Origin of the sequence: Nostoc sp. DedQUE04 (assembly GCF_034530995.1) — a bacterium.
Lineage (GTDB): Bacteria > Cyanobacteriota > Cyanobacteriia > Cyanobacteriales > Nostocaceae > Nostoc.
On the sequence record NZ_JAVRCA010000002.1, the window covers coordinates 227,085 to 270,099 of the forward strand.

38 protein-coding genes (1 of these 38 running past the window's edge) are annotated in these 43,015 nt (G+C 42.8%); 23 read left to right on the forward strand and 15 right to left on the reverse strand.

Features of this window, described 5'->3' with window-relative positions; translation table 11 throughout:
- Nucleotides 1–1,175, reverse strand: the 5' portion of a protein-coding gene (cimA, locus tag RM049_RS02405; RefSeq protein ID WP_322673555.1) for a citramalate synthase. The gene continues 487 nt to the left of window position 1, outside the view; the window shows 1,175 of its 1,662 coding nt (coding positions 1–1,175); the start codon lies at nucleotides 1,173–1,175; the stop codon falls past the left edge of the window.
- Nucleotides 1,176–1,250: 75 nt separating this feature from the next.
- Here cimA and RM049_RS02410 point away from each other — a divergent pair, with 75 nt between their 5' ends.
- The 6 genes from RM049_RS02410 to RM049_RS02435 all read left to right on the forward strand — a co-directional run bounded on the left by RM049_RS02410 (nucleotide 1,251) and on the right by RM049_RS02435 (nucleotide 8,225).
- On the forward strand, nucleotides 1,251–1,589 hold the full coding sequence (locus RM049_RS02410) for a 2Fe-2S iron-sulfur cluster-binding protein (protein WP_289795169.1): 339 nt from the start codon (nucleotides 1,251–1,253) through the stop codon (nucleotides 1,587–1,589).
- A 17-nt stretch (nucleotides 1,590–1,606) separates the two neighbouring features.
- On the forward strand, nucleotides 1,607–2,005 hold the full coding sequence (locus RM049_RS02415; protein WP_322673556.1) for a hypothetical protein: 399 nt from the start codon (nucleotides 1,607–1,609) through the stop codon (nucleotides 2,003–2,005).
- A 132-nt stretch (nucleotides 2,006–2,137) separates the two neighbouring features.
- The gene (gene thiO, locus RM049_RS02420) at nucleotides 2,138–4,156 is read left to right on the forward strand and encodes a glycine oxidase ThiO (protein ID WP_322703026.1); all 2,019 of its coding nucleotides are present in this window, start codon (nucleotides 2,138–2,140) and stop codon (nucleotides 4,154–4,156) included.
- 234 nt (nucleotides 4,157–4,390) lie between these two features.
- Nucleotides 4,391–4,570 carry a photosystem II assembly protein Psb34 gene (psb34, locus tag RM049_RS02425; protein ID WP_322673558.1) on the forward strand — a complete coding sequence of 60 codons (180 nt, stop codon included), beginning with the start codon at nucleotides 4,391–4,393 and terminating at the stop codon, nucleotides 4,568–4,570.
- 266 nt (nucleotides 4,571–4,836) lie between these two features.
- Nucleotides 4,837–7,050 (forward strand): tetratricopeptide repeat protein, encoded by a 2,214-nt coding sequence (locus tag RM049_RS02430; RefSeq protein ID WP_322703027.1) that lies wholly within the window; start codon nucleotides 4,837–4,839, stop codon nucleotides 7,048–7,050.
- 455 nt (nucleotides 7,051–7,505) lie between these two features.
- Nucleotides 7,506–8,225 (forward strand): choice-of-anchor K domain-containing protein, encoded by a 720-nt coding sequence (locus RM049_RS02435; RefSeq protein ID WP_322703028.1) that lies wholly within the window; start codon nucleotides 7,506–7,508, stop codon nucleotides 8,223–8,225.
- 238 nt (nucleotides 8,226–8,463) lie between these two features.
- On the opposite strand, the gene RM049_RS02440 is transcribed toward RM049_RS02435, so the two are convergent.
- The 4 genes from RM049_RS02440 to RM049_RS02455 all read right to left on the reverse strand — a co-directional run bounded on the left by RM049_RS02440 (nucleotide 8,464) and on the right by RM049_RS02455 (nucleotide 11,341).
- Nucleotides 8,464–9,588 carry a site-2 protease family protein gene (locus tag RM049_RS02440; protein ID WP_322703029.1) on the reverse strand — a complete coding sequence of 375 codons (1,125 nt, stop codon included), beginning with the start codon at nucleotides 9,586–9,588 and terminating at the stop codon, nucleotides 8,464–8,466.
- 82 nt (nucleotides 9,589–9,670) lie between these two features.
- Entirely contained in the window at nucleotides 9,671–9,922 is a 252-nt protein-coding gene (locus tag RM049_RS02445; RefSeq protein ID WP_322703030.1) for a hypothetical protein, read from the reverse strand.
- Nucleotides 9,923–10,196: 274 nt separating this feature from the next.
- Nucleotides 10,197–10,859 (reverse strand): DJ-1/PfpI family protein, encoded by a 663-nt coding sequence (locus tag RM049_RS02450; protein WP_322688773.1) that lies wholly within the window; start codon nucleotides 10,857–10,859, stop codon nucleotides 10,197–10,199.
- A gap of 62 nt (nucleotides 10,860–10,921) precedes the next feature.
- Nucleotides 10,922–11,341: a DUF6220 domain-containing protein gene (locus RM049_RS02455; protein ID WP_322703031.1), complete on the reverse strand. Its 420-nt coding sequence runs from the start codon at nucleotides 11,339–11,341 to the stop codon at nucleotides 10,922–10,924.
- A 202-nt stretch (nucleotides 11,342–11,543) separates the two neighbouring features.
- On the opposite strand from RM049_RS02455, the gene RM049_RS02460 reads away from it, so the two are divergent.
- Complete coding sequence (locus RM049_RS02460) at nucleotides 11,544–12,206, forward strand: LuxR C-terminal-related transcriptional regulator (RefSeq protein ID WP_322673563.1); 663 nt, start codon at nucleotides 11,544–11,546, stop codon at nucleotides 12,204–12,206.
- A 352-nt stretch (nucleotides 12,207–12,558) separates the two neighbouring features.
- On the opposite strand, the gene RM049_RS02465 is transcribed toward RM049_RS02460, so the two are convergent.
- Nucleotides 12,559–14,271: a bifunctional diguanylate cyclase/phosphodiesterase gene (locus RM049_RS02465; RefSeq protein WP_322703032.1), complete on the reverse strand. Its 1,713-nt coding sequence runs from the start codon at nucleotides 14,269–14,271 to the stop codon at nucleotides 12,559–12,561.
- A 445-nt stretch (nucleotides 14,272–14,716) separates the two neighbouring features.
- A complete protein-coding gene (locus RM049_RS02470) occupies nucleotides 14,717–15,406 on the reverse strand; it encodes a phosphorylase (protein ID WP_322703033.1) in 690 nt (229 codons plus the stop codon).
- A gap of 180 nt (nucleotides 15,407–15,586) precedes the next feature.
- On the opposite strand from RM049_RS02470, the gene RM049_RS02475 reads away from it, so the two are divergent.
- From RM049_RS02475 to RM049_RS02525, 11 genes are all read left to right on the forward strand, one after another.
- The gene (locus tag RM049_RS02475) at nucleotides 15,587–18,385 is read left to right on the forward strand and encodes an efflux RND transporter permease subunit (RefSeq protein ID WP_322703034.1); all 2,799 of its coding nucleotides are present in this window, start codon (nucleotides 15,587–15,589) and stop codon (nucleotides 18,383–18,385) included.
- Nucleotides 18,385–19,410: a hopanoid-associated sugar epimerase gene (hpnA, locus tag RM049_RS02480; protein WP_322703035.1), complete on the forward strand. Its 1,026-nt coding sequence runs from the start codon at nucleotides 18,385–18,387 to the stop codon at nucleotides 19,408–19,410. The genes RM049_RS02475 and hpnA overlap by 1 nt, the downstream gene beginning before the upstream one ends.
- Nucleotides 19,411–19,480: 70 nt before the next feature.
- Entirely contained in the window at nucleotides 19,481–20,500 is a 1,020-nt protein-coding gene (hpnH, locus tag RM049_RS02485) for an adenosyl-hopene transferase HpnH (protein WP_322673568.1), read from the forward strand.
- A gap of 172 nt (nucleotides 20,501–20,672) precedes the next feature.
- Nucleotides 20,673–21,488 (forward strand): alpha/beta hydrolase, encoded by an 816-nt coding sequence (locus tag RM049_RS02490; RefSeq protein ID WP_322673569.1) that lies wholly within the window; start codon nucleotides 20,673–20,675, stop codon nucleotides 21,486–21,488.
- A 418-nt stretch (nucleotides 21,489–21,906) separates the two neighbouring features.
- Entirely contained in the window at nucleotides 21,907–22,428 is a 522-nt protein-coding gene (locus RM049_RS02495; RefSeq protein WP_229495790.1) for a phycocyanin subunit beta, read from the forward strand.
- A gap of 87 nt (nucleotides 22,429–22,515) precedes the next feature.
- A complete protein-coding gene (cpcA, locus tag RM049_RS02500; protein WP_322673571.1) occupies nucleotides 22,516–23,007 on the forward strand; it encodes a phycocyanin subunit alpha in 492 nt (163 codons plus the stop codon).
- 702 nt (nucleotides 23,008–23,709) lie between these two features.
- Nucleotides 23,710–24,522 carry a phycobilisome rod-core linker polypeptide gene (locus tag RM049_RS02505; protein WP_322703036.1) on the forward strand — a complete coding sequence of 271 codons (813 nt, stop codon included), beginning with the start codon at nucleotides 23,710–23,712 and terminating at the stop codon, nucleotides 24,520–24,522.
- A 172-nt stretch (nucleotides 24,523–24,694) separates the two neighbouring features.
- The gene (locus RM049_RS02510) at nucleotides 24,695–25,564 is read left to right on the forward strand and encodes a phycobilisome linker polypeptide (RefSeq protein ID WP_322703037.1); all 870 of its coding nucleotides are present in this window, start codon (nucleotides 24,695–24,697) and stop codon (nucleotides 25,562–25,564) included.
- Nucleotides 25,565–25,603: 39 nt separating this feature from the next.
- Nucleotides 25,604–25,897 (forward strand): phycobilisome linker polypeptide, encoded by a 294-nt coding sequence (locus RM049_RS02515; protein WP_322703038.1) that lies wholly within the window; start codon nucleotides 25,604–25,606, stop codon nucleotides 25,895–25,897.
- Complete coding sequence (locus tag RM049_RS02520) at nucleotides 25,898–26,743, forward strand: HEAT repeat domain-containing protein (protein ID WP_322703039.1); 846 nt, start codon at nucleotides 25,898–25,900, stop codon at nucleotides 26,741–26,743.
- Between the two features lie 107 nt (nucleotides 26,744–26,850).
- Nucleotides 26,851–27,642 (forward strand): HEAT repeat domain-containing protein, encoded by a 792-nt coding sequence (locus RM049_RS02525; RefSeq protein ID WP_322673576.1) that lies wholly within the window; start codon nucleotides 26,851–26,853, stop codon nucleotides 27,640–27,642.
- A 45-nt stretch (nucleotides 27,643–27,687) separates the two neighbouring features.
- Here RM049_RS02525 and RM049_RS02530 read toward each other — a convergent pair whose 3' ends face one another.
- On the reverse strand, nucleotides 27,688–28,338 hold the full coding sequence (locus tag RM049_RS02530) for a hypothetical protein (protein WP_322673577.1): 651 nt from the start codon (nucleotides 28,336–28,338) through the stop codon (nucleotides 27,688–27,690).
- 347 nt (nucleotides 28,339–28,685) lie between these two features.
- Between RM049_RS02530 and RM049_RS02535 the strand changes: the two genes are divergently transcribed.
- The 3 genes from RM049_RS02535 to RM049_RS02545 all read left to right on the forward strand — a co-directional run bounded on the left by RM049_RS02535 (nucleotide 28,686) and on the right by RM049_RS02545 (nucleotide 34,317).
- Nucleotides 28,686–30,053, forward strand: coding sequence for a protein kinase domain-containing protein (locus RM049_RS02535; protein ID WP_322703040.1), 1,368 nt, complete (start codon nucleotides 28,686–28,688; stop codon nucleotides 30,051–30,053).
- 474 nt (nucleotides 30,054–30,527) lie between these two features.
- A complete protein-coding gene (pruA, locus tag RM049_RS02540) occupies nucleotides 30,528–33,530 on the forward strand; it encodes an L-glutamate gamma-semialdehyde dehydrogenase (RefSeq protein ID WP_322703041.1) in 3,003 nt (1,000 codons plus the stop codon).
- A gap of 349 nt (nucleotides 33,531–33,879) precedes the next feature.
- Entirely contained in the window at nucleotides 33,880–34,317 is a 438-nt protein-coding gene (locus tag RM049_RS02545; protein ID WP_322703042.1) for a GNAT family N-acetyltransferase, read from the forward strand.
- Between the two features lie 64 nt (nucleotides 34,318–34,381).
- Here RM049_RS02545 and RM049_RS02550 read toward each other — a convergent pair whose 3' ends face one another.
- A complete protein-coding gene (locus RM049_RS02550) occupies nucleotides 34,382–36,601 on the reverse strand; it encodes an ATP-binding protein (RefSeq protein WP_322703043.1) in 2,220 nt (739 codons plus the stop codon).
- 448 nt (nucleotides 36,602–37,049) lie between these two features.
- On the opposite strand from RM049_RS02550, the gene RM049_RS02555 reads away from it, so the two are divergent.
- Nucleotides 37,050–37,976, forward strand: a complete 927-nt coding sequence (locus RM049_RS02555) for a cobalamin-binding protein (protein WP_322673582.1) — start codon at nucleotides 37,050–37,052, stop codon at nucleotides 37,974–37,976.
- 158 nt (nucleotides 37,977–38,134) lie between these two features.
- On the opposite strand, the gene RM049_RS02560 is transcribed toward RM049_RS02555, so the two are convergent.
- The 3 genes from RM049_RS02560 to RM049_RS02570 form a co-directional block, all read right to left on the reverse strand.
- On the reverse strand, nucleotides 38,135–38,437 hold the full coding sequence (locus RM049_RS02560) for a TMEM165/GDT1 family protein (RefSeq protein WP_322673583.1): 303 nt from the start codon (nucleotides 38,435–38,437) through the stop codon (nucleotides 38,135–38,137).
- Between the two features lie 56 nt (nucleotides 38,438–38,493).
- On the reverse strand, nucleotides 38,494–38,925 hold the full coding sequence (locus RM049_RS02565; protein WP_322703044.1) for a TMEM165/GDT1 family protein: 432 nt from the start codon (nucleotides 38,923–38,925) through the stop codon (nucleotides 38,494–38,496).
- 100 nt (nucleotides 38,926–39,025) lie between these two features.
- The gene (locus tag RM049_RS02570) at nucleotides 39,026–39,376 is read right to left on the reverse strand and encodes a YkgJ family cysteine cluster protein (RefSeq protein ID WP_322703045.1); all 351 of its coding nucleotides are present in this window, start codon (nucleotides 39,374–39,376) and stop codon (nucleotides 39,026–39,028) included.
- Between the two features lie 385 nt (nucleotides 39,377–39,761).
- Between RM049_RS02570 and psb30 the strand changes: the two genes are divergently transcribed.
- Complete coding sequence (gene psb30, locus RM049_RS02575; protein ID WP_069068686.1) at nucleotides 39,762–39,905, forward strand: photosystem II reaction center protein Ycf12/Psb30; 144 nt, start codon at nucleotides 39,762–39,764, stop codon at nucleotides 39,903–39,905.
- Nucleotides 39,906–39,983: 78 nt separating this feature from the next.
- Here the strand turns inward: psb30 and RM049_RS02580 are convergent, their stop codons facing one another.
- The 3 genes from RM049_RS02580 to RM049_RS02590 all read right to left on the reverse strand — a co-directional run.
- Nucleotides 39,984–42,095: a single-stranded-DNA-specific exonuclease RecJ gene (locus RM049_RS02580; RefSeq protein WP_322703046.1), complete on the reverse strand. Its 2,112-nt coding sequence runs from the start codon at nucleotides 42,093–42,095 to the stop codon at nucleotides 39,984–39,986.
- A 117-nt stretch (nucleotides 42,096–42,212) separates the two neighbouring features.
- Nucleotides 42,213–42,638: a hypothetical protein gene (locus RM049_RS02585; protein WP_322703047.1), complete on the reverse strand. Its 426-nt coding sequence runs from the start codon at nucleotides 42,636–42,638 to the stop codon at nucleotides 42,213–42,215.
- Nucleotides 42,639–42,831: 193 nt separating this feature from the next.
- Nucleotides 42,832–43,015: hypothetical protein (locus tag RM049_RS02590; protein ID WP_322703048.1), on the reverse strand; the 184-nt coding region annotated here is incomplete at its 5' end.

The following is a 43,015-nucleotide window of genomic DNA, read 5'->3' on the forward strand; positions in this document are numbered from 1 at the left end:
CCTTCACTTTCCAAATCTTTGAGGCGCTGGAGAATTTCCCTAGCCTCTGCTTTTTGTTGATCCAATTCAATGCCAAAACTGCGGGCTTTGGCTAAAACATTGCTCAGTCCAGACTGTTCCGAAATCACAATGCGCCGACGATTCCCGACTTGTTCCGGCTGAATGTGTTCGTAAGTTAGGGGATTACGTTCTACAGCTGATACATGAATACCGCCCTTATGGGCAAAAGCCGAACGTCCCACAAAGGGAGCGTGTTCATCTGGCGCAAGGTTGACCACCTCACTCACAAAACGACTAGCTTCTGTAAGTTGTGTAAGCTGGTCTTCTGTGATACAACTGTAACCCGCCTTCAGTTGTAAATTGGGAATTAACGAACAGAGGTTAGCATTACCGCAACGTTCACCGTAACCATTAATTGTGCCCTGTACCATCTTTGCCCCTGCCATCACGGCAGCTATTGCGTTAGCAACCGCCATTTCCGAATCGTTGTGAGTATGAATTCCAATTTGAGGAATTGTCCTTTGTCCTTTGTCCTTGGTCATTGGTTCTTGACAAATGACCAATGACAAATGACTAATGACATCTTGAACAATTTGGCTAATTTCGTGGGGTAAAGTGCCGCCATTGGTATCACAGAGGACTAGCCATTCCGCACCAGAGGCGATCGCAGCTTCTAATGTCTGTAAAGCATAATCTCGATTGTGCTTATAGCCATCAAACCAATGTTCGGCATCGTAGATAATGCGACGCCCTTGAGAACGGAGGTACTCAATGGTGTCGCGAATCATCGCCAAATTTTCTTCTAATGTCGTCTTGAGTCCTGTTGTCACGTGTAAATCCCAAGACTTGCCAAAAATCGTTACCCAGCGAGTTCCCGCCGCCAAAATATCCTGTAGCATCGGTTCGGTGGCGGCAGTGGAGTTGGGGCGTCGAGTCGAGCAAAAAGCGACAATTTCAGCCTGTTTAAGCGGATCTTCTTGGAGTTGCCAGAAAAATTGTACATCCTTGGGATTGGCACCAGGCCAACCACCTTCAATAAAAGGAATTCCCAGTTGATCGAGTCTACGGGCAATGCGTAACTTATCTTCTATCGATACAGATAGCCCTTCGCGCTGAGTGCCATCCCGTAATGTAGTGTCATAGAGCCAAAGTTGAGGTGAAGAATTTGTGGTCATAAAACTGGGACCGACGAGACAACTTTCGAGGCAATGTGTCAATATACAACAAAAAGCCAGTTTGGCAATTTAAAAATGCCTAAAGTAATAGCTGAAGGTAAAACAATTGATTGCGAGCATGGAAGCAATCTGCGCAAGATTTTGCTGCAAAATGGTATTAACCTCTACAATGACGGTGCTAAGGTAATAAACTGTCGGGGCATTGGCAGTTGTGGTACCTGCGCGGTTAAGGTAGAGGGCAAAGTCTCAGCAGCGAACTGGCGCGATCGAACACGGCGTTCGCTTCCTCCCCATTCTCCTACAACAGACTTACGTTTAGCCTGTCAAACTCAGGTTTTAGGCGATGTAAAAGTGACAAAGTTTGATGGATTTTGGGGACAAGGTTCTCGAATAGTGTGGACACCAAAAGGTTAAAAAGGAGTTAAGACAAGATGGGTAGATGGACACCCTTAATTTTAATGGCTGGTGGTTTAGCCATTCTGCTTGGTACATTACTGGGCATCAACTTTCCGATGGGCGTACAAACTGCCAACGCTCCTAGTGACAAGAAATCAGAAGTCCTGCCAGCTAATATCAATGTTAATAGCAGTGCTGGCAGCAAAAATGAAGAAACTGCAACAGAAGGAAACGAAACAACTGAAACCAACCAAAACAGACGCTCTATTGTAGCTCCAAGACCTGACAACAGGAGTAACGTTGCTCAGAATTCTGGCGATGACTCAACATCACCTGCTGACACTACAACAGAGAATAATACAGATTCTTCAGGAACAAGCACACCATCCAGCGATACAAATCAAAGCAACGAACCAATCCGCGCCTTGTGGTAACGAGCAGATCCTTCTTCAGACCCGTCTTTAGTTACAAGTTATAAGTTATAAGTTATGAGTTATGAGTTATGAGTTATTAGTTATGTACTAATGATAAATGGCTAATGACAGATGACTAATGACTAATGACTAATGATTAGTGAGACTGTAATTATTGGTGGCGGCGTTATTGGTTTAGCGATCGCCATTGAACTAAAATTGCGCGGGACAAACGTCACCGTGCTTTGTCGTGACTTTCAGGCTGCCGCTACCCACGCCGCCGCCGGGATGTTGGCACCAGATGCGGAAAACATCGCTAATGAAGCAATGCGTTCTTTGTGTTGGCGATCGCGTGCCTTATATCCCGACTGGACGCGCAAATTAGAAGAACTGACCGGCTTAAATACTGGCTACCGTGCCTGTGGTATCCTTGCACCCGTCTTTGAAGAGGCAGGGGGGCAGGGGGGCAGGGGAGCAGGGGAGCAGAGGAGCAGAGGGGAAAGTCTTTCCTCCTCATCTCCCTCATCCCCCTGTTACTGGTTAAACAAGGAGGCAATTCATCAATATCAGCCAGGATTGGGAGCCGAGGTAGTTGGTGGCTGGTGGTATCCTGAAGACGCCCAAGTTGATAATCAAGCTCTAGCTCACGTATTGCGGACGGCGGCTGAATCTATTGGTGTTGAACTTAAAGATGGTATTACGGTAGAAGGATTTTTACAGCAGCAAGGACAAGTGGTTGGCGTGCAAACCAATGCTGGAATAATTCGCGCCGCGCACTATGTTTTAGCTTCAGGTGCTTGGTCAAATGAATTGTTACCGCTACCCGTGCTACCCAGAAAAGGACAAATGCTGAGTGTGCGGATACCAGAATTTGCGCCGGACTTGCCCTTAAAGCGGGTTTTGTTTGGGCAGGATATTTACATCGTACCAAGACGCGATCGCCTGGTTATTGGCGCAACCAGTGAAGACGTTGGCTTTATGCCCAACAACACCCCAGAAGGTATTCAAAAATTACTACAAGCTGCCATCCGGCTGTATCCCCAATTAAAGCATTATCCCATTCAAGAATTTTGGTGGGGATTTCGCCCAACCACCCCTGATGAATTACCCATTTTGGGCACTAGCCACTGTCAAAATTTAACCTTTGCTACGGGTCATTACCGCAACGGAATTCTACTTGCGCCCGTAACCGCCGCTTTGATTGCCGATTTCATCTTAGAACAAAAATCTGACCCCCTACTTGCTGATTTTCACTATTCGCGTTTTCAGTCCAAGTCATCTACCTCCACCCCAATGCTGACTCACTCTGCTAATTTCTCTAACGGACATCACTCTGCTATATCTCCACTCCCCACGGATGCGATTAATCGCGTCTCTACCGATTCCCCATTGATTATCGCTGGCAAAACCTTCCAATCCCGCTTGATGACGGGAACTGGTAAGTATCGCAGCATTGAGGAAATGCAGCAAAGCGTCGCCGCCAGCGATTGCCAAATTGTCACCGTAGCAGTACGACGGGTACAAACCAAGGCTCCTGGACATGAAGGTTTAGCTGAAGCCTTGGATTGGACGAAAATCTGGATGTTACCCAATACCGCAGGTTGTCAAACTGCCGAAGAGGCGATTCGGGTGGCGCGTTTAGGGCGAGAAATGGCGAAATTATTGGGGCAAGAAGATAATAACTTTATAAAGTTAGAAGTAATACCCGACCTTAAGTATTTACTCCCAGATCCAATTGGGACATTGCAAGCAGCAGAACAACTAGTTAAAGAAGGCTTTGCAGTATTGCCCTATATCAATGCTGACCCCATGTTAGCCAAGCGTTTAGAAGAAGTAGGCTGTGCTACAGTCATGCCTTTGGCATCACCAATTGGTTCTGGACAAGGACTGAAAACAACTGCCAATATCCAAATAATCATCGAAAATGCAGGTGTGCCAGTGGTGGTAGATGCTGGTATTGGTTCACCTTCAGAAGCCGCTCAGGCAATGGAATTGGGAGCAGATGCCTTGTTAATTAATAGTGCGATCGCTCTTTCTCCAAAACCAGCAGCAATGGCTCATGCGATGAATTTAGCGACAGTCGCCGGTCGTCTAGCATACCTTGCCGGCAGAATGCCTATTAAAGATTACGCCAGTCCTAGTTCACCTCTAACTGGGACGATTACTAGTTAAGGGGCATGGGGCAAGGGGGACAAGGGGGAATTATTACAAGTCTCTCCCTTATTTCCCCATCTTCGCTGTCTACGTTGTCTCTTCTCAATGCCCAATGCCCAATGACAAATGACAAATGACAAATGACAAATGACAAATGACAAATGACAAATGTAACGATTTATCTAGCAGTTTAAGACCAGATTTAGCATTTATGTAACATTAAATTAACGATAAAGATAAAGGAATTCATTCATGCCCTATACCAATGAAGAAGGCGGTCTTCTGAATAATTTTGCCCGGGAACCAAAGGTTTATCAAGCAGAACCTCTCACGGAAGGGCAAAAGCGAACTTATATCATACTAGGAATTGCCGCTACAGCTTTGGTTGCCGGCTTGATTCTAGTCGCCTTCTTTGTTTCTAAGAGCAGTTGATCGTAAAACATTTTAAGAAAACTTCATCTTTTTTATAGTTTTTCAGGTTCCGATTTTAAGAGGGGCCTGCTTTTTTATTTTTTGTTAAAATCGAACTAGGAATGAAAGTATATAATTATACTTTATTGTTCCTACTATAATTGAAGGCTCAATATATCCACAGCAGCACAACATCTACTTATTAAAAATCATTTTTATTATGACTTTAGTCCACTTGAATGCACCCAGAAAGGTGATATGTACTATGTTTTGGCTTTTTAGCCGCTATGAGCGTGAATGATACTGCACACAACAATAATTCTACTTGGAATCGGCAAGTATACCACCGCCTGAAACTTGCCTTAAGTCTTGGCTTACGACGACAAATTCTTTTGGCAGTTTGTGATGATTTATACTTAAGAAATCAAGTAGCAGCCCGTTTGCATTCTACATTGGCTTATCCTGTTGGACAGGTGCTATATCAATCATCAAATGCTCAGGAAAATAGCACTCCAGCTTATCCGCGATTAGTCACGTTGCGTTTGAATTTAAACGATCCCAATCCCATAATTCAGATTAATCAATGGTTGACTAATTACCCACCGCCAATTGTTGAGGCATCAAAAGATACTCCTGGAAGACCTTTTCCAGTACCAGCATTTCAGATTGTCGGCGTGGAACATCTTACGAAGCAACCAGTTGCAACACAGCGTTTATTTTTGCACTATCTCCGCTTAAGCGAACAATATTTCTCTACACAAGAATCCAGCCGATTTCTAGAATCTAATTTGCTTTTGTGGATACCACGTCCTTGGTTAGCGGCTATTAAGCAATCAGCACCACAGTTTTGGCGTTGTCGTACTGGCGTATTTGTCTTTGCTGGAGAACCCACACCAGCAACTCAGAATTTGGCCTATCCAGAACGTTTTTCACGTTCTGGAAGCTTGGATTTAGGCAATATTGAGCAGTCGATTCTAGATGAATCAGCTAACCAAGCAGAACTCAGAACCGCAACTACCGAGTTCAAGTTTGATAATAATTCTGATTTCCCAGTAGAGATACAAGAAAATCGCATACACAAAACTGAGGAAGTTTCACCATCAACAGCGGATTTATTGAAGGCTACGCCACAACAACAGGAATCTACAAATCGGTCTGGTAGTGGGAGTAATAATCAATCGCTGTCGTCTTTATCTTATATTAGCAATGAGTTAAAAGAGCTAGTAACAGCAACAATAAATACAAGTATTGCTCAAAATACAGAGGATTCTTTACAACCACAGCAGATTTTGTTGGAGATTGAAGAATTACACGAAAATCTTGCTTCAGAGGAGATACTGGCAGAGGCTTATCATCGCTTGGGTACTTTATATCGTCTTCGGATTGAGCAAGGAGAGGCAACTTTAGAAAACCTAATGGTGGCAATTATTGCCTATCAGGAAGCAATTAGCTATGACGAAAGCTCACCGCAACTCCCAGATATCTTGAATGATTTGGGTACGCTCTACTGGATGCTATACCGCACACCACCCAATTCTGAAGAGGGACAAACTTATATAGAGCAGGCAATAGAATTTTATCAGTTGGCGTTAAAGATAATTTCGCCTCAGACACATTTGGAAACTTACGCTCGCGTACAAAATAATTTGGGGACAGCCTATGGTGATTTAGCTCGTTTCTCTCACCCATCGGAAAATTGGCAGCAAGCAATTTTGGCTTACAGTGAAGCACTCAGCTACCGTACAGCTGAAATGGATTCATTAAAGTATGCAGCTTGCCAAAATAATTTGGGTACTGCTTACTGGCATTTAGGGCAATACAACCAACCGATTGTGCATTTAAAGAAAGCGATCGCAGCTTACAATGAAGCACTTGCACACTACAACCCAAAAGAGGAACCGCTCAAGTATGGCATGATTCAAAACAATATCGGTACTGCGTTTTGGAATCTGGCACAATACGAACAACCTGCCCAAAATCTCCAGCTAGCCATAGATGTTTATAGCGAAGCTCTCAAGTATCGCACTCCAGCTAATGTTCCCAGTGCCTGCGCCGCTACACAAAATAATCTGGGTACTGCTTACTGGCATTTAGCAAACCTATCTGAAACTACTAAAGAGGCACGGCAAAAATATCTGCAACTATGTATCAGCGCTTACGAAGAAGCTATAGCTTTGGCTCACTCACTTAGCGGTACTTCTTTAAGTTTTGATTTGCTTGCCTCTCACAATAACCTGGGACTAGCACATTATCAGCTAGCAATAGATAAGTCTTTTAATGTTGACAAAGCAACACGCTCTCAACACTTAGAAGTAGCGTTAGATAACCATTTGCAAGCCTTAAACGGATTAAGTAAACAACCAGAGGCTTACCAAACAACCTTTGCTTATGTGGTGAAAACTATTCGTGCTTTTCATAATGAGTTAGGGATACAGGGACAAAATCTAGCTTTATCTAAAGTTCCTAGCCAGTTGTTACCAGAGATTTTGTCAAAATTATGAATCCCATTGCTCTCCATAGTGCGGAGAATGTCAAAAAACTGTAACTTCATATCAACTTGACAATTTATTGGTAAGTCAAGTAAGGTAGCGATGTTTACGACGGGCTACGTCTACGTAATTGCCTACGTAATTACTAGACTTCTTGCATAAATCAAAAAAGAACCCTAATCCGCCTTTGACTTACCTTAAAGTCTCCACTCTTGCTGAGAGGTAGCGTGTTAGGGAAATTTTGCAATCGGTTTACTGTTTTACTAATTACAAACTAGTGAAATATATTTTCACTAGTCATAATTTTAACTTCATAAATATAAATTATTCATTAAATTATTTTGAAATACACATAAATATTTTATAAAAAATACAAGAAGACATTGGCGTATTTTCCGTAAATTTACTAAGGTAGACTGAATACCTACTTGAAAGAAGCTCCAGAATGAACGTTTAAACCTAGAATTATGAAACTAAGTTTTGTTTTCGCTACTGCTATATCTAGTTTTTTTGTGAGTTCGGCCACAGGATTTAGTTTCTCTGGTCAAGCACAAGCTCTAACTTTTTCTGGCATCTCTAGTGCGACATGGGGAAATCCAACTCCAGGAATCAATGATACTAATCCCATATATACAGGTGTGGGAAGTAACACATTTACCTGGGGTCAAGCTAATTTGCCGCCAGGACTTCCAAATAAACTAACCTCTAATGGAACTTCATTTTCTGCGGACATTAACTCTGTATTCAAAATAGCTGATTTAACTTACTTCAATGGTAAGGTACGCACTGATTCAAGCGTTGGATTTGTACCTTTAAATCTCAATCTATCTTTCAGCCCACCTGTGGGAACCAGCCAAGTTTTTGACTTTAACTTGCGTTTAGTAAATACACTTAATGACCCAAAAGATCCTGAGAATAGTGCAGACTTGGTATTTTTAGACACAAATTTGAGTAATCGCAGTTTCACCTTTGGAAGTAATAAATATACCCTTGAGTTAATCGGTTTTAATCTAGAAGGTCACCAGATAAGTATTAAGGCTCTTGAAGAAGCTACAACTACAACAGCTATTTATGCCAAAATCAAAACTATACCCGAACCTGCGTCAGTGTTGGGTCTATCATTGCTAGGGATATACCTGATATCTCGTAAAAATCCTTGGAAAATAAATACAGGGAATAGAAAATAGGGAATAGATATATACTGAGTTTTATTCAAAAATTAAATAGGAGTGCTACATAACAATCCGATTTGATTTTTGAACTTATTTACGGGGACAGATAAGAGGCAACAATCAAGAAGGTTCTTTCAATTGTATGGGGTTTTTTCACGCAATCAAAAATTTGGGCGATAAAAATATAGAGACGCGACAAATCGCGTCTCTACAAGGGTTTAGCGTTTTTTGATAGACGCGATGAATTGCGTCTTTATGCAGGGTTAGGTTGGGTTCGGCTTTGAAGTAGCTGGATAATTGCAGCTTTTTCTAAGATTCCAACTAGGACGCCATTCTCACGAATCACGGGAAGTACAGATAGTTTTTGTTGTTCGAGTAACTGCATGACTTCCAGCAGAGGTTGATCTGATTGGACTGTGGTAGATTCGGTAATTGGTCGCATGACTTCTTTAACTTGAGTTTCTGACCACAGTGCTGTGGGGATGGTTCTTAAATTATCAACTGCGATCGCACCTATTAATTGTCCATCATCATCAGTCACTAAGAACCGATGCCAGTTTTGCCCACTTATGACTCGCTCATCGGCAAACTCTCTTAAGGTAAGATTAGCAGATACAATCGGGCTGTCATGAGTTACAGCATCTTCGGCTGTCAAACCTGTAAGTTTTTCTTGGACTCTAGCAAATTGAGCCGAATTACCAGCATTTTGCAATAAGAAGAAGCCAATTAACAAGTTCCAGAAGTTACCGGAGTTGCCAAATAATAGTAGAGGAAGTACACCAGAAAGAATTGCTACCCAACCAAAGATTTGCCCGACTCGACTAGCAAAGGTGACACCTTTATAAGGATTACCTGTAATTTTCCAAACTATGGCTTTCAGTATATTTCCGCCATCTAAGGGCAAGCCAGGAATCAGGTTAAACAGCGTTAATGCCAAGTTAACAGAAGCGAGAACACCAAGAATTGCAGCTAACGGCCCTGATGCAGCAGTAGTAACACCAATAGCTGTAACGATACCGCACAATAGTAAGCTTACCATTGGCCCGGCGATCGCTACCCAGAAAGCCTCACCTGGGGTTTTCGACTCTTTTTCTAAGCTAGCCAAACCGCCAAATATAAACAGCGTGATGGATTTGACATCAATTCCCTGGCGAATCGCAACAAAACTGTGGCCTAATTCATGGGCGACGACAGAGGCAAATAACATCAGCGCTGTCATCAATCCTAGTAGCAAAGCCAATCCCGCAGACAATTGGGGAAATTGCGCCGCCAGTCCACTGCTATAGCTCCAAGTTACTAAACCCAGAACTAAAAACCATGACGGATGGATATAGAAGGGAATTCCGAAGAGATTACCAACGCGAATTGTGCCATTCATGTCGTTCACCTTTGATTTCAGCTTCGAGAGGTTTGCTTTCATCCTTCTCGATGTCTTTATTGTAACGAAAGGTTAAGAGATTTTAATCTTGATGGCGGTAGTGGTGTCCGTCGATAAAGGTGCGGTTATTGGGAATATTGAGAGCATCCAAATTCAAGAAGCAGGAGAAACCTTGGATCGCGTCGATAGCGCATTTCGATACATTTTTTTGTACGAATGCTGCTTTATAGCCAGAACTTCTGTCTGAAATGGGGCGCTCAACAACCCTCCTAGTAATAAAAAGGACAGTCCACTGTACCCTCGCACGAGCCAAACATGAATAGTCCTCTTGCATAAATCAAAAATAAGAAAGAACCCCACCCCGCCAAAGCTACGCTTTGTCTCCCCTCCCGAAGAGCGGGGAGGGGTTGGGGGTGGGGTGTTAGGGACTTTTGCAAGAGGTCTAATGAATAGTCCACCAGGCAGGATCGTTGAACTAGGCAACCCCAATCGTTAATAACTGAGCAATCAAGCAGAGGTTAAAGACAGTTTAAGTCGTATAAAAACAGATTTGTATCCAACGTGTGAGAACACATTCAATTTCCGATTTTGTGGTCATGTCAGACTGCCTATTTTACGTTTAAACCCAATGTCCCCGTAGCATATAACATTGCTTTATTGACTAACTCAGCCCCCGCTTTTTCGGGTGAACCGACATCGAATGGAGGAGCTGGATCGTACTCCATTAATAGTTGAGCGATCTTGGCGGCTTCTTCACCACAAAGGACTTCAGCGATCGTTAGACCAAAATCAATGCCTGCCGTAACCCCCCCACCAGTTATGCGATTTCGGTCAATCACAACTCGCTCCGTTCCGACCTCAACGCCCAACGTTGCGAGTTGTTCGCGCATCATCCAGTGAGTCGCCGCTCGATAGCCTTGTAGTAGTCCTGCCTTCGCTAAAAACTCAGACCCGCCGCACACAGAGGTGATGAACTTTGCCGTGCTCCCCTGTTTGTGGAAAAACTCAAGCACTTCTGGATCGTTTACTACTGCACTCTGTCCTAAACCGCCGCCGACGCAGATTGCGTCTAAAGGTGGGCAATTTTCAAAGGTAGTATCGGGCAAAATCATCATTCCGTCATCGGTTTTGATCGGGTCTAAAGCTTTCCAGATGCGGTGGATCTGGACACCAGGAAGCGAATTAAAAACTGTCTGGGGCCCTACAATATCAAGTGCTGTCATGCCAGGATAAAGTACCAAGCCAATAATATGTTTTTGTGAGTAAGTCATGAATCAATCTCCTGATGAAAGTTGCTATGAAATCTATCCTTAAAGAATTGAAAGTTAAGGATTTAGTCTTGGTTGTGGTTAGGAAATACAATGCGAAATGTCCGATGAACTAGGGTTGTAGAAATAGAGAATAAGGAAAAGCCGATAAGTGGATGGAAGACTGCTAAAGGAAAAGAAGTCTTCAAGTGAATTGTGAGAAATTGCAGTCCCAACAACACTGGAATACTTGCAGTAAGGCGCTGGACTCTTGAAGGAAACGGCATCAGAAACACCCATATCAACAAAATTAGCGAGAGTCCGCTATATCCTCGCACGAGCCAGATATGTAGGTTCCACCAATCAGAGTTGTAAAAGTAAGCCAGTCCAACACTGAATACTTGGATTGCTAAACAGAGATTAAAAAACACTACTGCGATAAAAAAACTAATTTGAATCCAGCGCCCGGATATCTGTGTATCATCAATCCCAGGATTTAGAGTCATGGTTAAGTAATCCCAAAAAAAGCAAATAAATTAGTCATTGGTCATTAGTCATTGATAAAGAGTTTTTTGGTACATACCTCGCAAGAGAGTGCCCAAAAAAACTAATGACAAGTGACAAATGACAAATGACAAATGACTAAAGCTAAGATAAGTCTGGTTGCTATACTGCGCCTAGACCTCGAAAGGGTACAATTTGCCAATCATGATTGCCTTACAAACTCTGTTTCATGCAATTGCTCAAGCTAAAGATGAAGAGACATTGCGATCGCACATACGCACCGAAATGAGTGAATATTTTTCAGCTACACGATGTGGGCTGTTTTTCTTTGCTCAAATTCCTCTAGCTAACAGCAAGCTCCAAAAAGCAGTGGAAACCGCATTATCACCCCAACACAACCCAGTTGCACGCTACTTGCTAGAACATCATGCCCCTGTTCATGAAGCTTTAGTAGTAGAACCTAAGACGTGGAGGTTGATTTGTCCTCGTGCCGATCACTGGCACGTTATGGGAGGGCCAATTGTCAGCAATGGTCAGTTAGTAGGCGTGGTAGGTTTTACTCGTCAGCAAGGAATGCCTGCATTTGATTCACAAAATCTTACAGATTTGAGTGCGCTTTGTTTGCATCTTTCTACTTGGGTGGCAATGGCGCGGCAATATCCACTAATATTACAGACAGAGCGTTTAACGCCTCGTGAAATGCAAATTGCTGACTTGGTGGCTCAAGGACAAACCAATGCAGAAATTAGTGCTGAACTTTGGATTACTGAAAACTCTGTCAAGCAAGCCTTAAAAAGGATGTTTCGCAAACTTGAAGTTTCATCTCGAACTCAGATGGTTGCAAAGCTTTCCACAGTTTCAAAATAAATAACCTTTTATTGGCCTCATTAATCCTGGATTTCTCTGCTTATGTCACTGGAGAAAGGCAGGGGGCAGGAGGCAGGAGGTTTTAGAAAAGAATTTTCTCTGGAGGCAAAATGGCCTGAGAGCAACTAAATTTATTTATGAAAAATAAAAAAATATGTATTTTATTAACTGGATACAAGAAATACAGCTTCCTTCTTAAATTGCCGTTCGGCTGAGGCTCATGTGGAAGTCTAAATTTATTTATGGGGATTCCTTCAGCATAGCTGCTCCTTAACCTGCCCCCTGATAACCATGTCTAGCAAAATTCAAGTGATACGTTATCAGGGGTGTATTTTCTGGCTTAGGCATCCACTTATGCGGAAATTTTCTCCATCTGCTGAGAAACTTTCTGTAACATCGGGGTAATTATATCGGCGGGCACAGGACAACTGAAGTAGTAACCCTGACCTTCATCACATCCTTGCATTTTCAGGTAGTCAAGCTGTTCTTGGGTTTCCACACCCTCTGCTGTGATGTTCAACCGCAGGCTTTTTGCCAGGGCAATAATCGCATTCGTGACGGCGGCACTATCAGGATTAGATGTGACATCCTGTACAAATGACCGATCGATCTTGAGCATATTCACGGGAAAGCGCTTCAAGTAGTTGAGGGAGGAATAACCAGTACCGAAGTCATCTAGAGCCAAGCATATACCCAGTTCTCGTAATTGTTTTAAGGTTTTAACCGATCGCTCCATATCACCCATCAAGAAGCTTTCTGTCACTTCCAATTCCAGATAAGATACTTGGAGTCCAGTTTCCTCAAGAATTTGACTGACGATCTCAACCAGATTCGGTAGTTCAAACTGTCGGGCTGACAGATTTACAGACATCCGAATTGGGTTAAATCCAGCAAGTTGCCAAGCACGGTTTTGGGCACAAGCAGTTCGCAAGACCCATTCACCAATTGGTAGGATCAAACCATTGGCTTCAGCAATGGGAATAAACTTTGTTGGAGAAACCAAACCTAATGTAGGATGCTGCCAGCGAACCAACGCTTCCATAGCTGTAATTTGTCCGCTGTGTAAATCAATCAGAGGTTGATAATAAACCAGCATTTCATTGCGCTCAAGCGCTCCACGTAATTCATTTTCTAAAGTTATTCGCTCCTGCAACTGAGCATTAATCTCCGGGGAATAGAATTGGTATTTGCTACGCCCTTGTTGCTTCGCCTGGTACAGTGCGATATGAGCCTGTTGCAAAAGTTGATCTACGCTATTACGTTCATTTATGCCATTAATTGTGATGCCGATGCTGACGGTGATATGAATCAAATTACCCTGTATAGAAAAGGGTTTGCTCAGGGTACTTAACAGCATCTGAGATAGCTTAATCACACTTTCAAAAGAAACAATGTCTATGCGGGCAATGGCAAATTCATCTCCACTCAAATGGGCAAGAATATCTGTTTGTGTCATACAGAGTGATAACCTCTGAGCGACTGCTCTTAACAACAAATTTGTTGTTTCATGCTCCAAACCATGACTCATAGCAGTGAAATCATCAATACCCAGTAAAAAGACCGCTACAAAGCGCTGGTTATTTTCAGGTTGAGATAGAGTCTGATGGAGGCGATCGCGAAATAAATCGCGATTGGGCAATCCAGTTAGATCGTCATAATTACTGATGTAATGAATTAATTCATCTAATTTGTAAAGAGTTTGTGAAGTATCCGCCATCAATGTACCGGCTTCATCAGCAAAATCTGTGGGCAATTCAGATAAGGTTTTGGTGTTTAGATAATTTTGCAATGCCGCAGATGTCAAAATAACTGGTTTGAGCAGGTGGTGTAGTGCGTAGAGAGTGGCGGCTGTACCCGCTAAAGTAGCCAACAGAGCAATAAGCATCACTCGAATCGCCATCTCCAAGGAATAGGAGTTTGAGATAACGAAACTCAAGAGTAAGCTTAAAAGTGGTATGTGAGTACCCAAAAATGCCACCAACATGATTTTAGCGGTGTAACTTTTTTTGAGTAATGGAAAACTATCTAGAAACGAGTATAGATTGAGCTTGTGATTGAGCTGCATAAATTCTGTTTGATAGTTGGTAAATTAGTTCCGCGCTATTTTGGCAAAAAGTATTTTTGATTTACAATTCAGTGCGATTAGCTCTCATGGAACCCAACCCTGATAAGGTTATATATTATGCTTCCCAATCTAGGTTTCTATTTATATGTTTAACCATAAAGTTTATGTAAAACTTATCCATCAACAATTTCACAATAAATACGCACATCATTTTTATTTTTATTAGCTTTTCTTCCGGTGAGGTAATAATAAAAAATATATAAATTCGATTTTGTTAGTAAAAAATTATTTTTTCTAACTAATGGCAGAGACACAGAAAATGCAAAGAGAGTAAAAAGATATTTTCACAAATGATTTTGGATTGCTATATTTTGTAAGGGCACAGCTTTGCTGTGCCCTTACGGCATGGTTATTTATCTAAAAATTGCTGTAAAGACGCAACAGATTATTTATTGCTAGAGCCTGAAAAGAGCCGATTTGTAACTTGCTCTAATACTTTTAATGCTGTTAATGAACCTCGAATCAACCGAGTAGCGGCAAAAGGTTGTCGAAGCATGGCGATCGCTAACGGAAAAGGGTTTAGAGAGCCATCAGAGTTAATTGCTGGTGTGAGATCGGGGATATTATGCTGACAATCGTCGCTGACTACTCGCAGCATTGCCACAGACACCTCAGCCGCATTGAAAAATTCTAAAGCGGTAAATCCTTCCATATCAACAACATCAGCCGCCAAAGTCTTACCCAAATGATGTTTTTCGGCAGCAGACCAAATCACGCGATCGCTTGTCAGTGACTTGACTAATAAGGCTTTTTCTGATATGTAAGAGTGCAATTGTGCTGTGAAAGTGCGATCGCATTCTTGCTGTTTCCCCTGATAAATACAATTTTGATACAGCACAAGATCGCCAACTGTATAGCGATCGCTCAAGCTGCCACATATACCCATAATCAGTACTCTGGATTTTGGAGTCAGAAATTGTCCTTGTTGCAGGTATTTGAGTAAAGGTTTCATCCCAACAGGTATGGGTACTACTTTTGGGATGGAGGCAGTAATGCCGCTTAATCCGCGACACACAGCTTTATATTCTGCTCCTTGAGGCACCAAAATTGTGTTAATGGGCAAAAGATTAGGCACTAGTCTCGATAGTTTCAAGTTTTAACGGTCAATTAATGTTTGAAGTAGACGGGCGTGGCGCGATTCTTCTTTGTGACAATAAGTAATATTACCGTTTAGTAGTAACCAAAATTCGCAAACCGAAGATGATTGCTGTAGCATGACTAAATAATTGTGTCATCCACACGATAATTTTCAAAGATGGTAAAGCTTCATAACTCCAAATCCGCACGAGAACTCTTCAATATTTCCAAATTGGCGATTCAATTTTCGTGGCTGACGGTGAGTTTTTGGATTGCCGTAACGGTAGCTGGAGTTCTAGCTTTCAGTTCCCTTAAGTATGCCTTGTTTCCAGATATTACCTTTCCAGTGGTGGTTGTAAATGCTACAGCTCCTCTGACAACTGCCCTGGATACAGAAGCGAAGCTCACTAAACCCCTAGAAGAACGCCTCCGCTCCCTAGAAGGACTGGAGAATATCCGCTCATCAACCTATCCTAGTCAAACAGCTGTTGCCCTTTCTTTTGCGGTTGGGACGAATTTAGAAACATCGACCAAAAAGGTTGAAACTGCCCTAAAGCAGCTAACTTTACCTCAAGGAGCGACTTCTAAAATTATTCCCCTAAATCTAAACGAGTCAGCCGCCATTAGTTATGCCATAGAGAGTCCTACACGGAATCTCAAAGATTTGACGAAGTTGGCGCAAGATGAGATTGTCAGTGCGATCGCTAAATTACCAGGAGTATTAAAAGTCTCACTACTAGGCGCTGCGACGGCAACTCCTCCGATAAATCCAGCGAATGCGAGTGCAACAGCTCCCCAAGGTGGGGCGACATTAGTCCGGTTTAACGGTCAAGATGCACTCGCATTTCAGGTAATCAAACGCGGTAATGCTAATACTTTGGAAGTAGTGAGTCGGGTTGAGAAAGAAGTTCAAAGGCTACGTACCCTCAAAGATGTCAAACTCACCTTAGCTGCCACCCAAGCAGAATATATCCGCCAAGCCACCCAGTCAACAATCGATGCTTTGCTGGAAGCAGTCTTGTTGTCAATAGTGGTAATTTTTCCTTTTTTATGGAATTGGCGGGCAACTCTGATCTCTGCCTTAGCGATTCCCACGTCTTTGCTGGCTACATTTATCGTCATGGCGATTTTCGGCTTTAACCTGGAAACAATCACCCTGCTGGCTTTAGCTTTGGTGATTGGTAGCATTGTTGATGATGCGATCGTCGATGTGGAAAACATCATGCGACACGTTGAAGATGGAGAAACTCCTCGCCAAGCAGCGCTTTTAGCGACAAATGAGATTGGGTTGACAGTCACCGCCGCCACTTTAACAGCAGTAGCAGTTTTTCTACCCATAGGTTTAATGGGTGGGGTAATTGGTCAGTTCTTCAAGCCTTTTGGCATCACTGTATCCGCGGCAATGCTTGCTTCTATGCTAGTTGCTCGGACTTTATCTCCAGTTCTGGCTATCTACTGGCTCAAACCTAAATCCTCACTCTCCCCGCGTCGAGAAGCAAAAATCTGGGTGGCGTTTACCCAATCTTACAGAAATTTGCTCAGTTGGTCTTTAAATCACCGCAAGATAGTTATCGGGTTAGCTGCACTCAGTTTCATCGCAGGTATAGCACTGATTCCACTAATTCCCAAAGGATTTATTCCCAAACTCGATCGCGGCGAATTTAATATTGCTTATACGGCTCCTTTGCCGAGTATTCCTAGTGGAGGAGAGGGGCAGGGGAGCAGCACTTCGGCTACGCTCAGTGACCGGGGAGCAGAGGGGCAGGGGAGCAGGGAAGCAGAGGAGCAAGGGATAAATCCCAATCCCCAATCCCCAGTCCCCAGTCCCCAGTCCCCAATCCCCAGTCCCCAATCCCCAATCCCCAACCCTTTAAATGATTCTCTTGAGGTTGCGAAGAAATTAGAAAATGTAGTCAGAAAATCACCAGCAGTTGAAACAGTATTTACCACCGTTGGTTCTCGTGAGGGTGAACCAAATAAAGGGACACTATATGTAAAGTTAAAGGAAAATCGCACAATTACAACTGCGGAATTACAAGACCAATTGCGCTCCTCCTTACCTGTTCTTTCTGGGGTAACTACTAGTGTTGAAGATATTCAATTTGTCGATTCTGGCGGTCAAAAACCCCTGCAAATAGCATTACAAGGTGATAATCTCCAAGCTTTGAGCAAAGCAGTCAAAGCAATTAAAGAAAGAATTCAAAGGCTACCGGGATTCGTTGATGTCACAGTTACAGGTGAAACGAATCCACAAGGCACGGTTTTTCAGATCGAGCGTCTGAATAATCAGCGGGTGGCCTACATCAGTGCTAATCTTGGCAAGGATCTGTCTTTGGGTGATGCCACTGACAAAGTGGTAGCTGAAGCAAACGCAGTGTTACCCTCTAATGTTTCTTTAAATTTAGGAGGAGACTCTGCTAACCAAAATAAGGTTTTTAGCAGTTTCGGCAGTACTTTAGCTCTATCTGCCCTATGTATTGTTGTGGTACTAATTTTACTATTCAAAAGCTGGGTAGACCCTTTAGTTATTGGTGTCTCTTTGCCTTTAGCACTAGTGGGGGCGATGTTGGCGCTACTAATTACCAAGAGCGACTTTGGTATGATCTCATTGATCGGTTTCGTCTTTTTGCTGGGGCTGGCAAATAAAAATGCTATTTTGCTTGTAGATTATATCAACCAGTTACGCAATGCTGGCTTAAACCGTACAGAGGCGATTCTCAACACCGGACTAGTGCGCCTCAGACCAATTATGATGACCACGGCCTCCACTATTTTAGGGATGCTGCCGATCGCATTGGGTTTAGGTGCTGGTTCCGAATTGCGATCGCCGATGGCTGTAGCGATCGCCGGTGGACTAGTAACTTCAACTATTCTTAGTTTGATTGTTGTGCCAGTCGTCTACACCATTTTGGATGATTGGTTTCCCCGATTTAAGAAGAAGGGAAACAGGGAAGCAGAGGAGCAGGGGGCAAGTTGATGCAGGTTTTTGTCACGGGGGGTACGGGTTTTATTGGTGCCCATTTGGTACGGTTGCTCCTACAAGAAGGATATGCCGTCAAAGCACTGGTACGCTCAACCAGCAATTTGGAAAATCTACGCGGTTTGGATGTGGAAATTGTCAAAGGCGATTTGAACGATCCAAATCTCTGGCAACAAATGGCAGGTTGTCAATATCTATTTCATGTAGCAGCTCATTATTCCCTCTGGCAGACAGACCGAGAATTACTCCACCGTTACAATGTCCTGGGTACGCGCAATGTGTTGGCAGCAGCTCGCAAAGCTAATATTGAGCGCACCGTCTACACAAGTTCCGTGGCAGCGATTGGGGTAGGAGCGTCAGGGGAAGTTGTGAATGAAACACATCAGAGTCCCTTAGAAAAGTTGGTGGGTGACTATAAAAAGTCTAAGTTTCTGGCTGAACAAGAAGCTATGCAAGCCGTTACCGTAGGTCAGGAGGTAGTTATTGTCAATCCCAGCAGTCCGATTGGCTCGTTGGATATCAAACCTACCCCGACGGGTGATATAATCTTGCGGTTTTTACGACGGCAAATGCCCTTTTACTTGGATACTGGTCTAAATTTTATCGACGTGCGGGATGTGGCATGGGGGCATTTACTGGCTTTGCAACGGGGTAAATCTGGCGATCGCTATATCTTAGGTCATCAAAACCTCAGTCTCAAGCAACTACTCGAACAACTCGCCGATATCACAGGTCTGAGCGCACCTCAACAAACAGTACCCGCTTGGTTGCCCCTCAGTGTTGCCTGGGTTGATGAAAAAATTCTCGCACCACTGGGTAAATCGCCCTCAGTACCATTAGATGGCGTTCGGATGGCGAAACAACCTATGTATTACAATGCTTCAAAGGCTGTACGAGAGTTGGGTCTACCCCAATCTTCGCTAAACGCCGCACTCAAAGATGCTGTGGATTGGTTTGTTGCTCAAGGATATGTCAACCCCTCTGGGAAATTCAAAATTCAAAATTCACGCATTCAAAACTGAAGACCCCACAGATAAATCTTGGGGTTGAAAAAGTGGTGCATTTATCTTTAAAAGAGGAGCGATCGCAACAATGGCAGTTAATCTACAACAAGCTATGGATATTGGGAAGTATCTTGTTACTCAGCGTTTGAAAGGACGCAAACGCTTCCCCTTAGTGTTGATGTTAGAACCTCTTTTCCGGTGTAATCTCGCCTGTACTGGTTGTGGTAAAATCCAACATCCAAAGGAAATTTTAAAGCAAAATCTCACCCCAGAACAGTGTTTTGCCGCAGTGGAAGAGTGCGGCGCACCAGTTGTCTCCATTCCTGGTGGAGAACCTCTGCTACATCCCCAAATTGATGAGATTGTTCAGGGATTAATTGAGCGCAAGAAATATATTTACTTGTGTACCAATGGTTTGTTATTAGAAAAGAGCCTGGATAAGTTTCAACCTTCTCCTTACCTCACTTTCAGCGTACATTTAGATGGAATGCGGGAATTACACGATCGCTGCGTCGATCGTAAAGGTGTTTTTGATATTGCTGTTAAAGCCATTCGCGCCGCTAAAGCTAAAGGCTTTCGTGTTACAACTAACACCACTATCTTTGAAGGTACTGAACCTAAAGATATGCAAGAGTTTTTCAACTTTCTGGAAACACTAAATACTGACGGGATGATGATTTCTCCCGGTTACAGTTACGAGTGGGCACCAGATCAAGATCATTTTCTCCACCGCGAACAAACCCGCGCCCTCTTCCGAGAAATTCTGGCTCCTTACAAAAGTGGTGAAAAAAACTGGAACTTCAATCACAATCCGTTGTTCCTAGATTTTCTCACTGGCGAGAAGGACTACGAATGCACGCCTTGGGGTAGCCCTAGTTATAGCGTTCTCGGTTGGCAAAAACCTTGCTATCTGCTAAACGAAGGTTATTACTCTACCTTTAAGGAACTACTCGCACAAACTGACTGGAGTCAATACGGCCAGAAGAGTGGTAATCCTAAATGTGCCGATTGTATGGTTCATTGTGGCTACGAACCCACCGCCGCAATGGATGCAATGCAGCCGCAAAATATGGCGCGTGCCCTTAGCAGTGTGTTTGGTAGGAATTAAAAAGTAGTAAATACTACATATTAAAGGGTGCTATACTTGCGCACCCTTTAAGGATTCTGACTGCCCTAAAATGTGTATAATAACATACAATATTTCAAGGAAAATGCTTATTTAGAGATATTGCGATCGCTCCTTCAGCCAAATTGGCCAAAATTTATCAGGAAAAATACTCATGCCATTTGTATCTGTTCGCGATCTGCAAATGTATTATGAGATTCGTGGCACTGGTCAACGCCTGCTCAGTATTAGTGGTACTGGAGTAGATTTGCAGCGATCGCCGACTATTTTTGACTCACCATTAGCCCCACACTTTGAAATCTTAGCCTACGATCAGCGCGGTCTGGGTCAAACCTCAAAACCTGATATTCCTTACACCATAGCAGATTACGCCGCCGATGCAGACTCTTTGTTAAATGCAGTCGGGTGGGAGAACGCTCATGTCATCGGAATTTCCTTTGGGGGTATGGTAGCCCAAGAGTTGGCACTGCGCTATCCACACCGCGTTAAACGTCTTGTTTTGGCCTGTACCAGTAGTGGCGGTGCTGGTGGGTCGTCATATCCACTACATGAACTTGCGAACCTTCCTACTGAAGAACTAGCTCATCGGCAAATCACAATTGCTGATACGCGTTGGCAAGAGGAAGCTTGGCTCTCTAGCCGAACTACACAATTTCAGGAATTAGTGAAGCTGACACTAGCAGTTTTTCAAGCGGGTACAGACCAACCAAGTCGTGAAGTTGGGCGTCGTCGCCAGCTTGAGGCTCGTGCTGCTCACGATACATATAATCGACTTTCTCAACTGCATATTCCTGTCTATATCTGCGGCGGTCATCACGATGGCATATCTCCTCCTGCCAATCTTGAGGCAATGCACAAACAGATACCAGGTTCGTATTTAGAGTTCTTTAAGGGTGGTCACGGCTTTCTTTACCAAGACTCCCAAGCATTCAAGCGCGTTATTGCCTTTCTCCAAAATAAATTTGAGTAATTTTACATAAGACATATCAGACATAACTACAAAGTTACAGTAACTACAACACCTATTGCCCTCCCACAAGAGCAGCGCTCAGCTCGTAAACTAAACATAGACCAAAATATGAAGTTATGTAAACAAATTTCACAAACATAACAATAATTTGTAATAAATAATGATACGGCAGCATTGTATAAAGAGAACTTGGAAGTAAAAAACAACATCTTAATCAGGTTTTCCAGTCGTTCATGGAAGTTTGAAGTTTTTTAACAAAAGTTTTAATCTGAAAGCCTGGAGATCGTAAACTTATTTTTGGGATGTCTGTTTTAAACCTTTCGTAACTCGTCAGGCAGTGCTGACATCAAAAATCAACTGAACCACTCAGTTTTGAGTCCAATTATTCTTAACCAAGCAAAGTAGGAGATTTAACGCAATGGTTTTAGATGCATTTGCAAAAGTAGTTTCCCAAGCTGATACACGTGGGGAATATCTCTCCGATGCACAATTGGATGCGTTGAGCGAACTAGTCAAAGATGGTAACAAGCGTACAGATGCCGTTAACCGGATTACCAGCAATGCGTCTGCTCTTGTTGCTGCTGCCGCTCGTGATTTATGGGCAGAACAACCCCAATTGATCACTCCTGGTGGTAATGCTTACACCAGCCGTCGCGCTGCTGCTTGCATCAGAGACTTGGACATCATTCTTCGCTATATCACCTACGCTATCTTTGCTGGCGATTCCAGCGTGCTAGATGACCGTGCCCTCAATGGTTTGCGGGAAACCTATTTAGCATTGGGAACCCCAGGAGCTTCAGTTGCTGTTGGTATTCAAAAGCTGAAACAAGCTTCTTTGGCCATTGTCAACGATCCCAACAACATCACCAGAGGAGATTGCAGCGCTCTGTCATCTGAAATAGCTAGCTATTTCGATCGTGCTGCTGCTGCTGTGGCTTAAGCCAAGCATTGCTGATGTTGACTAAATAATTGTCCATAGGACAAAACAAAATTTCAACCATAAAGTTTGTAAAAGGGAGATAGCAAAATGTCAAAAACACCTCTAACTGAAGCAATTGCATCGGCTGATTCTCAAGGACGCTACCTCAGCAGCACCGAAATTCAAGTTGCTTTTGGTCGCTTCCGTCAAGCTCCAGCTAGCTTACAAGCAGCAAAAGCTTTAAGCGCCAATGCTCAACGCTTGACTGAAGGTGCTGCTCAAGCGGTGTATAACAAGTACCCTTACACCACTCAACAACAAGGGCCCAACTTCGCGGCTGATGCACGCGGCAAGAGCAAGTGTGTACGTGATGTCGGCTACTACTTGCGGATTATCACATACGCTTTAGTTGTTGGTGGCACAGGCCCCTTGGATGACTTCTTGATTTCTGGCTTGGCTGAAATCAACCGGACTTTTGATCTGTCTCCTAGCTGGTACATTGAAGCTCTCAAGTACATCAAAGCTAACCACGGTCTAAGCGGCGATCCAGGTGTTGAAGCAAATTCCTACATCGACTATGTAATCAATACTCTAAGCTAGAGTGTTTCTTTAGCCCGGAGAGGAAATCAGCTCTTATGACAAGTAAGTTCTATGAGTTGTTTATCTCTCCGGGCAGTTTTTTAAGAAAAACTAGCAGAAAACCCTGGAGAAAGAGGAACGTAGTTCTGTATTTTTTGCTTTAGAACAGGGATGAAAGCTGCCGACGTAGCACGGTATTTGCTACAAATTTGGGAAAGTTCACAACCCAGTGCCTCTTTTAAGCTACCGTCAATTGGCACAATATTTTTGTCAGTACAAGATTTAAACACCTACCCTCGGACTGGGGGAAAGTATACGCCCGAAATAACGTAAGGAGATATCACTACGCCCTAGTGGCAGATGTGGTGAGGCAGCGAGCGCAATCTTCTACCTTCTCTTAGGAGACGCTACGTGTTGGCGGAACGTTCCGTAAGGAAGGAAAGATGCTAGTGCAACGTTAGCGAGTCCGCGCCCCCTACAGGGAAGGAAGCTACGCGTAGTGTCTGACAGAGAACTTCTGAAGGTTTTTCTCTCCCATGAGGGACTGCCAAACTGATAAGGTGAGCCTGGGAACCTGTGGAAACAGGATATTAAGGCAGCTATGTCTTAAAAATCACCTGATTTAAAGTAAGGTGAGTGTCAATTTCAAAAAGACTGTTAAAAGACTAGAAAAAATTTTCTAAAAAGTTTTCAGTTTTGCAGTTAAAACTGAGGAGGTAAAAGATGGCAGCTTTGGGACAAGCAGCAAGATTAGGGATTGCAGCGTTTGAAAATTCAGCACCAGTAGAACTACGCCCTGATAGAACAGAAGCCGATGTGGCAGTGGTTATCCGGGCGGCTTACCGTCAGGTTTTGGGTAATGCATATCTACTAGAAGGAGACCGTCTAGAGAGTGCAGAATCACTATTGCAGCAAGGTGTAATCACCGTAAGGGGATTTGTGCTAGCCATTGCTCAATCAGAACTCTATCGGGATAAGTTTTTCTACTCCAACTCCCAAACTCGGTTTATCGAGTTGAATTATAAGCATTTATTGGGGCGTGCCCCAGAAGATGAGTCAGAGATTTCGTACCATGTTGAGCTTTACAACTCACAAGGTTATGAAGCTGAGATTAATTCCTACATTGACTCATTAGAATATCAAGAGAGTTTTGGCGAAAATATTGTGCCCTACTACAGAGGCTTTAAAAGTCAAGTAGGACAGAAAAATGTTGGCTATAGCCGACTGTTCCAACTTTATCGGGGTTATGCCAATAGCGATCGCGCTCAAGGACAAAAACAAGGACGCCTCACTTGGGAAGTGGCTAAAAATTTAGCTTCACCCATTTATCCAGTCTCTGCTGGAGCCTTAACAGGTCTCTCTTCAGGTGGTCGCGGCGAAACATACCGGATCAGAGTACTACAAGCAGCTTCCCCATACTCAGCTGTAGTACGGCGCGGTACTGCGGAATTGATCGTACCCTACGAGCAACTTTCTAGCAAATTGCAGCAGTTGAATCTTAAGGGCAGTAAGGTTATTAGCATTACAGCCGTATAAATAGGGAATTGGGGAATTAAGTGAGGAGTTAGGAGTGAGGAGTGAGAAGTCAAGAGTGAGGAGTTAGAAGTTATGAGTTTTAAATTCCTAACTATACCCCTACCTTAACTTCTAACTCTTAACTCCTAACTCCTAATTTTTCCAACTACTAATTACAAAAGGAAAATTACCAATGGCCGTTACAACAGCAGCTTCCCGTCTGGGAACAGAACCTTTTAGCGATCAGTCCCCTGTGGAATTGCGTCCGAATGCAACCAAAGAAGACATAGAAAGAGTAATTGCTGCCGTCTATCGTCAAGTCTTGGGCAACAACTACATATTGGCATCCGATCGCCTAACAAGTGCTGAATCGATCCTGCGCGATGGAAAAAATACAGTGCAAGAGTTTGTGCGTCAAGTAGCTAAATCGGAACTGTACAAATCCAAATTTTTCTACGACAACTTCCAAACTCGCGTCATCGAACTGAACTACAAACATTTGTTGGGTCGTGCCCCTTATGATGAGTCTGATGTCGTCTATCACTTAGACTTGTATCAAACCAAAGGATATGAAGCCGACATTGATTCTTATATCGATTCTCCAGAGTATCAATCTAACTTTGGTGAAAATATAGTGCCTTACTATCGCGGCTTTGAAACCCAAACAGGACAAAAAACTGTCGGATTTACCCGGATATTTCAACTTTATCGCGGCTATGCCAGTAGCGATACCTCCCAACTCAAAGGCAAAGACTCCCGCCTTGCTAGCGAACTAGGTCGCAATAGTGCATCCGTCGTTGTTCCTCCCTCTGGTGCTTCCTCAGGCTTTTCATACGTTGCTTCTGAAAAAGGCGTTACCCCCAGCAGTACTTTTGGTGGTGCGGGAACCTTTGGTAAAGAAGGCAGACTTTACCGCATTGAAGTGGCAGGTGTTTTTGGATCTGGGTATCCCAGCACACGCCGCGTCAATCAAGCGGTGGTTATACCTTATGAAGAACTATCTAGTTACTTCCAGAGAGTGTTAAAACAAGGTGGTAAAATAGCTAGTGTGAAACCTCTTTAGTGTCAATAGTCATTAGTCAATAGTCATTATTCAGGGCAAATGACTAATGACGATTTAAAATTGGGAATTAATTTTATGATTGGAGCAATTAGTAGTACATCAACGAGTAATCGCTACTTTCGGTATGAAGTAGTGGGTCTACGCCAAGTTGAAGAAAATGAAAAAACCAACTATCCGATTCGTTCTAGTGCCAGTGTGTTTTTCACTGTACCTGAGAACCGGATGAATCAAGAAATGCAGCGAATTAGTCGTTTGGGTGGCAAAATAGTTAACATTCAGCCGTTGAACGCTGTACCTCAAACAAATAACGACCAAAGCGCTCCTTCTTCATAAATGAATTCTAGTCCGCAGAAATTTGAAGATTTATCACCGACAGGTAACTCTGGCGATGATGAATCTTTAACAGTAGAGCAAGCGATCGCTAATCTTGAGAGTGCAGATTTAGGTCTGCGCTTTTATGCTGCCTGGTGGTTGGGTAGGTTTCGGATCTGTGAAGCAGCTGCGGTTACAGGATTGATTAAAGCGTTAGAGGATGAAGCCGACAGAACACCAGAAGGCGGATATCCTCTGCGACGTAACGCAGCTAGGGCTTTAGGGAAACTAAGCGATCGCCAGGCAGTCTCACCTTTAATTGCGTGTTTAGACTGCTCAGATTTTTATGTTCGAGAAGCGGCGGTACAATCCTTAGAAATGCTGGGCGATCCAGTTTGCATTCCCGCCCTGATCGAGTTATTACAAGTAGGTTTGCAGGGAGAGCAGCTGATCTCAAAGCAGCCTGATTTATCTCAACCCTACGAGGCCATTTTGGAAGCCTTGGGAGCCTTGAGGGCAACTGAGTGTATCCCCTTGGTAAAACCATTTTTAGAGCATCCAATCGAATTGGTGCAATATGCTGCCGCACGAGCGATGTATCAATTAACCCAAGAACCAGTTTATGGAGAACGGTTAGTAAAAGCCCTGGCAGGAGATAAATTGCAATTGCGTCGAGCAGTGTTAGCAGACTTGGGAGCGATTGGCTATCTACCCGCAGCAGATGCGATCGCCGAAACTCTTGCTGAAAATAGCCTGAAGCTAATTTCTCTTAAAGGATTACTAGAATACCAAGTTAACCATACAGCAACAAGCACTTTGTCAGCAGGTGCGATAAAAGTGATAAATTTGATGGACTCGCTATTGTAGTCATAATTTCCCAGGCATTAGTTGTTATTAATACGCTTAAATTAACTGTTTACCACACATAAACCCCTAATATAGCTGCGAGATAAGGGCTAGGGGGTTTGTGTCTGATGTCAACTACGGAGGGCTTAAGCTACAATTGGCAGATCCCTAATGACTCATGGCAAATTATTATGAATAACAGTGACCTGGCCCAAATATTAATTCGTGCTGTGGAAGAAGCAGACTCTTCGGATCGCTTATTAGACGCAGTTCAGGAGTTAGCGGCAGCTGGTATTGAGGAATCTGTTCCCACTCTGATTGCAGCTTTAGGCTACAACAATCCAGGGGCAGCAGTGGCGGCGGTAGATGGACTAATTGCGATCGGGGAAGTTGCAGTACCGTCACTATTGGAACTAATTGATGACTACAACTACAGTGCTAGAGCCTGGGCTATTCGCGCCTTAGCGGGAATTGGCGATGTCCGGGCGCTGGATACCTTGTTAGAGGCAGCAAAAAACGATTTTTCCTTAAGCGTGCGGCGAGCAGCTGCTAGGGGATTAGGCACTTTGCGCTGGCAGCAACTACCTGCTGAGAAAGTGGAATCTGTTCAGACTCAGGTATTAGAGGCATTATTAGTAATTTCTCAAGATCCAGAGTGGATAGTGCGTTATGCAGCAGTGACGAGTTTAGAAACACTAGCGATCGCTATAGCAGTAACTTTACCCGATCAAGCGTCACGGATTACAAATCAACTTCAGCAAATACTCGATACCGATGCCGATGTGGGAGTTCGTACCCGCGTAAAATTTGCACAACAAAAAATTCAACAGCAACAACATCAAGAAATGTTTGCACCGAAAAGAAAGCTAGAAGACACTGAAGTGTCTGAAGTCCCTCATCGTGGTGGTGGCAGACGGTAAATCACCAGACACCATACTGCAAGCGCGGTATGGTGTTATGTCAAACTAACTAGGCGATAAAGATTGAATTTCTGCCTGGATATTGCCACGAGCAGATGGTTCGGCAAACTCTGACATTAAAGGCGTAAAATAAATACGCGATCGCTGTAAAAATTGTTCTAAAATTTTCTGACGACCTGTGATATAATCTGCCTCTGCCACCCAGCCATATTCCTGACGAATAGCATGGGCGTATTCTTGATAATCAACTTGGTTAGTAGCCAAAATCGCTAAATCTGCATCAACTAGGACTTGGCTATCATAGTCATTTACCGCAGCTTGGTGGTTTTTAGTGTTCAGAATCAGACGGGTGACAGTAGTTATAATACTTTCTGGAATACCCAAATTACTCAGCAACTCAAAAGCGTAGTCTGCACTTCGTTCTTCGTTATCTTTGGCTTCAGTGTCATACACTACATCGTGAAACCAGGCCGCTAGTTGAACAGCAGCTAGGTTATTGGTGTAGCCTTGCAAAACCTCAATTGTGCTAAGAACGCGATCAATGTGTTTCAATGTATGGTAATAGCGATCAGGGGTAGAGTAAGCTTCAACCAAGAAATTAAAGGCTTTCTCAGCCGCTACTCGATCGACGCCAAAGGGTTGGAGTGTGTGTTGCCAGTTATAAAATAAAATATCCATAAATTTTTCTGTAGGCATAGAGGCAGTATACCCATTCTGAGTATTAGAAAAAATAAGTACATACTGTTAAAACAGCAGTAGAAGACTTCAAGTAGAACCTCACCTTCTAACTTTGCTACGAGAAAGAGAGGAAAAATTTTCTTACCCTTACTTGTAGTAAAGGGTTAGGAGTGAGTTCACGCGAATATATTTACAAGTTATAAATCAATGAAACTTTGGAGTTTCGAGAATTGCTGGGTATTGCAACCACACCTACAGGAAGGGGAACCGTTAATTTCAAATATTAGCGGGATATGAGTGGTTCACCACTGTGATATCTGATACAGGTAAGTTATGATCGTGGGCATTAATTTTTTATTGTTAAGATGCCAGCTAAAATCATCCTTACCGTTATCCAAGGACAATTATTAGGACAGCAATATATTTTTGATTGCCGCAGTAGTTGCATAATCGGTAGAAGTCCAGATTGCAATCCTCAGTTACCAGATGATGAGAATCATCGGGGCATCTCCCGCTATCACTGTCTACTAGATATTAATCCTCCTGATATTCGGGTGCGGGACTTTGGTAGTAAAAATGGCACTTACATTAACGGTAAAAACATCGGACAACGCCAACGAAATCAAACGGCTGAAGAAGCTGTAAAATTCCAATTTCCAGAGTATGACTTACGAACAGGCGACGAAATCAATTTAGGTCACACTGTCTTTAAAGTTAGTATAGAAATACATCCAGATCGAGTAAATCTACCAACCTTCATCCCTGATGATGTTACTGTTAAAAATAACCCAGTACAACAAACTTATTTCTTAGACATCATCAAATACTTTCTGAAATTGGCTGAGAGTGGCGATCGCAACCTCAAAGCAATTAGCGGTTATAATCTTGTCAAACTTCTCAGCACGAGTGAATTCGGAGAAGTTTATTTAGCACAGCATAATCAGTCTGGCAAGTTCATAGCCTTAAAGGTCATGTTACCAGCAGTGGCGGCGAATGACTTCGCTGTGCAGATGTTTCTCCAGGAGACTGAAAACACCAAGGCTTTGCAACATCCTCATGTAGTGCAACTGATGGATTGTAGCTTCTCGGAAATTATCTTCTTTTTTACAATGGAATATTGTGAGATCGGTACTGTATGGGATTTCATGCAACAACTGGGTGGGCGATTGTCTGTTGATATTGCAGTACCGATTATTCTCCAAATTTTAGACGCTTTAGAATATGCCCACAATGTTGAACTTCCTTATGTCAAACTGGCTGATGGGAAGTTTGGCAAAGGTAAAGGTATAGTTCACCGCGACCTCAAACCGAGTAACATCTTCTTGACTAAGATTGACGGAAAGCTGGTGGCAAAAATCGGTGATTACGGCTTATCTAAGGCCTTTGACTTAGCTGGTTTAAGTGGTCAAACTTTGACTGGGACTCAAGCTGGTACTCCCGTTTTTATGCCGCGACAGCAGGTGCTTAACTTTAAATATGCCCAACCGGAGGTAGATATTTGGGCAGTTGCGGCTTGTCTCTACAATATGCTAACAGGTTGTTTCCCCCGCAACTTCATAGGCGACCCTTTTCTGGCAGTTTTACAGAATAATCCCATACCAATTCGCCAACGAGATGCAACAATTATGCAACCCCTAGCGCAGGTGATTGATTTGGCGTTGGTTGATAAGCCAGAAATTCACTTTAAGAGTGCAGCCGAATTTAAGCGGGCATTGTTAAGTGCGTTGTCATAGTCGAGTTTATAGCAGTTTTTATGTATTTAATCCACATCTGTCGTCGGGGCGCAATGCCCATTAGTGTCAACTTAAGGTTAAAGCCAGTCTAGAAAAAGCTTTTAGCAGATTATCTCGTTCCCAGTCTCCGACTGGGAATGTCCCTGATTGAGGCTCCGCCTCCCTCTCCTCGCGGCAGAGCCGCCAAGAGTAGCATTTCCAGCCAGAGGCTGAAAACGAGATTTTAAAAGGGTTTTGGCTTAAGTTGACATCAATGCACAATGCCTCTACGTTCGCCAAGCGTCCCGTAAGGAATATTTTTTAATTGCAAGTTCCTAGAACGCACGGCGTAACTACATCATTCAAAATCAATGAAATCCTTACGGTATAGTAATTCCGAATTCAGCATAATGGTGACAGCTAAATGAAAGCGTCAAAATAGAAGACACAGGCTTTGTACAAAAAGCCTTGCCTTGATTAACGGAGTTATTATCAGTGGTATTACAAGTACAAACAAGCACCTACGAAGCTAAAACCCAAGAAATTGCTAAACAACTTCTCGCCGCAACGCAGGAAAATCGTTCGTTTTTTTCTTCCCTGCGGGATCAAATGCGTTGGGATGATAAATTACTAGCTTGGGCAATGAGTAACCCTGGATTGCGGGTGCAGCTATTTCGCTTTATAGATACGCTACCGGCTTTGCATAGTAAATCAGAAATTGCCTCACATTTACAAGAATATTTAGGCGATGAATCTGTAGAATTGCCGGCAGCTTTGAAGGGAATGCTAAACTTTGCTAACCCCGACTCGATGCCTGGACAAGTTGCTGCTACAACCGTTGGGACAGCCGTTGAAACTCTTGCCCATAAATATATTTCTGGGGAAAATATTAAGCAAGTCATCAAAACAGTTGAACGACTGCGAAAAGAAAAAATGGCTTTCACCATCGACTTACTTGGTGAAGCGGTTATTACCGAAGCGGAAGCGCAGTCTTATCTAGAACGCTATCTAGAATTAATGCAACAATTGGTGGAAGCATCGAAGAATTGGGCAGTTATTCCGGCGATTGATGAGGCTGATGGCGAACCGATACCAAAAGTTCAGGTTTCTGTGAAATTAACGGCGTTTTATTCCCAATTCGATCCATTAGATGCTAAAGGTAGTGAGGAGCGAGTTAGCGATCGCATTCGGATTCTCCTACGTCGTGCTAAAGAATTAGGCGCAGCTGTCCATTTTGATATGGAACAGTATGCCTATAAGGATATAACTCTCAGTATTCTGAAAAAACTCTTACTAGAAGAAGAATTTCGGCAACGCACAGATATTGGCATGACAATTCAAGCATATCTGCGTGATAGCGAACAAGATGCCAAAGACGTAATTTCTTGGTTGAAAGAACGCGGTTATCCCCTGACAATCCGCTTGGTGAAGGGCGCATATTGGGATCAAGAAACTATCAAAGCAGCGCAGAAGCATTGGCCACAGCCAGTTTACAACGACAAAGCCGCAACTGATGCTAACTTTGAAACCATCACTCAATTGTTGTTAGAAAATCATCAATATGTCTATTCTGCCATTGGTAGCCATAATGTGCGATCGCACTCTCGCGCCATTGCCATAGCTGAAAGTTTAAATGTCCCCCGCCGTCGCTTTGAATTACAAGTCCTCTACGGTATGGGTGATAAAGTTGCCAAGGCGTTAGTTGACAAGGGTTATCGGGTGAGAGTTTACTGTCCTTACGGTGAATTATTACCTGGAATGGCGTATTTAATTCGTCGATTGTTGGAAAATACAGCTAATAGTTCTTTTTTACGGCAAAATCTCGAAAATCGACCAATTGAAGAATTATTAGCGCCGCCAATTGTCAAAGAAGAAAACTCTTTAACTCCTAACTCCTCACTTCTAACTCCTAACTCCATTCCTAACTCTCATTTCTCTGGTGCTGCTGATACCGATTACGCCGAGGAAGAGGTGAGAAAGAAGGCAGCGCAAGCTTTCCAAAGCGTTCGTCAACAGTTGGGTAAAACTTATTTACCACTGATTAATGGCGAGTATGTTAATCCGCCGGAATTTGTTGATTCTCTCAATCCTTCTAAGTTCAGTGAGGTAATTGGTAAAGTTGGGTTGATTAGCGTTGAACAAGCAGAACAGGCGATGCAAGCTGCGAAAGCCGCGTTTCCTGAATGGAAGAAAACACCAGCTAAACAACGCGCTGATATTTTGCGGAAAGCGGGTGATTTGATGGAACTCCGCCGTGCTGAACTTTCAGTTTGGATAGTTTTGGAAGTTGGGAAACCTGTTAAAGAAGCTGATGGAGAGGTTTCGGAAGCGATAGATTTCTGTCGGTATTACGCTGATGAGATAGAACGGTTAGACAAAGGTGTGAATTACGACATACCTGGGGAAACTAACCATTATATTTACCAACCACGAGGAATTGCTGTAGTGATTTCTCCCTGGAATTTTCCGCTAGCGATCGCTTGTGGAATGACTGTTGCAGCTTTGGTTTCGGGCAATTGCACTCTCCTCAAACCTGCGGAAACATCTTCTGTAATTGCAGCGAAACTCACAGAAATCTTGGTAGACGCTGGTTTTCCCAAAGGTGTATTTCAATACGTACCTGGTAAGGGTTCGCAAGTTGGCGCTTATTTGGTCAATCATCCAGATACTCATGTAATTGCTTTTACAGGTTCTCAAGAAGTCGGATGTCGAATTTACGCAGAAGCGGCAACGCTGAAACCCGGACAAAAGCACATGAAACGGGTGATTGCTGAAATGGGTGGCAAGAATGCCATTATTGTTGATGAAAGTGCTGATTTAGACCAAGCTGTTGTGGGGATAGTGCAGTCAGCATTTGGTTACAGCGGACAAAAATGTTCTGCTGCTTCCAGGGTGATTGTGCTGGAACCGATTTATGATGCCTTTGTGCAACGATTGGTAGAAGCAACAAAATCCTTGAACATTGGGGAAGCAGAGTTACCGAGTACACAAGTTGGACCAGTGATTGATGCTAATGCCCGCGATCGTATTCGCGAGTATATTCAGAAGGGTAAGGCAGAAGCAGAAGTGGCGTTGGAATTACCAGCACCTGAACAAGGCTACTTTATTGGCCCAGTCATCTTTAGTGAAGTATCGCCCAATGCGGTAATTTCTCAGGAAGAAATTTTTGGCCCTGTGCTGGCGGTAATTCGGGTAAAAGATTTCCAGGAAGCGTTAGCAGTCGCCAACGGTACAAACTTCGCCTTAACTGGCGGACTTTATTCTAGAACACCTTCGCACATTCAGCAGGCGCAGACAGAGTTTGAAGTTGGGAATTTGTACATCAACCGCAATATTACCGGAGCGATCGTTGGACGGCAACCCTTTGGTGGATTCAAACTTTCGGGAGTAGGTTCTAAAGCAGGGGGCCCTGACTACTTACTGCAATTTTTAGAACCACGCGCGGTGACAGAAAATATTCAACGTCAAGGTTTTGCACCGATTGAAGGTGCAGATTAAACTAACGTGAATTCCACGGCTCATATAGTGTCCGTCAATTAGCACAATCAAAACATCTCTCTCTGATTTTACTGCGTAAAACCCTCCCTCTCCGAGTCCTACGGTGTACACACATCTTGGTAATGAAGCCCCAATCCTGGATTTACCCCTCTTAATCCCCCCGATGTATTGGGGGAAAATATCCGGTTCTCCCCCTTACCAAGGGCGAGTTAGAGGGGGTCAGAAGGACTTGTGTGTACACCGTAGCTCCGACTCAAAGAGGGACAGGCTTGCACTTTCGGTCAAAGCAGGGAGAGGTGCATCAAACTCACATTAAACTACAATAGGTAGTAACATCAAACAGAGTTTAATGAGTAATTTAGTTATAAAAGTTGCTGAATTACCTAAAGATTTTTCGGCAATTCAAGCAATTAGAAAATCAGTTTTTCAAGAAGAACAAGGTGTAGATCCCGCTTTAGAATTCGATGGCAAAGATGAAATATCCGATCATCTAATTGCTTATTTAAATGTGGAAGCTGTAGGTACTGCTAGAATCAGATATTTAGATGAGAAAACTGCCAAAATAGAAAGGTTAGCTGTTTTGTCGACAGTTAGAGGGCAAGGTATTGGCAAGAAAATTATGGAAAATGCCCTACAGGTGATAGCTAACCAACATATTCCAGAAGTCGTAATTCATGCTCAAGAATATGTGAAAGATTTATACAAAAAATTGGATTTTGTAGAAGAAGGAGAAATATTTGAAGAAGCTAATATTCTCCATGTAAAAATGAGAAAAATATTTTCATAGTTAAAGTAAAATTATATAGTATTTTTTTAGTAATTTTTTAAAAAAAATGTATGTTTATGAGCAATTAACTAAAATATTTCATTAGAATTGACTCTAGCTGAACTATACGAATTGGCTTGATAAGGTAGTCATCAAAACTACCTGGTAGTATGGCGATTTCCTCCTCTAAAGGTTCGCTAAAGGTCATCATCACAATCGGTAAATGTTCCCGATAAGGCTCTTTTCTAAGGATATTCAGCAAATTCCAGATATGAGCATCTTTTACTAACTGCAAATCAAAAAAAACTAAATTTGGTTGGAAGCTTTGTACCTGTTTCAAAAAGTCGTTAGCATTATCTATCCACTTGACTTGGTAGCCAATTGTGTGAAGATAATCTTGCAATCCTGTTGCTGTGTTTTCCTCTTCTTCTACAAGCAAAATAGTTTTATTTGTGGAGATGACTGAAGGAGAGGAGGACGAGGTAAAGTTTGCTTCCTCTTCTGTCTCATCGATCTCATTTGTCTCATCTTCCCCATTTTCCAGATGCTCTGGATTTGGTAGAAACAGAATGAACTGACTGCCCTTTCCTAAAGTTGATGTCACGGTAACATCTCCACCATGTAAACGCGCTAATTTCCGCGTCAAAGCTAAACCTAAACCAGTGCCTTCATACTGCCGATTTAACCGACTGTCAAGCTGTTTAAACGGTTCAAATAAAAATTGAAACTGACTTGAGTCTATACCAATGCCAGTATCTGAAACTGTAAACGTTATCCCTTGTGGCACTTTTTTCACTACCAGCGATACTTCGCCTGCTGGGGTGAATTTAATCGCATTAGTGAGCAGGTTGAGTAGCATTTGCTTGATGCGCCGCTCATCAGCAATGCAAATATCAGCTTCTTGGTCAATTTCATGTGTGAGTTGCAATCCCTTTTCTGAGGCGCGATCGCGCACTGTCCAGATAGCATAATTACATATATCTACCACTGACAAAGATGATAATAACAGATCCTCTTTACCTGCTTCTACTTTAGATAAGTCAAGGATATCGTTAATCACTGCCAGTAGATGTTCGCCACTACTATATATACAACTTACATATTCGTTCTGCTTTTCATTTAGAGAACCAACTATTTCTTGTTGCAATAACTGTGACAAACCCATAATCGCATTCAGAGGTGTTCGCAACTCATGGCTCATGGTTGCTAAAAATTCAGTTTTTGCTCGATTGGCAGCTTCTGCTGCTTCTTGAGAGGCACGTAGTTTCAACTCTGTTTGTTTACGTTCAGTAATATCCTCAATCATCGCTAGAAAAAACTCAGGTTTACCATTGCTGCCTGGTATAACAGAAACAGAGATATGAGTCCAAAGTAAGTTACCATTTTGATGCTGGCAGCATCTTTCTATCTCAATACGATGTCTTTCGACAAGCTGTTTCTGATGTTTGGGGGGTTGTAAACCGTCCCTCGAAGTTCTCTTTAAGTCTGTGCGAATTCCTGACATCAGTTGTTTGTAAAGTTTTAAATCCTCCCTTTCTATGGAAATGTAATCTGTAAAGCTCTTGCCGTATAACTCTTCTCGGCTGTATCCTAAAATCTCGCATAGTGCCAGATTAGTATCAACTATCTGCCCTTTCATATCTATCAGGCCAATGCCGATAGAGGAACGCTCAAAAATCGCCCGAAATTGTGCCTCACTCTGTCGCAGTGCTTCCTGTACGACGTTTCGCTCCCTCGCTTCTATAGCCAGTGTCACAAAATCTGCAATTGAGCCAGCAAAACTTTCTTCTTCTAAAGTCCATTGGCGACCTTCACCTATGTGTTCGTGACAAACTACGCCTATCAAATGACCCTCTAGCCAAATTGGTGCGTCTAGTATAGATGTGATGCCCAAAGCTGATAGATAAGACTCGGATAATTCTTGGGTTCTGGAATCGTTTCTGGCATCATCTGCGGCAATAGTACGCTCCCCTTCTAAAGCCTGGAAATAAACAGGAAAATTTGTTTTTAAAAGCGAGTTACCAAAGGTATGCTTCTTAGTCCTGACATCATACAAATCAATGCATTCAATTTTTGAACGTTCTTCATTATATAACCATACCCCAACTCGCTCTACTAACAGCGTCTGAGCAGCAGTTTCTGTAATTTCCCTCAACACCGCATTGAGATTACCTTGCTGAAATGTCTTGCTTCTTGCCAGTTGCACCAGCATCTGGCTTTGTTTTCGCCGACTATTTTCTCTGATTCGTAAAGCCTCTTGGGCCTGGTTGTGCTCTGTTATATTTCTAGCTGACACCACCTGCATTAGTTGCCCTCAAGAAGAAATAATTTGGACTTGCAGTTCTACGGAAAAAGTAGAACTGTCTTTGTATAACTACAATTACTTGCTATGGTTTTTCATAACCGGAAAATATAATTTTTCTAACTAAATTTTATGATTCTGGCTAATTAGTTATAAGCTAGATTTTGCTGATTACTTCTGTTACTTCATACCAATAATTTTTGCCAGGGGATAATTAGCATTTCTAGTAATTTCACTATTAAGTAATTTTACTATCAAGTAGTATAAGTAGTATAGTATTTTTTATTTGAAACTGGGGAGTGCTAAAGACTTTTCCCAATACTCAATCCCTAGTACAATTTCTTGCTTAGTACTGACTAGCAAAATACCCTTGATTCTCCTAGAGAAAGATACTTAATGGCTCAAATTCTGCCAAACTTAAGGTAACGGCAGCTTTTGCGGAGGTGGAGCGATGACAGATAGTGATGTAAGAATTGTTTCCCTGATTCCCGGTGGAACAGAGATTTTAGCGACACTAGGATTGGTTGATGCTATTGTGGGGCGATCGCACGAATGCGATTACCCTCCAGAAATCCTCAATCGCCCCATTTGTACCCAAGCACGTTTAAATAGTGATGCCTCCAGCAGCCAAATTCACGACGACGTGAACAAGTTATTGCAATCTGCTCTGAGTATTTATGAAATCAAAACAGATGTTTTAGAGCAATTGCAGCCTACCCATATTCTCACTCAAGACCAGTGCGATGTTTGTGCTGTTAGCTTACACGATGTTGAAAAGGCAGTTGCTACACTCATTGACAGTAAACCTCAGATTATTTCTTTACAACCCAATATTCTCCAAGATGTTTGGGCTGACATTGAACGAGTCAGCAACACCTTTGGCGTAGACTCGGTAAAAGTCTTAGAAAATTTAGAAGCTCGCGTCAAAATTTGTCAGCAAAAAATCCAAGGACTTTCTTTAGATGAACTGCCTACTGTCGCTTGTATCGAGTGGATCGATCCTTTGATGATCGCCGCTAATTGGATTCCTGAATTAGTTAACTTAGCAGGAGGACAGTCTTTATTTTGCGCTACAGGTCAGCCTTCTCCGATCTTGCCTTGGGAAACACTATTAACAACTAATCCCGACATAATTGTTTTTATGCCTTGTGGCTTTGATTTAAACCGCACTCGCAAAGAAGCCAATTTATTAACTCAACGTCCAGAGTGGGAAAAACTACATGCTACCGAAACTGGTAGAGTCTACATTACTGATGGCAATTCTTATTTCAATCGTCCAGGGCCGCGACTGGTAGATTCTCTAGAAATTTTGGCAGAAATTTTGCATCCAGAAATTTTTCAATACGGCTACAAAGGAACTGCTTGGGAACGTTTGTAAAAAAGAATTCAGAACTCAGGAGCGGAGCCGGAGACGCTCCGCCTCCGGTCATAATTCAGTATGAATTCAAGTCAGGCTGAGTGAGATTGGTTTAAAACCTTGATGCGTTCCAATCGCCTACAAAGACTAATTCTGATTCCTGGATTCTGGATTCTTCTTCAAGGTGTTTTTTCAGAATCTGCCGATGGTTCATTGTTAAATAACAGCAGACGTGCAGCAAGAATGGCAAATCCTACAGCCGCGATCGCTTTTAAAACCCGTGTAGGTAATAATTCGGCTACTGCACCCCCTGCTAACGATCCCAACAGGCTTGTCAACAGCAATGCACCTGCTGCACCGAAAAACACTGCACGCGGAGAATTAGAACGTCCTGAAAGTGCGATCGCCGCTAGCTGACTTTTGTCACCCAATTCTGATAAAAAAACCGTAATAAAGCTCAGTCCTAATAAATGCCAATCCATATAAATTAAGGAGCAGTGGGGAATTTTTCTAATGACCAATGACCAATGACTAATGACTAATAACTAGTAAATACATCCCAAAATAGCATTAGGGAAATTACCAACAACATTACGCCGGCTGATTTTTCTACAGTTTTTGGGCTGAGTCGATTGGCTATCCAACTACCTAAAAGTACACCTAATAAGCTGGTGGTTATTAGGGCTGCCGCCGAGCCGATAAATACCACCCACGGCGAATGAGATTGTGCGCTCATTAACAAAGTGGATAGCTGAGTTTTATCTCCAATTTCTGCTAGAAAAATGGTTATAAAAGTCGTACCAAAAACTACTAGCACTGATTGCTGCTTTTGAGGACTATCGGCAATTACAGGCTGAACCAAGGGAGCGATCGCAGGAGTTAAGTTAAAATCATTGCTGTCTTCCAGTTCTAGCTCGATCTCAGTGTGAGATATGTCAGAAATCTCCAAAGGTGCAGAATCAAGTTTCACAAGCAGTAGTTTTGGTTGCTAGGGTGTTTTCATATTTCTATCATTTTCTCAGATTTTTGTCATAAATTGCAATCTCACACAAAAAAAGCAGGGTTGGATGTCAAAGGCCAACAGCTTGGTCGAAACGTAGTATTTCTAAACTGCGATCGCCATAAACTCCTTCTATTTGCTGGCGACAGCAGTCAATAGCAAAATCGTTGACTTCTTCTGGTTCAACCCCATACATATCTTGAAACACTTCTGATTCCACACGGCAGAAGCGCGGACGATTGGGGTAGATGCGACATTCTCGCGTGGTATGGTCGAAATTAACGCACCATCCCCCTTCGCCTACCATGCTGAGGTAGAGTTCTAGTTCTGATGGAGAGAGGTACTCTTCCAAGTCTGGACGCTCTGCTGGATCGAGATTACAGCAGGCTCCACATTGCTTTACACATTGCCAAGTTGACATTTTGGATTAGGGATTGGGGATTGGGGATTGGGGAAGGTGGGGCCCCCTCTGGGGATAAGGGGTAATGGGGACTGGGGATTGGGAGCCAATACGGTTCGGTTAAGGTTTTTTGATGAAAATTTGAGATCGCAAAGACGCAATAAATCGCTATCAAAATGAAAGACTGATTATTGTAGAGACGGCGATTCATCGCGTCTCTTGCCTTAACCGAACTAGTCCCCCCAGTCCCCAATGCCCAATCCCCCTATTTTACGTTTTTATATCTTTTCTTATAATTTTGTTAAGTAAATTAAATCTAACAGTCCATAGCCATATATGATCGATTTCGGGTTTTCTAATTTAAGTTATTGAATTTTTTAAGACTATTGGCAGGAGAAAAGGAAAAATGTTTGACGCTGTGTCTGACTTGTTTAACGCTTTTACTAGTATCAATTGGGAAGTTATTTTCCAATTGTTGTCCGTGGCGCTCATCGTGATTGCTGGCCCAGCAGTAATCTTTGTGCTGGCATTTCGCAACGGCAACCTATAAGAGTGCTGAGTGCTGACTAAGGAGTTAACAGTTAAGAGTTAGGAGTGAGAAGTTAATTAAGAATTCATAACTCATAACTCATAACTCAGCACTCAGTACTGATAACGCCTGAAGGGCAGCTTGGATAATATTGTCGTACTGTGGTTGAGAAATATTAACTTCTTTAGCGTTTTGACGATTAGTGCCCAGCAAACCAATTATATGTCCTGGCTGAATGGCTAAGACTTTGCCTTCAGAATTTCTAATTCTTAATTCTGCTTCAATACCGTTTTTATAGAAACCACAAGTATATTGTCGCTGGTTGTATTCAAATATGGTGCTTGACTGGATAGGTGGCGAAGCAAAAAATTGTTGAATCGGAATTGGCAGTCTGACTCCGATTAACTCTAGCTCGATGGTGGTGTTACCGTTAAAGTAATTTTCTCGCAATTTGTAAGCGATATCCACTCGCGGTGGTAAACGGAAGTAGTCGCCCCAACGCCAAGCGATCGCTTTGATTTTATACTCCTGATTATCTATAGTTTGGGCAACGGTCAGTTTGATGTGACCCTTACCAACGATTTTTTGCTCAACCACTTGAATATTAGGTGTCCAGAAAACTGGATCGGGGTTGTCCATACCGCAGGGATGTAGAGCATTAAGCTGTTGATAAAGCTGTTGATTAATGTGATTGAGGTTGACTTCGGCATCAATTTTTAGCAGAGGCTTGAGATGTTGGGGTTCAAGACACTGGTTAGCAAACTCAATCAAACGCGATCGCAACGCCTGTAAATTTTCTGCTGGTAGAGAGAATCCCCCGGCTGCTTTGTGTCCGCCAAATTTCCCTAGTAAATCGTGACAATATTCCAAAGCTTCAAACACATGAAACTCTGGAATTGAGCGTGCAGAACCGCGTATATGTCCCTCATCTTCATAAGTCCCGATAAACACAGGAACACCGTAGCGTTCTACCAAACGGGAGGCGACGATACCAATAACGCCATGATGCCAATTGGGTTGAACAACAATTAATACACGGTCTTTATGTAGAGACGCAACAAATTCCGTCTCTACATAAGCGATCGCTTCTTGTTCAATTTGCTGACACATCTCCTGGCGAGAGGCGTTGACTTGTTCGCATTGCATTGCTCTTTCCAGCGCCACCCCCATATCATCTGTAGTCAGCAATTCAATCACAGTCTGGGGATTACCAATCCGACCAATAGCATTAATGCGCGGGCCCAAGCGAAACCCGATATCTTCAGGCTTCAGGGATTTGGGACTGGGGACTGGGAACTGGGGACTAGGGACTGGGGATAAAAGTTTTTCTCCTGCTCTCTCATCTCCTCTGGACTGTACCCCAGCTACCTGAATTAACGCTTGGATTCCAGGTAAGTGGGATTTGGGTAAATGTTGTAAACCACGTTTTACCCAGCGACGATTTACACCAGTTAAGGGGGCTAAATCTGCGATCGTTCCCAGTGTAAATAATGCTAGCATCGGCTGGATCAAGCCCTTAGCCTGACCTAGCTGTTGTGCTAGAGACACTGCCAAAATGTAAGCAACACCAACACCAGCAACACCTCGATAAGGCGAGGATTCAGCTATTAGTTTGGGGTTGAGGATAGCGTTAGCTGGCGGTAATTTTTGGGGGATATCATGATGATCGGTGATAATTACTGCAAGACCAAGTTCTCTAGCTCTTGCAACTGGTTCAAACGCAGAGATACCATTATCTACAGTCAGAATTAATCCCACACCTTCGCTGTGAAATTCTTCAACTATGCGTTTATTAATACCATAACCTTCGTGCATCCGGCTGGGGATAGCATAATCTACTTGTGCGCCTAAAGTGCGGAGACTACGCAAAAGTAGAGCAGTACTAGTCATCCCATCAGCATCGTAGTCACCACAAATAGCAATTTTTGTTTGAGAAGCGATCGCATTTTCCAACAATTCCAAACTTATCGCCAAATCTGGGAAATCTTCTAACGGCGAAGGTAAGATTAAAGATTCTGGATTTAAAAATGCTTGTACCTGTTCTGGTGTTTCGATCCCCCGATTAATTAATAACTGGCTGATAATGGGTGAAATATTTGTCAAAACCGCCATATTTTGGGCAAATTCTGGTTTTTGTGGATAAATTTGCCAGCGCTGATCGGGTAAGCGCCTACGAGGCTTTGATAGTTCAGATACAGCTTGGTCTAGCACAATACAAGTTAGGAGTTAGAAGTTAGAAGTTAAGAGTTAGAAGTTTTTAATTAAAAGTTATTTCTTAATTCATAACTCATAACTCATAACTCATAACTCATAACATTAATTTGCTATCTAAAACACGTTTATTCTGCCATCATCCATAATATATAACGAGCGATCGCCCGGAGAGCGCCAAGTCGGACGGAGTTCCAGGCGCAATGTACCAAAGTTAAGTTTAGAGACAATCGCTTGCAGTGATAAACCTGTTTCGCTCCAAAATATCAAAGATGTATTTGGTTCTGTACCTTCTATTTGTCCTAAGTTTAATTTCTGCCCTGGACTCAAGGATATTGCATCAGTCTCGGAGGGTTTTTGAATTTTGATCGGGTTAGGTGTGTTATTTACAACTTCAACTCGGATGTGTTGCCCAGGAGTAAACTGAATTGGGTGCGACCCACACTTAGAGGCACAAGTTCGAGCGAAAGTTGCACTGGGATTATTGATTGATGTAACTAGAACGGTAGTTGCAACTAAAGCAAATGACAGAGGCTTAAACATAATACTCAGTATAAATATTTAATTAAAATACTACTTGATTTAGTAATTTTAAGCCTCAGTGTATTTTCCAGAATTACTTTGCTAATTCCCAGTTATTAAATTACTAATTATTTTTTATAAACATCTCCTCTCGCACCAATGGCGTAAATTTCGATGTCTTTAGATATCAATATCGACTGTAAAAATAATTCTGTTATAGGACTAGTATTTGATTTCTGAAAAAACCCCGTATATCTGAAGAGACATTATGGCTATTAGTAGAAGTATCGATGTTGAAGAGTTGTTGCAACTTTACGCGGCAGGGGAAAGAGATTTCTCCTTCATTACAGCAATTTTCAGGTAAATAGACCACAGTGGTTAAACCAACCGAGAGCATC

Coding starts and splice junctions, on each gene's coding strand:
- RM049_RS02530 (WP_322673577.1), bottom strand. CDS start 28,338: ATGCCTACAGAAAAATTTATGGATATTTTATTTTATAACTGGCAACAC.
- RM049_RS02495 (WP_229495790.1), top strand. CDS start 21,907: ATGGTTTTAGATGCATTTGCAAAAGTAGTTTCCCAAGCTGATACACGT.
- RM049_RS02490 (WP_322673569.1), top strand. CDS start 20,673: ATGCCATTTGTATCTGTTCGCGATCTGCAAATGTATTATGAGATTCGT.
- RM049_RS02515 (WP_322703038.1), top strand. CDS start 25,604: ATGACTAATGACGATTTAAAATTGGGAATTAATTTTATGATTGGAGCA.
- RM049_RS02570 (WP_322703045.1), bottom strand. CDS start 39,376: ATGTCAACTTGGCAATGTGTAAAGCAATGTGGAGCCTGCTGTAATCTC.
- thiO (WP_322703026.1), top strand. CDS start 2,138: ATGATTAGTGAGACTGTAATTATTGGTGGCGGCGTTATTGGTTTAGCG.
- RM049_RS02535 (WP_322703040.1), top strand. CDS start 28,686: ATGCCAGCTAAAATCATCCTTACCGTTATCCAAGGACAATTATTAGGA.
- RM049_RS02505 (WP_322703036.1), top strand. CDS start 23,710: ATGGCAGCTTTGGGACAAGCAGCAAGATTAGGGATTGCAGCGTTTGAA.
- psb30 (WP_069068686.1), top strand. CDS start 39,762: ATGTTTGACGCTGTGTCTGACTTGTTTAACGCTTTTACTAGTATCAAT.
- RM049_RS02435 (WP_322703028.1), top strand. CDS start 7,506: ATGAAACTAAGTTTTGTTTTCGCTACTGCTATATCTAGTTTTTTTGTG.
- cpcA (WP_322673571.1), top strand. CDS start 22,516: ATGTCAAAAACACCTCTAACTGAAGCAATTGCATCGGCTGATTCTCAA.
- RM049_RS02475 (WP_322703034.1), top strand. CDS start 15,587: ATGGTAAAGCTTCATAACTCCAAATCCGCACGAGAACTCTTCAATATT.
- RM049_RS02415 (WP_322673556.1), top strand. CDS start 1,607: ATGGGTAGATGGACACCCTTAATTTTAATGGCTGGTGGTTTAGCCATT.
- RM049_RS02445 (WP_322703030.1), bottom strand. CDS start 9,922: ATGCAAGAGGACTATTCATGTTTGGCTCGTGCGAGGGTACAGTGGACT.
- RM049_RS02560 (WP_322673583.1), bottom strand. CDS start 38,437: ATGGATTGGCATTTATTAGGACTGAGCTTTATTACGGTTTTTTTATCA.
- RM049_RS02520 (WP_322703039.1), top strand. CDS start 25,898: ATGAATTCTAGTCCGCAGAAATTTGAAGATTTATCACCGACAGGTAAC.
- RM049_RS02460 (WP_322673563.1), top strand. CDS start 11,544: ATGATTGCCTTACAAACTCTGTTTCATGCAATTGCTCAAGCTAAAGAT.
- RM049_RS02555 (WP_322673582.1), top strand. CDS start 37,050: ATGACAGATAGTGATGTAAGAATTGTTTCCCTGATTCCCGGTGGAACA.
- psb34 (WP_322673558.1), top strand. CDS start 4,391: ATGCCCTATACCAATGAAGAAGGCGGTCTTCTGAATAATTTTGCCCGG.
- RM049_RS02440 (WP_322703029.1), bottom strand. CDS start 9,588: ATGAATGGCACAATTCGCGTTGGTAATCTCTTCGGAATTCCCTTCTAT.
- hpnH (WP_322673568.1), top strand. CDS start 19,481: ATGGCAGTTAATCTACAACAAGCTATGGATATTGGGAAGTATCTTGTT.
- RM049_RS02465 (WP_322703032.1), bottom strand. CDS start 14,271: ATGCAGCTCAATCACAAGCTCAATCTATACTCGTTTCTAGATAGTTTT.
- RM049_RS02450 (WP_322688773.1), bottom strand. CDS start 10,859: ATGACTTACTCACAAAAACATATTATTGGCTTGGTACTTTATCCTGGC.
- RM049_RS02550 (WP_322703043.1), bottom strand. CDS start 36,601: ATGCAGGTGGTGTCAGCTAGAAATATAACAGAGCACAACCAGGCCCAA.
- RM049_RS02455 (WP_322703031.1), bottom strand. CDS start 11,341: ATGACTCTAAATCCTGGGATTGATGATACACAGATATCCGGGCGCTGG.
- RM049_RS02410 (WP_289795169.1), top strand. CDS start 1,251: ATGCCTAAAGTAATAGCTGAAGGTAAAACAATTGATTGCGAGCATGGA.
- RM049_RS02585 (WP_322703047.1), bottom strand. CDS start 42,638: ATGTTTAAGCCTCTGTCATTTGCTTTAGTTGCAACTACCGTTCTAGTT.
- hpnA (WP_322703035.1), top strand. CDS start 18,385: ATGCAGGTTTTTGTCACGGGGGGTACGGGTTTTATTGGTGCCCATTTG.
- RM049_RS02545 (WP_322703042.1), top strand. CDS start 33,880: ATGAGTAATTTAGTTATAAAAGTTGCTGAATTACCTAAAGATTTTTCG.
- RM049_RS02510 (WP_322703037.1), top strand. CDS start 24,695: ATGGCCGTTACAACAGCAGCTTCCCGTCTGGGAACAGAACCTTTTAGC.
- RM049_RS02525 (WP_322673576.1), top strand. CDS start 26,851: ATGTCAACTACGGAGGGCTTAAGCTACAATTGGCAGATCCCTAATGAC.
- RM049_RS02430 (WP_322703027.1), top strand. CDS start 4,837: ATGAGCGTGAATGATACTGCACACAACAATAATTCTACTTGGAATCGG.